This window comes from Xenorhabdus sp. KJ12.1 (genome assembly GCF_963876495.1).
GTDB classification, from domain to species: Bacteria; Pseudomonadota; Gammaproteobacteria; order Enterobacterales; family Enterobacteriaceae; genus Xenorhabdus; species Xenorhabdus stockiae.
In genome coordinates, this window is record NZ_CAWNQH010000072.1 from 173,015 (window position 1) to 228,103 (window position 55,089).

The window sequence follows — 55,089 nt, forward strand, 5'->3', positions numbered from 1 at the left end:
GACCAGTCTCCAGAACTAACCAGATCCGTAAAATTAAAAAGTTTGGTTAATCTGATACTGAATTTTGTAGTGTTTGCACTGTTATCTATATGCGGTTATTTTTTGTTCGAAAACTTGAGCCAATGAGAATAACAAGAAAAATAAAAATCTATGGTATTATGCGTCGAAAAGTAGATATTAACAGCATTCAGGTTGCTAAATATATGTAAATATACTCAATCCACAGTAATAGATTAGAGAAAAATACAATTAAATTTAGTTCTTTTATTTTGGTAATATTACGCAATTGCTTAGAGAAAACGATATTGTTATATGAAGGATAATGTAACTTAATATCGCAATAAAAATGAACAAATTTCGAACAATGTTGGCTATTGCTATTCTAAATACAGGAATACTACTTTGCGGTTAGATTACGTTAATACAGTAATAATACTAAAATATGTTGTCATTGGCCCATCTAACACGTTATTATTGACAAATAAACATAACATATCTTGGTTGACAATAAGTCAAAGTATCACCTGTTGCCCGGTTATCCGGGCTTTTTTATCATTTCGCCAATTCGTTCTGATAACAAACAATCCTTCTGTGAACTCTAAAAAAACTAAACTTATTAGCAATCTCTCTATGATTTTCTACTGTTGCATCTGAATTCGGTCTCTGATTTTTATTCTGGCTTCATAACTGATATGAATATTTATTTCAATATATTTTATTAGAACACCTAATTCATAGAATGTAATATTTGCACAATGTCGATCACATTATTGTGATAAAGTATTAAATATTAACAATATACCCCTATGTCATATCGTACCCATTGATCAACAATCCATTTGTTAACAAAATAACGATAGACAAGGAGTAGCATCATGAAGCAACGCACCCATGCTCACTCATCAGGGAAGTATCTGATGGCGCTTGATGCAGGAACAGGCAGTATTCGTGCAGTTATATTTGATCTGGCAGGTAATCAAATCTCTGTCGGGCAGGCAGAATGGGTTCACCAGTCTGTACCCAATGTCGCAGGTTCAATGGAATTTGATTTGCAAACAAACTGGCAAATGACCTGCCAATGTATCCGGCAGGCACTACAAAAGGCTGAACTACCCGCCAGCGCAATTCAAAGTATTGCTGCTTGTTCCATGCGAGAGGGGATAGTTCTTTACAATAGTAACGGTGATCCTATCTGGGCCTGTGCCAATGTGGATGCCCGCTCCAGTTATGAAGTCAATCAGCTGAAGGAACTGTATAATAATACATTTGAGTATGATGTTTATTGTTATTCCGGTCAGACATTAGCGTTGGGTGCAATGCCCCGCCTGTTATGGCTTGCTCACCACCGCCCCGACATCTATCGTCAGATCAGTACACTCACCATGATAAGTGATTGGCTAGCTTATATGTTGAGCGGTGAACTGTCTGTTGAACCGTCTAATGCAGGAACAACGGGTATGTTGGATTTAGCTAGTCGTGACTGGCACCCAAATCTACTGGAAATGGCCGGATTGCGTTCTGATATCCTCCCTCCTGTTAGAGAAACTGGCTCCTTACTTGGATATATAACGAATAAAGCAGCGGTAGAGTGTGGTTTGAATAGCGGTACACCGGTTATTATGGGCGGAGGTGATGTCCAACTTGGTTGTCTTGGTATTGGTGTTGTCAGACCTGCTCAAACCGCAGTCCTTGGCGGCACATTTTGGCAGCAGGTTGTTAACCTGCCAGAACCGATGACAGATCCCAACATGAATATCCGCATTAACCCTCACGTCATTCCCGGTATGGCACAGGCAGAATCCATCAGCTTCTTCACTGGCCTGACAATGCGTTGGTTCCGTGATGCTTTCTGCGCAGAAGAAAAATTGATGGCAGAGCGGCTAGGAATAGATACCTACAGTCTGCTGGAAGAAATGGCCGCACGAGTTCCTGCCGGGTCACATGGCGTTATGCCGATTTTTTCTGATGTTATGCGCTTTAAATCTTGGTATCACGCAGCACCTTCTTTCCTCAACCTGTCTATTGATCCAGAAAAGTGCAATAAAGCAACATTATTCAGGGCATTGGAAGAAAACGCAGCTATTGTCTCCGCCTGTAACCTTGATATGGTTGCGACATTTTCTGGTATTCAGCTAGACTCGCTGGTTTTTGCTGGCGGAGGTTCAAAGGGTAAACTATGGAGCCAGATTCTCTCTGATGTCACAGGATTACCAGTACGTGTTCCCGTTGTCAAAGAAGCTACAGCATTAGGCTGTGCTATTGCAGCTGGTGTCGGGGTTTCATTGTATGACACTCTGTCAGAAACGGGAGAGAAGCTAGTACGCTGGGAACGAGAATATCAGCCGAACTTAAATCACCAAGAGGTTTACCAGAAAACGAAAAAGAACTGGCAGGCTGTATATAATAGTCAATTGAATCTGGTAGATGATGGCCTGACAACTTCGTTGTGGAAAGCACCGGGGTTGTGAATTTTTTGCGTGACTTCTTATTGACTAAATACCTATGTGGGCACTTACCTGAATTGAGTCGGTGTCCATATGGCATTTAGACATACGTTATTGTCTTTCTATATCGTCCATAAAAAACCCACTCGGCTTTATGCATAATGTGAAACAAGAAAACCACATTAAAAGCATACTGTATATATACTTTATATATAAACGAACTTCACCAACAGGAAATGAGAAATTTTTTAATTGGTTAATGAGCTAGTTTCACTAAATTAAACAAAGATGCTTCATCAGGCACTAAGAGATTTTGCCAAACAACGATTCCGACCTTGATTATAGTCCAGTAATAGATATCCAAACCGAAACTATCCGTAAGCTTTTGACAGTAGTACACCTTGAGGAACATAGGTTCACTTTTATTGGGAGATGTCTGATGGTTTTTCGTTTCAATCTATTGCCAGTGTTGGAGATATTGTATAGTGCTGATATCCATATTAGGTGGACATTCCCGACAAAACACTTTTTCTGAACACATAAGACAGTGATAACGCTATTCTCGTAGTTTAGGCACAACATCGTGTATATCCCGGAGATTGCTGATATTAATGGTTGGGAAATGTCCATTCTTGCGTAGGCAACAAAATTTAATCTTGGTGCAGCAATCAACATACCTTTTGACTTTGACTGGTTCTATGTTGCATCAATTATATTCAAAAATTTCCCTATACCAAAATTTGGTGTTCTTCCTCCCATTCCTACAATGAGTATTTAGAGATATAAATATAAAATGATATAATAAAGAAAAGGCGTTTAAAAATTTGATTGGTGAATAAAAAACGATCATCATGAAAATTAAATAGGTTTTAAAGTCTATATACTTTTAATTTATTAATGGAGGTCAAAATATGTTTTTTGATAAAAATCAAAAAAAACTAACAGAAATAAAAAATATTGTCACCAATAATAATTGTGGGATATATAAACGCATTGATGAAAACAGAGAGCTATTAGAACTGATTTACAGAGAATACCCAAATTTAATAGAAAAAAATCCGTGGGTGATAAACTGGATAAAATCACAAGATGAATTTCTTTTAGCTATTGCAAATAACCTTGAAATTAACAATGAACTCAACATAAATACTGAATTTAAGTACCCTAGAAAATTTCCACAACCAGATCGCTAAAACCATCTTTTTCCTTCGACTGTTAGCTTAAGGTAGCCAAGAGGTTTATTGTCAACGAATAAGTAGAATCCGCCTTCTATGAAGGCGAATTTCACTTAGAATTCATCTACCATGTTAATATCAAGCTATATACAGTAATTGAAATTTAACTACCACTTACTGAAGTAAGTGGGTTAGCGCACTTTGGTGCCGACGACTGAAAGTCGTCGAACCACGCACCTCGTAAACGCGCATAGGTCAAAACATTAAAGTCAAAGTCATCGTCTAAAGACGGTGGTTTTAATCTGTCATATAGAAAAATAAATATATGTACATTACCACAATAATAAAGGTAATTATAACTACGTATTTATATTGAAAAAATTTGATTATTTATTTCAATGAGTTATTAACTAAACCACTCAGGATGATTAATTTCATCTTTAATTTTAATATTAGATGTGTATTCCAAAAAATCAGCAGCAGTAAGCATAAGATCATCAGGCCTACAAATGAATGGGCGAAGTCGTGCTACGTTATCTTTACGCTCATAGTAGATGTTTATTACCATATGCAGTCTTTCATCAAATGATGATTGAGAACGCCACTGAGCGAAACAACCTGAGTTTTTGATGTAGTGAACAAGAATAGGAGCAATTGTTTTGTTTTCCATAGCATTAAGATTTTTCTTCTTGCTTAGCTTTTTCATGATCTGAGTAATAAAGTTTACGCATTCATAAATGGGTATGTGTTTTTCTTGCTTTAGTTCATTAAAATCTTTTTGGGACACAGTGAAAAGCTGCATATGCTTATAGCGAAAATCACGGATGTAGATGAAATTAGAAGTGAAGGGTGTTGAGTGATTGAAATTACCTATTTTCCAGCCAAACGCTGATAAATTATGCTTACTGATTTCTTTGTCTATTTCTTTAGTCATCATAGTTCCTTGTATGTTTTGCCCTAAACCCTGCCATATTGCAGAATGGATTATTGTATTCATTGAAACATGACAACATTATACTCCGTGGGCAAGGGTGGCCGAAGCGTCTAAAATACGGTTTTCCGTTTTGAACGGAAACATCAGAACGTCAGCAGAAACTAGATATTTTTATTAAAAATAATTTCAATTAAATATAATTACAGATATAAAATAAAATCTTTCAATAGATAGCTGAATATCCGGTGTTCGATAAAAATCCCACGATGATTATGAATAACAAAAATGAGTCATGAAATAAATTTATTGAATTGTGTATAGTATTCTTATTTGAAGAATATTCAGATGGTAAATATTGATGTAACTTCCCTATCATATTGTACCATTAAAGATATCTATCGTAATGGACGATCTAAGTCCGGTCATCAACGTTATCTTTGTCAATAAAAGTAGTTCTCGGTTTAAATAATATTTATTTAGCCATATTTATACTTATCGCGCTTTAATGTTTTCAATATTATTGAATATCTATCTACGTCATAAAGAGATATTAAATTATTTGTTTTTCCAACTTAAATTTTAAGTTTATGGAATATATAGTGTTCATTATTCGAGTGAATCCTATAAAAATAGTTTATAGTTATTTTAAAAATTCAAGAGGAAATAATGATAAACCCATCTTTCACTCTCACATATGATGATATTAACAGCTTTAGAAAAACTGGTTTTTTGCATTTAAAGCAATTTTATTCTGATAATTTCATTGAATATATATACAAAACTATTGGTAACTTAATCAGCACACCTACTGATAAATATCAATCAGGATTCAATCGGTTAGCTTTCGATATGTACGATGGTGATCATCAACTTATTGAATTATTGAAAGACCCTCATTTTCACAATATCATGAAAAAACTTACTGGGCGTACAATGTTTTTTGCTCAGGCATTATCCTTTGAACTGCATAAGCTGAAAGATAAAGGTTTTCCATGGCATATAGGAACACAGAGTTTTGGATACCAAAAAGCCACTGACTATGGCTGTACTATTTGGTCTCCTCTAGTACCTATTGATCCTAATAATCAGCGTGGTGGAATGGCCTATGTGCCAAAGGATAAAATTAGCGGTGATTTCATGTATACGCATTATGATCCGTCAGTGTTCCAAGTGCTACAAGACAAGATTAATAATAATGAACTAGTGACGATAGATGATTTTGTTCACTGGCGCGATGGAGGGTTGAACGACTCGGCAATGAAAGCACTACTAGAACACTTTGCTGTTGAGGATGCATTTCAGCCTTGTGATGCACTGATTTTTGATAAATATGTTATTCATCGCAGTGTTATGTTGGAAGAAGGAGAACTGGATGCTCGCGCTGCCTTTGTAATGCGCTTCTTTGATTCTGAAAGTACCTATGATCACCGACGTGCCCAAGATTTGGAAATTCCACGTAAATACTTCGGATATTCTGGCCCTACACTTTTTCATTTAGCTGTTGCAGAAAAAGACGGAGAAAAACTCATCAACAGCTCGTTGTTTAACAATCAAGTTTATCGATTACTCTCTCAATAATCAGAAAATAATCAGAAAATAATCAGAAAATAATCAGAAAATAATCAGAAAATAATCAGAAAATAAAATAGTATTCTTGTTAAGAACAGGTAATGAATGCACAACTTATACCTTTATACGCTTATTTCAGCGCTAACCATAGCAAGTCCGGGACCCGGCGTTATTTTGTCTCTTACGAATAGTCTAAATTATAGTCTTTCGCGGGCTATACCCGGCTTTATAGGGGTTGCTGTTGGAATGGCCACAATATCAGTTATCGCAGCAACATCTCTTGGCCTTTTGTTGACCAGTTCGAATAATTCACTGATCGTAATTCAGCTCGTTGGGGGCATTTATCTGGCTTATTTGGGGCAAAAGCTTTTCCGGTCAATTCCCCGAACTTTCAAGAACCCATCTCTGGAACTTAGATATGCAGGATTCTGGAAAACATTCCGAGAAGGCTATCTGATAACATTGCTTAACCCAAAGCCTATTGTTTTTTTTATGGCGCTATTTCCCCAGTTCACTAATTCAAGAAAACCTTTTTTCTCACAGTTCATTATTCTTTCAGCTGTATTTTGTTGTTTATGCTTTTTGATCCATTTCCTCTATGGGATGTTTGCTCACATTGTTAAGCAAAAAATGAAAACAGGAAAAGCTTTCCTCGTACTAAATCGTACTGGTGGAATAGTATTCTGTTTCTTTGCTACTATTTTGATTTATAATGGTATTAATTTGGTTTTTTGTGGATAGTGAAAAAGTGTCTAACCAAGTTAACAACATCTATTTTATTATTTTTCCGAAAGAGGGTGGACGCTAACACTATACCCATAGTAATTGAAGATGCTTGATTTTTCATTCCTATCAGATCAAAATCGCGCCCATGAAAATTACTCTGACAGATGCCCAAAAAGAAGCGCTCGAATTGATGCATGATAAGACTCGTGATGGGCGTGTACGCGACCGTATCAAGGCCGTGCTTTTGGCCTCAGAAGGCTGGACTGCTCAGATGATTGCTCAGGCTTTGCGTATTCATGAAAGTACGGTGAGTCGCCATCTGAAGGACTACTTAGCTCGGTCCTGAAAATGGCGGTTCTGAAAGCCGTCTGTCTGCTAAGCAAACAACGGAGTGAGTCGCGTATCTGACGGAAAATTTGATGCACACGACCGCACAAATTGTTGCTTGGATTTGGGCACGCTGGCAGGTGCCTTTCTCTGTGGACGGGATGACAAAATGGCTTCACCGTCAGGGGTTCAACTACAAGAAGCCGGTGGGAACGCCTCATAAATTCGATACAGATATGGAAGTACGCGAATGAGCAGGTACGAAACAATGTCTATTTCCCGGATTCCAAAACGTTCCGTAAAACCCTTCATCATTTTTTTCATGCCACCTTACCCGAAAAAGGACAGGAATTAGCTACCCGGCTGACCGATAATTTCCAGACTTTAATTCCTGCATCTTCAAGTTAATTGCGTATACACCTATATTGAAAATAACCGCATTGATGATCCCGAATTACGGTGAAATGTACCGATATGGTGAACCCATTTCCTCTTCATTTGTTGAATCGACGATCAATGAAGTGATTGCCAAACGGATGGTGAAAAAGCAGCAGATGCAGTGGAGCCAACAAGGTGCGCATTACTTACTTCAGACACGCACAGCCGTACTGAATGATGATTTGAAAACCCAATTTGGGCATTGGTACCATCATGAACACTATCGCACTGATTGGCATCGATCTCGGCAAACATTCCTTTCATGTCCATTGTCAGGACCAATCGGGGAAAGCCTTACTGCGTAAAAAATTCACCCGAACTAAATTGATGGAATTCTTAGCTGATTGCTTTCCGGCAACGGTGGTGATGGAAGCCTGTGCTGGCGCCCATTTCATGGCAAGGCGGATCGCTGATTTGGGGCATGAGGCCAAGCTGATTTCACCGCAGTTTGTGCGTCCCTTCGTTAAAAGTAACAAGAATGATTTTATTCATGCTGAAGCTATCTGTGAAGCCGCTTCACGTCCTTCAATGCGGTTTGTTCAGCCCAGAACGGAAGCCCAACAAGCCATGCGAGCGTTGCATCGTGTCCGGGAATCACTGGTCCGGGATAAAGTCAAAACGACCAACCAGATGCAGGCTTTCCTGCTTGAGTTTGGCATCAGTATGCCCAAAGGGATTGCGGGATAAAACGACTCTCCACTGTGTTGGTTGAACATGAACTTCCCCCTTATCTGGTACAGGTATTACTGCGGTTACAGGCGCATTATCACTATTTGGTTGAACAAATCACCGAGATTGAAACCGCCCTGTCACAGGAGATTGCTCAGGATGATACCGGACAACGGCTGATGACGATCCCCGGCATTGGCCCCATCACGGCGAGTGTGCTTTCCTCACAACTGGGCGATGGGAAGTAATACGCACACAGCCGGGATTTTGCAGCCTCGACGGGATTGGTTCCCCGCCAATACAGTACCGGGGAAAAGACAACCTTATTAGGGATCAGTAAACGGGGTAATAAGACACTCCGGCAACTGTTGGTGCTATGTGCCCGAACGTTCATAATGCATATTGAGCATAGAAAGGGCAAACTGGCTGACTGGGTTAAACTGCAACTTGAACGAAAGCATTCTAATATTGTGGCCTGTGCGTTAGCGAATAAACTCGCCCGGATATCAATGCCTATATTCACTGTCCTATAAGAAGTGACAATCAAGGGCTAAATTATAGCGATATGATGAATGCTAATAGATACAGAAACGGCGAAGCCCCAACTACGGCGAGGTAGTTAGGGCTTCTAGTTGTCTAATACCTAATTCGAGGAGTATAGACATGGTAAGTATACCAGCTAATAAAAACTGTAATACAACAGACATATAATTTTATGAAGATACTCAAACTATTGCAAAAAAATAGTCTGAATACTTCCCCTAATGTTTTTAAGTAAATTATTTTTTAGTGGTAACTATAGAAAAGATAATTGTAGGTACAAAGTATCAACTGATGGGCCATTACAATTGATTTTCAAATAAAAGTATCGGAATAAAAACAAATTGATTAAAAAACAACCAATAGAAAAAGAGCAATTAATTCAGGCTATTGATGCAATTATCATAAAATTACCCCCAGAATTTGTGGATAAAACACACAATATTCTTTTTGTGTTCCCACGACTTGCTCGAGTCTGACAAAACTCCGTTCATCACAGAGGTTGAGACTTTGATTGGTGGAGTTGGAAGACTGATTTTTCCTAATGGTACTGAGCAGTTTATTGACGATGAAAAAGAACTGGTACACATTTATTCATCACAGTTAAAACCAAATGAGCTTGAACGATTTTGTGAGATATTAATGCTGAAATCAACCTCGAACGATTACTGCGGTTACCAAGGTCGGGATACGGCATAGGACTATACTGGAAAAAGAAAGTGATGAGTGCACGGTTGAGAAATATTTCGCCGCAGAATAGGAATATGATTTAATATAAAACAATGGGCTGGTGGAGTCCTATTGTGGTAATAATTACTTACTCATACGTTACTATGGTCGTTTATTGATTAAGAGATCTGTTATGACTAATCGCATTCCGTTAGACCCCAAGTTACCCCCCAATTTTTACGAGACGCCAAGCGATGAACGTTCAAAACACGAATTAGATTGCTGGTGGGATCATCCTTACGGGATCACACAGAAAGATGGCTCTATTGCGGTTTTTTGCCTTAATGACGTGGAGGCAATCAGCCCAACTTATTTGGGGACGGGAAGCGACTACTATTCTGCGTGTTTACTAGCGCAAGATAAGCAGGCTGATTGGGTAAAAATAAGAGAAAAACCCGTCAGGACTATACTGAGCACGGCACCAGATCGTCTTTTTTGGGTGCGGAAAAAACAGTGCCCAGACGATGAAATGACCATCGTTTCTGAAGAGGAAATAAAAAGAGAAGCTATCGAGAGCGTAAGGTTAGATCCTCGTTTCTTGATAATGGACTAGGGGAGTACACCTACGACAAGCAGCATTAAATATAAATAATCGATAGAATCGTAGCTATTTCTACTTTTTGAAGTAAATATTCTTTTTGATTTTTTTAGGGTATTCAAAGGAGTTTTTAAATGAACCTTGAATTTGTATCAAGAATATTTCTGCTTCAGAGTTTTACGTTTATGGTGATTGCCGCCGTCAATAGCTTTAGACCAGCATCAACAGGTGCTGAGGCGGTTTCTAGATATTTTACTAGCCGTTATTTTTATTTATTCCTAATATTTTCATCTGTTCCTTGTTTAATAACTCTGTTAGCATATTAGCCACAACTAGACGATAAAATAAAGGAAGGAAACTGTGATTTATTTCAAGCTCATTGGCTTAGAAATTTCTTAGCAAGAAAGGAAATCAATTAATGTACCTGAAAGAATTTACTCTTTATTTATACAAAGAAGAAAAAGCTAAATTTATCGCTATACTCTTCGTGGTAGTAATGCAATCTTTGGGCGGATACCATCAATTTCTAGACTGGAGCTGGTATTTGGGGGCTGTTCTAGGTGGCATATTGGCTTATATGATGGGAAAAATTTCCCCCGTAGTCTATATGGCCTGCACTGGCGTTATCTTCTTTGGTCTTTCATATGGATTTCTAGCTGGGGCTGATTCAGAAGAAAAAACCCCTTATGTTTATGGACTCACTCTGGGTATATTCGTTATTCTGTTAATTAAAGAGTATCAAAAATACAAAAAATAAAATAAAAATAATGGGTTACAAACATCCCCTAATTCAATGATTTTCGTCTTTTATGCTCCCCATAAGCAGCAAGGATGGTATCTAGGGGAGTCAATTTTCCATCCAAATAATAAAATACACGTATAAATTTCGTACCATACGAATTCGTAACCAAATGGGCATTACAGTGAACATTTAGCCCACCAAATATCTCTAACAAACTTATCGCGCGCTCATAAACTTTATTAAGGCGCGCTATTTTTGCAAAGATATGCTCTTTGATAGCCGTAATTTGTTTTTTCTTCCCCTCGGTTTCTTTCATCGGTTTAATCACAGGTGCCGCAGCTATTTCTTTACGTAAATCAAGCAATTCTTCAATGTGAAAAATAATTTCTTCACTTTTTTCATCTGACAAAATAGCACGAATGTTTTGAGAGTGTTTATCCTGCCAACGGATCAAATCCGCAGGCATAGCGTTGTAATAAAGCGCTGTATAGTACTCATCCTGTCCACTATCTTTGCGATAAGTGAGAAAAATACGTTGTAATTCGCGCTTATAACTTCCATAAGCTCGATTAAGATAGGACAAGCATTCCTTTTGCTTAGATTTTGATGTAAGTCCGGCATTAAAGCCCTCTGAAGCGAGTTGCAAAAAAAATTCTGCATTTTCTTTTTCTTTTTTTTTCCATCATAAGAACTCCAAGTTCGCTAATCGTTTTAAGCCATTATCCGGTCAGAATTTTTCGTTTCTCTATTGCTAAAAATTCTGCGTAGTAAAAATCACCAATTATTTCATGCTATTATGATAAAAACCTCATCATCACTTTTATCATTTTTTCTTATTTGAAGGTTAACTTCTTAGCCGCCTCTTTGAGCCGTTTTGTGCCGCGTTTATCATATTGCTGGGTTGTGGTCACACTGGCGTGGCCCAGTGCATCCTTCACCGTGAACATGTCTTCTCCGTTGTCCAGCAACGCTGAAGCATACGTTCTTCTCAGATCGTGTGGCGTAAATTTCTTGATATTCAGGGCGTTCAAAACCCGGTTGACAATAAAACCGATGGCATCCGCAGTCAGCCTGTCCCCAGTAACATCCCCGTGCCGTCTTATACGGTTAAACAGATAACCGGCGTGATCCCCCCGTACCTGATTGACCCATTTCAGCACCTGTTCCTTGGTTTCGTCAGACATATAGTTTTTACGCTCTTTATTCCCTTTACCGCGAATAAGAATTTGCGAAGACCCAAAATCCATGTCCTCATATTTCAGCCCCGCGATCTCAGCCCGCCTTAATCCACATCCCAGCATGACCGCAAACATGGCCGCATCCCGGATTGACATCACACTATCGATACGCTCTAAATATTGAAATATTGCTTGAGTTTCATGTAATTCCAGCATTCTACCTTTACTGACACGGCTCCCTGAAACCCGTTTTACGGACTTGATATCCTGATACGTTTCGCTGTCGATGAGGCGACTTGATCGCGCTTCTTCCGCGATCCCTTTGACTGCACACAACATGAGATTGATGGTTCTCGGTGCTTTATTTTGCTTCAGTAATCCCTGAATAATAATTTGAACCATCGTTTTATCCAACCGTGTCCAATCAAAGGACAGAAAATCCCCCGGGCCGAATATTGCCACGATGCAATTAATGCATGATCGCATGGTCTTTTGGCTTTTCGTTGAGCGTAATCTCAGCAGATAACTCACGGCAGGGTTGATTTGATGTTTTGCGTAAGCTGTGATGTTAAATGAATTTGTTACACTGTCACTTATTATCACGTTGCTCATCATGTGCCTCATTGTTTGTCTGAAGAGAGATCCCCAAAAAATTTAAAAATTGGGTGACTTTACTCTGAGTATAGTACAGATTTTTTCTTACTTTGTTAAACGCCTATTTAACTAAGTATAGACCATGCATGTACATATGCACAGTAATGTGCTGTGCAGGAACAATAAAGTTTGTACAGATACAATAAAGTTTGTACAGATACAATAAAGTTTGTACATAAGAGCCAAAAAGGACAATAAAGTTTGTACATAAGGAATAGCTTATTACACATAACCTTTTGATATTATTAATATAAAACTATCAAAAACTGCTAGATCAATGTTTGAATAAAATGTCTACTATAGCAACTAACTTTAAGATGCTTGGATTTAGAGTATGGAAATTATCGGTCATCCGGGTAATTCTTTTCTGGGTAATATGGCATGAAAAAATAATGGCGTGTTTAGCGTTTAGCCCTAAATTGAAAGAACTCAGCGAGTTTTTCAGGAAGAATTTGAATACGCTAAATACTATTATCAGGGTTATTAGAATATGGATAAATTATCATGGTATATCTGATAACCAGAAACTAGTCGGGCAATTTATCTACAAAATACTCAAATCATCTACAGGTGGTTCAATCGCCAAGATGGGGGACCAACTAACATGGAAAATACTGGGTTATCCATTGCGCTGTAAAACGTATTCAATATTAATTTCTTGCCAAATACGTGGTAGGACACTGATGCGGTAGGTCCACATTTCCGGTTGTGTATATCTGCCCGGATAACTGGGCAGATATACACAACCATTCTAAAGTCGGTTTCAGTGAACCGGACCTAGTCCAGCAGAAAAATATTATGATCTGCTCAAAAGCAGAAATTATCGGAAATAGCGATTACACAAAATAAGATCCTAAATATGATGATTATTCTAACACTGAGCTAAGAAGTGCAAGAAGTGTTCGATGCTTTGGTGACTTGCTAAACTATTTGCCAAGCATTTTTACCTTTGAAATATCTATATTAACAAGTAATTCCACATACTTAGCGTTTACTTTATTTACCTCGTCAAAATATAGTTCTATTGTAACATCAACCACACTATCTAAATATTCAAAACATGACTGCGATGCAGTTGACAGGCTATTTATTGATTCGGAATTTTATTGATAACCAGTTTATTTAAGGGAGTATCTTCGTAGAGGAATAAGATAAGAGGATAGAGAAATAATTTTTATTGTATACCTATCATGTGCCTGTAAGTAATCATCAGTGGTTTTTTTAATTCCCTTTATATCCGGATTAACTTATCAGATTCAATTCTCGCTAAAATTTCAGGGTCATTAAATTTATCATTATTTCTCAAGTGTTATATAGGGTCATTATCCGCATCACTCATTTGTTTTAGGTATTTAGATTGTAGGGCACCACAGATATAAAATCAGAGTGCAAACTTTTAACATCATCGAAAATAAATGTAATAACTTGATTTTTATCGTTATATTTTAGTTCATTTCTCCAACTTGATATAGCTTTATAGGCAACAAGTAAATTTATCAATACCCCACAAGCGGACAGTAATATAGATATCGCATTTAACTCATCTTTTGAGAAATAACTAAGTACATAATTCACAATTTAACTCCAGTGGTGGATTTGTAATTTAGCATATATGTATCACTCATTCACGTTTAGCTTCTTAAATTAGTGCACAGTTTTTATTAAAAATTCTCTAAAATCAACCAGTTCCTGAAATTTGTCCAGTCTTTTTTTTCGATATATCGCGCATATGTATTATTCCGCCACATAGGCGTGCCATCAGGGAAACTAGGCAGTAATCAATTGATTTAACGATAATAATTACCTAATGTAATAGCGAGACGATAACAAAAGCGAGCGGAGGTAGCATGAACTATATATACAGTCACAACTGTGTCCGCTCTTGGCACAGAGCGACCTGTCAGATTAGATTTAGCTCTGTGCCATAGCTGTGTCAGGTAAAATCTGAGCTAATACAATTAACCTTGAGCAACATCCACATTCATGGAAATTATCTTAAGTCTTTCTGTTCTATTTCTAGGCTCTGTGATTCTTGAACTGACAATGATCTCATTAGTAATGACGGGCCTCTTAAAATAGAGTTCATCTTTTACTATTAGAATTCTGTTAATTATTTCATGAAAAGAAATAACTAACATTGCTAAATACACCTAATTAGGACCAACCCATAAAGATTTAATATAATTGTTAGTGTCACATTGAATTAAAACTTTTTGTCCACTAGATGCAGCATAAATTGCCGTTGCAAGCATAGATTTACCCGCTGAAGAATCAACTTGATTAGCACCCCAATACCAAGCTTGAGTACCTTTATCATCTTTGATTGTATAAGTTGTCCAGTTTGTATAACCATTATATCCTATAGATAAAGAAATAAGATAACCTTTATCGACAGTGCAGTCTGTCGCAGCATACACTTTCCTTATAGGATCAACTTTTGTAAAATTCATAGTATCTTTAGGTATAGCAACTGCTATATCGCTAGTTATACCAAAAAACAAAATGAGTATAGAAAATAATTTCATTCTATCTCCCCTCTTTTTTAAATTATTTATTCATATGTGGTATATTCAATTTTCCAGCTAATTGTTTTGTCTGAGTTCCAACAACCCAACCATCTGATTACAATATTATAGTCATTTTTCGTTGTCACGGTAAAAGCACGATCTAAGTTTGGTTTAACTTCAAATGAGCTTGGTCCTGTATCATAATAACAACTAGAAGTAATATATGATATTTTTGCTATTCCGCTGCCTTTATTTTCAAACTTCATATTATCGGTTGATTCTAAATTTATTGAACGAGGAGCCATGTTGGTTTTTTCTGAATTTTGCTCACGTTTACTAGGCTCTTGTTTATAATTTTTTTCATCATCATATATAATTACTTGGAATTTATTTTCTGAGGAATAGTCACCTGTAGAAGGAGAGCACTTATTCTGACTTCCATCACAAAATAATTTAATATTGAGCTGGCATCCACTATTAGTGGTGAAGGTGCTATACCATGAGCTTAAAGCCCAAGTTTTTGTTGTATTTAGTTCAACTTCGCATACTTTAATCTTAGGTTTAGGTGTAGAGTCCATTAGCAATATATTTGTAATGGGAATTAGACTTTGTGCTAGGGGGTAGATAACAGTAAAATCATTAGAAAAATTATTGCATTGTAAATCACTCAAATTGCTATTTGAGTGTAATTCCGAGAGTTGATAATTACGTCTGCAATTAATCATAGCACGAATCCATCGTCTTTCATTATCAGATAAACCGATCATTCTCAAGATAACATTATCAGAACGGGTGTTATTAGCATTAATGTATGTATAAAGATTTTGTAAATATACGCTTGGATCCCGCCTCATAAGAGCTGGTTGAGGCACATTTGTATAAGTTACTCCTATTTCTAGGTTGTCAAAGCTATAGTCTGCATCTTGAACTGGGCCTGTAATATTAGGATCATCTGGATGAGCAAGACCTAGTGCGTGACCAAACTCATGAAGAATAATGGTATATACAAGATTGCCTAATAATACCTCCTCATTATAATCTCCAAAAATATATCTTAGAACAAACAGCTGATCTTCTGGATATTCTGTGCTTGTTCGGAAATAAATTCCAGAAGATGTAATGTAGTTACTGAAAGGTCTATTAGTGCTTAGCCAATTTAAATTTTCACTTCCAGCTGGTAACACCCGTACAAACGTAGTATTACGAAATAAATCATCTGGTATTCGTCTTATAATAAAATTGCTATTTTCTCGGTTTTGAGCTGGTGTAATACTAAAATTTTGGTCGCGCAAAATTGCATTAAAATAATTCACCGCCATTTCGATATGTGGGTTGAGAGCAATATCAATTGACCGTACCCGAACTCCACTTCTTAATATATAAAAGCGGACTGATAGACCTTGAGTACCTTGACTATCTATAACATTTTGATTGTGTATATAATAACGTATCTGACTACCGTAATTATACGAACTAGAATAAGGAAAAGTTTGCTCTGTGCTTGTCTGAAGGAAAAATGAAACACGTTTATTGATTGGATCATTTGCATCAAATGCAGCGTAGCTTTTCACAGCCGAAATAAACAGTATTATGTTTATAATAAATATCATTTTCTGACGTTTAAAAATAAATTCATGCATTTAATTTCCTTTGATTTTTTAAATTTATTAAATGGAATATTTTTTATAATTGGTGATTTATATAGAAATAAAAAATATTTATTTTCAATTTCTATCATCTATCAATACAAGCTTTGGATAGGCATTTCTAAATTACCAAGCGTCTGGTCCGACCCATAAGGACTTTATATTATAATGCCCTCCACCACCTCCTAAAACACATTCAGCCATAATTTTTTGTCCGCTGGAAGCGGCATACATTGCAATAGTTTGGGTCGCTTTACCTGCATCTGTATTTGCCCCATATTGTGCCCAATACCATTCACTATTTTTTCTATTTTTATCTATAACCGTGATAGTTATCCAATTTTGGATATCACCAGTTGTATTATAGCCTCCATTCCCGATAGCAACAGAGCTAACATAGCCCAAATAATTATTCTTATCGGTACAATTTTTACCAATTGAAGAACTGATTAGCTCAGATTTAAGTTGAGTAGGTTCTTCTTTTGTAATAGAATCCAATTTCATTTTATCAGTTTCTGCATGAATAATATTTGCAATACTAAAAGTCAATAAGCTAATAGTTAGTTTTAGAATATTTTTTATCATATTTACCTTATATTTGTTTTCACGCAATAATCAACTTCTATAATATGATATTTTGCATAATGTTACCCATTAATATTTATTACGAAAATGATAAATATTAATCCTAAATTAATTTAATATATAAATTATATTTTTCATATATTATATAACCATATTAATAATACACTATGTCAATTTTCTCTGAAACAGTCGAAAAAACCATAAAGTAATTTGCATTTTTTAACCATAGATTACTCCAAATCAGAAGAGATGCACGATAAATTGATAGGAACATTCATTGAGAGTAACTATTTTATTTCATAAAAAATCTAACTATTGGCATCATGACCATCCCGCTCGTCACTTCTCCATTAATGCGACAGAACCGTATTATGTGAGTTGTCAGGAAACCAATAACGATAAAAAACTGAACTGGCACATTCTGACCTCAGAACCGGTAACATGTAAAGAAGATGCTCATCGTATTCTGGATTACTATGAAAAACGCTGGTTCATTGAAGAGTTTCACAAAGCGTGGGTGGCGGGACACAGGTCGAAGTGCTGCGGATCAGGGTAAACCCATTTTTCTTTTTTTAGACCCGTTTGCGCTGTTCGAATCCTGTCAATCACTTGACTTAATCTTGTTCACTCACTACAGTGTATTACACTACATAAAAACGTATTACAAAAAGGATATCAGTATGAAAGTACCCTCATCATTTCGATTTCCAGAGCGCCTAATGAATAGCTTAAAGGCTCGTGCGGAGTCGAGAAATAAGTCTTTGACTGAACATGTACAGACAGTGTTGGAAGCGAGCCTAGACAATGAGGATTGTGAAAAAAAACATTACTTTGAATTAATGGAACATCCAGATGAAAGTATTTCAGACATTTACGTAAAACTCTTCAGCGCAAGCAACACTCAGGCTACGCGTTTAAGTCTGTCTGAACTAAAGTTCATGATACATTATTGTCATCATGCCTATCTTTATCACCGTCACGCAGTGAGCAATGATTATATTAAAGTGATCATTGATATATCACTGGATCTTGTCGAAGCATCATTAAGTGAAAACATTACCTTTAACAAACATTATGTTTATCGCTGCTTCGATCTGTCTGATGAAAACCTAGATGGAACTATCAGAAGTATAAAAGAAGTCGTTAATAAGTGTATCGACAGCACCTATGCCGAATACTTAACCCGCCCATTAGAAAGTGCTGCGTTTAACTTTTCGCAATACCGAAAAGAAACCATTGATCTGATTTTCACCAAGGAAAGATTGCAAAAATTATTCCCCCTCGTCACCCGCGGAATCCTTAAAAATAATAAAGAAAAACAGAGAATAAAAGAGTTTGCTCAAAGCACCCCTTCACACCGAGTAGAGTTCAATGTCGATGATTTGAATTTCTCCATAGTTTGCTATGGCAGCGAACTAAAATACGATGAACCTGCATCTGTTTTCTTTGTTATCGAAGGAAAACATTTCATCAATCCATACTCATTAAAACGCTTACTCGCGATAATTCGTTTAATAAACCGTGATGAGTTAGATAATTTTTCCACATTATATAATGATTCTGATAAGGTTTCTATCTGGCCACCTAACCTCGCCAATAAATACGGGACTATAGATATAGACTCATTCAGATTGTTGTATGAACCCGAACTTTACAATGAATTTAAAGAGAAGCTCCTGAAGGCTATTGAGGACGAAAAAATGTCTGCTATACTGAGTGCCATGAAGATAATGCACGGGGATATTTAACCAGTATCCAAAATCATTAAAAATTGTGTCGTATTCCCTTAAATCGCATACTGTCATTCTTGCGACGAAGGTGCATCACGTTACCACCACACTACAATAATGTCTCAACACAAAAAATGACGGTCCTCTATATCTTGGTTAACGGTTATGTCCTCCGCGTAACCGCTTTTTTTTACCCATTTTCGGTCATTTCCTGTAGCTGAATTGGAACACTCTTTGATTCGTCAATCACCAGAAAAAAATATTACAATTATAAAACAAAAATGACAATATAAAGGCGTCCAATATCAGGGCAACCGCATGAGTTACAAAAGTGTTAATTTAAACAATTGGTCAACATAAAAATCTTGATCAATTCACTTTAAATGATTAATTATTGAGCGTTAAATTAAGCCCCTATCATGTTACGTCGGCTTAAATATTGAATATTGAATCTATTTTGAAATATTTATTTAACAAATAATCAACCCATGCGGAAGCCCTGCGTCCAATATCAGGCATTAAACACTCTCAATTTTACCAACTTAAAATTAGATTTATGGGTTAAAATTAAATGACAACAAATACACATACATTATTTGATACAGTTACTCATGAGAATATTGGAGAGCCTTCAAAAGAAGTTTGTTTAGTTGAATATGCTGATGAGCGGGCTAAACCCGTATGGCTATGTCGATAACCCGGTCAATTTTGTTGATCCTTTAGGGCTAATAAAATGCTCTACTTTACCTAATGGTCAAACAGTTGCTGAGTTTGAAAAAAGCCTTGTTCGCCTACCTGTACAAGAAAGAGTTCCGGTAGTAAGAGAAATGGCATAAAATGTAGCCAAAGAAAACAACTGGAAAACAGCCAAAACATCGAAAAATTAAATAAAGGAAGAATAATATATCAGGATAATAAATATTATTATTTTGTTGATACACAACATGAACGATTTGAAAAAGTTGCTCCCATTTAGGTGAAGTAGATATGAAATTAAATGATATCCCTAATAGTTTTGATAAAAGTGGCGGACATGATTTAAAGGTAAAATAATTATAATAAAACTTGTTGATTATAAATCCGACAGTATATCTAGAGGATGTGTATTCAGATTCCCTGCTATCTGGCCATATGAATATTTTGTGGATCTTTTAGTGGTGAATATTCCCGATGACTATTCTCGTCATGGACTTGTTGTATCTACAGGACATAAAGCAGGATTATTATTAATTCAATTACCCAACGAGAGCGAACATATAGATAAAGTAGCTTTAAAGAAAGAATGGGTAATGTCTAATTGGAGTAAGTGGATTTATCCAGAATGTGACGTGAATGATGTATATATTATGGATCATTATTCACCACCATTAGCAATTAATTAAATAAATGCCGGAAAGATCCCCGTAATCTTCCGGCTTTCTTCTTTTTAAGAACCGTTCATTCCCTGTCTTTAGTTGCTGTAGTAGTCACCAATCACTTCTCGCATCCTCCGCTTAATTTCGCTGAGTTGGTCTTGCTGGCGCTGGTACTATTGCTTAATTGTGCGTGTGTCGTCACTATTAGGGAACAGCACAATGCAGCCATCCATAATCATGACGGTGAGTGTGCCACCAATATCGAATCTGGCCTTCTTAAGCCACTACATGGCGGTAGCCGGGAAAAAAAGTACTGGAATTAAACAGCCCAAAAGTGCACTTCGGCGTTTTAGGTTCGCGGTGATGGGCAGAATAGGTAAACAAAATAGGTTTGAAATTCTAAGTAAAATTATGAGAAATGGTTATAGATACGCTTTCATAGATTTCAGTGGTAGATCAAGCACGTCTACCATTATAAGCCTGCGGCGAACAAGATAAGGAAGATTAACAGCCAAAATATAGTGGTATTGCAGTCTCTGTGCGATAGTGTGTAGTGCAGCGACCAACCGAAATAACTTTTGTTTTTTATCCCTTGTTCTGTCCTCTTTTAAGTTTTATAGGCGGTTGGCTTTTTGTATATACTCTCGACTACACGCCCATTTCGTTGTCCTAAAAACGTCAAATGTCAACGAACTGAGCAATAACCACACAGTTGTTTAGGTGGATTTCATGGACCAGTTTGATACTACTGATATTTTGTTAATTGCCATCGCACTCGTTGCCTTTGGTGGGCATTTCATCTACTCACAGTACAAAAAGATACGTGAACGTAGCGAAGAGCATCGCCAGCAGAGTGAACAACCACAAGTTTGGGGGAAAATAGAGGACGATTCGGACAAGCGGTAAAATCTCAGCTCTTATTTTTTCGCGCTCATAAAGGCCCCGAATTTCGGGGCACTTTATTATATTTTTACACGGAAGGTAAGGAGAGCAATGAGTCTGATATGAAAGTAGATCAGATTTACTCAAGCTTAAAATTCATCAAAACGAATATTGCGAAAACAACAATTCATAGTCTCTTATGATCTCATTGAAAACAAGATGATGATTTGTAGTAAAGTCAATGCTTACAGCAAGGTGGTGTTTACCAAAATTTATCCACCAGCCATCTATTACAGGAGTAAATATGTTCAGGAAGTCAGCTAAACAAAAACGGCTTGAAACTCTAAGTAAGATCATGGGAAATGGTTATAGATACGCTCTCATAGACTTAAGTGGCGAGATTAAGTCCACCTATCGCTACAAACCTGAAGCGAACAAGGTGAGAAAGATTAACGGCCAAAATATAGTATTGTTGCAGGATCTGTTTGACAATGCGTTGTTAAATAGGTGATGTAAAACATCATCTTATTATCTCACTCACTAATTAATGAAAAAATAAATTATTTATTTCTCCGCAATAAAAGGCTAGCTTGCTCAAAAAAGTTCAGTGATGATGTTTATTCTGTTGTTAAAACATTTATATCCTTTATAAGTATTCGCGAGAGATTAATTACTGTGACAGTAGGGGATTTACTGGATTTGACGAAAAAGGCGCTGCGCTGATTGTTAACCTATTTATTTTTCCATATCACAGATTAAATCTATGGTTATCCGCATTTTTGCAACACTCATTTTGATGAAATTTTGGCTTGCTTAAATCTATCCGGCGTCACTATAGGCAAGGATACCTGCGCCTCGATGAGTTCCGAGCCTGATGTGACTAAAAAACCACTCGCTTTAATAAGCCATCTTAACCTTTAGGTTTTTCATCAGGCCGATAGGCCGTTTATGTCATCAATTATCAGTCTTCGCAAAACCAGTGGGGTACTGTTCAAATGTATTAATTATGGTGCAACATCAGGCGTCAAATATCGTATATTGCGTTGTGATTGCCCAAGCTAATCCGGGCAAATTTATTTGCCAGTGCACAAGTCACCACATTGGAATGTTTTCGTTTAAGTTGCTGCCTGACCCAATGAGCCAGTTTGCCTGAATAATTATCCAATTGCAGCATAAATACTCGAGCACACTGCACCAGTAATCTGAGAAGATTCTTATTTTCTCGTTTACTGATACCCAAAGGGTATTTTTTCCTCCCGTGTTGTATTGCTTGGGAACTAATCCTGTTGATGCGGCAAAATCACGACTTTTAGTATATTGTCGGCCATCTCCTAACTGTGAAGAAAGTAAGCTGGCAGTGATTGGACCAACACCCGGGATGGCCATAAGACGCTGAGCTGTATCATCCGTTATAATTATGTGTTTTAGTTCAGCTTCCAACTCGGTTATTTATTAACAATATAGTGATAATGGGTGTGTAATTGCATCAATAATCGAACCAAATAATCTGGGAGTTCGTGTTCTGCCAGCACTAACGATAAGCGTTTAATAACAGCATCTCCCCTCGGTAAGCTAATTCCAAACTTGAGTAAAAAGCAGGACTTTTCCCGATTGGGCCTGACAATGGGCATGAAAGGAATGCTTGCCGAGATTGATACCAATGAGTCCGATGGTGTTCATGATGGTAGTTTCTAATCAAAGATAATCACGCTGTTAATATACCGTTGCTAAGGTGAGGGCGACCATCTCGCCACCTACTTCAGTAGGTGGTAGTGGGGTCTGAAGTCCAATGGAACGAAAACGTACGTTATTGATATAACTGTCTGATATATAAAATATAATTGACATATAAAAACACCGTCCAAAACGGTGTCTTTTAAATCGAAAGATGGCATTTAATGGACAACGTTGTCTACTAATCGATTTTTCAGACATGTATTTTTATCTTATCGTACGTTTTCGTATGGTTGGCCCTCAAACCCCGTTAACAATTGGATTTTTAACATAACATTATCTTATGTACACTACTTGTGTAACACCAATATAGTAATGTCACTTTTAAGAAATTTAGAATCTTCACTTTTTGGGATTCTTCGGCGGAACCCACAATTGGCGTATGAACAGAATTTTATTGTTTTTCCACATCGCCTATAAACATCGTTCAGCCCTGAACATGTTGCTGAATGAGAAGACCCAAAGCAAAAAAAACAACCCGCCTAAAAATGAAACAATCATCATCGCATTTATCAGAAAAATTTGGATTTTAACCTGTAAATCGATGTCCTTCGTCACTATCTCTGTGTATATATTAGTAGATTTAAAGCTAGGAAAAGACTTCGCTTTATCAAAAATAGCGTAACCTGTGCGACTATTAATCATGGAGTTTTCGGCTTTATCTATAGCCAATAAAACATATCCGGATAAGGCCGCAGAGGCAGAAATGTGTTCAACCCACTCCTTGTCGCCTTTATTCTCGGCATTCGCCATAGTTTGTGCCAGACCAACACTTAGCAGCTGAGCCTCTTTAATAGAGAGTACATCAAGCAGATTTCTGACATCACCCTGACTAACAGAGTTATTTTTATAGGCATTAGTCATGATGTGGTTAACCCGCTCAGAGTATCTTGCTATGCCATCCAGATACCTCTTCACATCACCAGATTTTATGTAATCACCAAGCTCAATCGTCACTGAACGTTCTTCACTGCTCATTGATTTTGTATCAGAGAAACCAATGTTGTCTAAAAACATCATTCCCAAAACTCCACCAGTAACAAGAAACATTATCATGATGTTTCGACTTATTATGAAAACACCCACCACACAGAGTAATATGAATACCGTCATTACATTTCTGATAGGAATTATATTATTTGTTATGCTGCTAAACCCTGTTGAGACTAACGATAATGAAGCATCGGAAGTACTGTTTATGACTAGATCTATTGATACTGGCGCATGTTGTGAGACTGATGCCAAGGTTGGGTAATCGGAAACCAACTGTGTCGATATGAAATACATGACCCCAGCCAGAACGAAGAAAGTCATTGAAGACAGTAGGTAAAAGCGTACCTTTCTTTTAATCTTTTTTATTACTTTGGATGACTCAATTATTTCATTTTGAAACCGTTTCTTTAGCATATGTTATTCGGCTGTTGTAGTTAAGCCGCTTTGACCGGCGTCGTGCTGAAGATTATTTTTCCATACCTGAGATGAGTCGTTGGCGACGTTCTTCCTGCCATTTCTCTGCTCGTCGCTCCAGCATCAGATGATTGCCTGAACTGTTTTTGTGAATGTCTTTTACTTCTGTGATAGTTTCAATCATTAACTTAGATATTCTATCTAGCGTATCAACGTCATAAACAGCTCGGTGGGACTGCATTGGCAATGCGAGTAGAGTTTTCTTTCACCAGCTCAGCCTGACGTACTGCCAGTGCGTTAGTAGTGTTATCAATAGCCTCTGTTAGTTTTACTCCACTGTTTTGTTTTTCCAATGCATCAACGATCAGATGACCACGCTTGGCCGCAGGCAATGTCATTTCTTCGATTGAACGAAATTTATCAATCATGGTTAGGTTGTTCTGCTGGATCATACGCAGCATAGTCAAATCATCATACGATTTCTGCTGACTGGTGATCATATCTGAATGGCGCTTTTTCAGTGCGGAAAGCTGGTATTCTATGCCGTTTATCTCTACAGCTAGCAATGTGTTCGACTTATCTTTTTTGAATTCATCCTGTCGCCTTTTTAGTTCGACTTCAATCGTGTCAATTGCCAACATAGAAGCGACAATGTTAATACCCTGCTGACGTACATCAACGATGACTTCATTGTACATCACGTCAAGTTTGACGTTCTCCGTCAGATAACCTGTCGAAATTGACTCGATACCATTAGTTAATATGTCGATCTGTCCCTTAACGGGATCAAACCGACTAAGCGCCCGGCGCTGTATAATAGTAAGCTGGGAAATAAGGGGACCAACAATAGGTACTTTGCTCACAGCTAATTGGAAACCGGACGGTTGCACTGATTCACTAATCTGACGGATTGGCTCAACTACTTCATTAAGCTTTCTGCCTGCCTCACCCTGATTAATAACCTTCACATTCTCAAGCAACGTATCAAGATAATGTGTATTGCCAGATTGTTGTCGTCCAAAATCATGCACTGACATGGCATCATCCAGACGGATGCAAGAAGCTGATTGTTTCTCATTACTGTTTTCATATTGATGTAAGAACTCAGTACCGGCCTCAATGTATTGGTTAATTACTGCAATATCTTTGCAGTACAGACCCCTTAAACCCTTAATCAAAAGAATGGAGTATTGAATTTGCTCCAGCATCTGAGGAGTCATCTTCACTAACTTTTCTACACGGTGACAATAAAGATTGAATTCGATCAACTTCGAGTCAATGTTTCCGGTTAGACTATTCCATAATCGACCAAAGAAGCCTGCATTTCTGAATCTATACAGAATTTTGGAATTTGCCCTACTAATACCGTCCACCAGCTCAGCTGTTAATATTTTTACCTCTACATCATCAGCACAGCGTTGCATTAGCTCTTAGATAGAAAAAATTTTCCCACCGATTTCCACCATGTCATTGCTCTGAGTTTTAAGTATCGGTCCAAAATTTTAATCTCTCAGAGTTTAATTCCCCGTCGCTTGCGACGAACAAATAAGAATTGAACGATGCGAAGCGGGTGATTTCATATCTAAATACCCCGCTGCTTGCGGCGGGGATGTTTATTTACCGAGCGTATCGTTGACATAGGTTGGTAACTGGTGTTTCAGTAAGCTCACTTTCAGGACTTCATTCATCGATTGTCTCTGCCACGATCTTAGCATGGGGTATTTAAGGGCCGAATAGTGTATATAGGAATTTCCACCCATCAATGGCATTCGCCAGAGGAAATAAATTATGTTATATCCCCATCGTCATTGAAGATGCTTGATTTTTCATTCCTATCAGGCCAAGATCGCTCCCATGAAAATGGCTGTTCTGAAAGCCGTCTGTCTGCTAAGAAAACAACAGAGTGAGTCCCGTATCTGACGGAAAATTTGATGCACACGACCGCACAAATTGTTGTTTGGGTTTGGGCACGCTGGCAGGTGACTTTCTCTGTGGACGGGATGACAAAATGGCTCCACCGTCAGGGGTTCAACTACAAGAAGCCGGTGGGAACGCCTCATAAATTCGATACGGATATGGAAGTACACGAATGAGCAGATACGAAACAATGTCTATTTCCCGGATGCAAAAACATTCCGTGAAACCCTTCATCATTTTTTCATGTCACCTTACCCGAAAAAGGACAGGAATTAGTTACCCGGATGACCGATAACTTACAAACTTTAATTCCTGCATCTTCAAGTTAATTGCATATATATATTTTTTACAATGTGTCAGACTAATTGAAATTATCGACTAGCTTATCAAACATATCCTTAGATTCCACCGCTTGATAAAATCCATTTCCAGTTATTATCGGGGTAATTATGCGAGTGTTTTTAAATACCAAATTCCCATTAAAGAAAACAGTTACTGCTTTACCTATATTTTCTCTCAAAAGATGATCAAACGGATAACTACAATCAGAATTATCTTTAACCTTAATAAAGATAGTTTGATTTTCTTCTTTCGGCACAAAACGCTCTATACAGGATTGGGACAAGTGAAAGACTGTATCATTTATTTTATAATCGAGGGAGGTAGATTTCTGTTTTGAAACACAACCAGAAATGCCAATGATGAACAGTAAAATGATTATTCGCATCATATTAATAATCCATATAGAAAAACACCTATGTAAGATAATATCATAAATACTACAATTGTGATATTTTTAGCCAAATTTTTATCCTTTTTAAAAAAAACATAACGGGGTTATAAGCCGGAATCGTCCAAAATTTTGTAAAGGCGTTTATGAGACTTGATGAAGTGACAAAAAAGACCTTTATAATAAGGTCTTTTTTACTTTTAAGAATAAATCGACTTATGCCCAACTCTAAATATTTTTTAATTTCATTTTACATTGTCCATTTATCTATTATTTACTGACTCATGTCAGAGTCTGTGTTTTCTTTATTATTCGTCTTTATGGCTGATGCAATGCCTATAAATACAGCCAATGATCTTACAGTTTCCTTTATCATTGAAAATTCGTGATATAGAGTCTCACCCATTAGTTCATATACATATCCATCAGTGGATATACCAATATAAAAAAAAGATATCGTCAATAGTGTTGCGTAACCATATGCTAAATTTTTACTTTTGTTTGGTGAAAGGTGATATATTATTGTTCCACCTATAAAGTATACTATGAAATTAATTACATTCCTTAAAAATATTTCACCTATATCTATATTTAGAATAAATCTAGTTAAAATTCCTAGCGCTTCAATTACCAGCATTGGGATTAATAAAAATAACATCCATTTTTTCATTTAAAACGGTTTCCTTTCAATTTGACTTCATTATAATCTAAAAACAATTATTACATTATATATCTCTGAGGTTGGATAAATCTAATTTTAATTTTCGTTACAACAAACAAGGATTGTGCTATACAAAAAGTGACCGCCCTCAACCTCTGCGGATAACGCAGATTTTACATAGCGTCATCAGCCGAAACTGAAATGTATAATGTGTTTGGCCGTTATGTTGAATGGGTGAGCGGCGATAATGACAACAGGCCGCCACCAATTTACACATATGGTGAATATCTACGTACGATATGGGGCAAAGAGTCCCAAATCTAGATGTGATTGCTCTGAGACTCCTAACCAACTAATTACACTTGATGCATGGATTTCAGTTACAGTTGCTGCATGGACTTGTCGCGGACGATCATTATCCCAAGTTATAACGTTCTCTTTCCTTAGATCATAGAGATCAAGCCCTGGAAAATCCTCTTCAGAGTATGTGCTCCACAAGGATATTAATGCTTTGAATGAAATTGTGCCTTCCCTACTAATAATCTCACAGAGCGTCATCATTGGTATCGATTCTACACTATTTTTGTTCATGATAGTTCCTTTTAAAAAATACTGAGAAAATTGTCTTTTCCCAAAAATAGAATCTCATGATTTTTAATCATAGAAGATTTGTGGCAAGTTGCGTAAAATCATCAACCTTTATTTTAAATATTCTTCCATTTTCCGTCGGGTTCGTCCCTTTGGCATACAGTTCATTGCAAATGGTGTGTACTTTCTCTTGGATCGAGTTGGTATCAGATGTAGTCATTATTTTTTTCCTCCGCTCGGTGTGATCAAAGTATAACCACCCCAAAGAACGAACAATGTTCGTTCGCCTAATAGAACATCCCCATTCTGTATTCATCGAGCCAGAGAACCCGATTTTTTGTCGCTATCATCGTGTCAAAAAATATCAATCACATTTGAAAAATTAATCAATAGCGCCGTAAAATAGTGTATAAAATCTCAACACATTGTAATTAGTCATAAATTTTTCCTACTCAATGCCGATTAATTATTCATCGGAACATCAGAGAAAGATGAAGAAATGAAAAACAACAAGGAATCGCTGTATCTGCGAGAACGCGCCTATTTGCGGGATCTGGCACAGCGGGTGGCGAAATACTCGCCGCATCTGGCCGATTTTCTGGTGACATCCCGTGATCCCGATATTGAACGTGTTTTTGAAGCCTTTGCGCTGTTGATTGCCGGTGTGAGGGATAAGCTGGAAGATGAACTGCCCGAAATCACGCACGGTATTTTGTCCCGTATCTGGTCGCTGGCATTGTGTCCCATCCCACCGACCACAATACTCGAGTTTTTTCCGGTCGATGATGAACATCAGGGCAGCGTGGATATCCTCGCGGGCACAGCCGTTTCAGCCCCCAGTAACGGGCAGTTACTCACCTTTAAAACGTGCCGTCCGCTGCATCTTGAGCCGTTACTCGTTCAGCAACGTACGGTGAGAAAAACCGGCACTCACAGTGAAATCATCCTGACCCTGTGTCAAACGGGCACCCCCTCCCCGGTCTGGCAAAGTGGCGCATTAACGTTTTTTCTGGGAACTGATACAGAAAAAGCGGCACAACTCAGCCTATGGCTGGATCAACATTTGTGTGATATCAGCCTGACCACACAGGGAACGCGGCGAAAACTGGGTTGTTCCCCTTATGGCTGGCATAACCTGTTTGATAGCCCGGTGCTACCCGTGCCCAAAAATACGTATTCCGGCCTACAACCGCTGGTGGAGTATTACGCCCTGCCTCAGTTGTATAACTTTGTGACGCTCGATATCCGTAGCCACTGCGTGGAGGTGCCACTGAATGCAGACGGCACCTTTGAGCTGATTTTTCGTTTCGAGGGTGAATTGCCGCTGGATAATGTCGATGAGGCATTTTTGCTGGGGTGTGTCCCGGCCATTCATCTGGAAAACCGCGCCAGCCCCCCCATTGCATTAAACACGGACAATCACCGTTATTCTCTGCCGCTGGGGGGATCAGTGCGATTGTACCGGCTGCATGATATTGCGGTCATACAGCAACCCGGTGACAGTACGCAACGCGGTACGCCTTATCACTGGCTGCCGATTGAACAGTTTACCCCGGCCGGGCACTGGCGGGATGAGGGAAGCCAGCCTGATACATTTTACTACCAGCCTCAGACCGAGCGCGATTTTCTGGGCAGAACCCAGCACCAGTTACATTTTTTTGATGTGACGGGCAAACCGGCAAATGCCTTGCCTGCCCTGTCGGTATCAGGCCATTTCACGGGCTACCATGTGCAGGCGTGTGCGTTGGTGAAAGGCGCGATTAACGTGGCACAGGAAGACGTCCCGTCTCATCTCTGCGTACACAATATCACATCGGTAACAACCGATTACCCACCGCTGTTACAGGATAATAGCGGCTGGCCGTTGCTGTCCTGCCTTTCCAGTCCGCCGATGATGTTGTTTGCCACTGACAGCCTGAAACAGTTTCTTCGGCTGTTTGATCCGTATGCTGACACGCCCCGCCCGCTAAGCCGTCAGTACCACCAGCATATTGACGGCATTGTGCTGGTAGTAGAGCGTCTGACTGATCGCGTACGGCTGGGGCGTCCCATTCGCGGGTATTTACTCTCGCTCACCCTGAACCCGGATTATTACCGTAATCCGGGGGAGATGTACCGTTTTTGCCGGTTAATCAATCAGGCGATGGCGTGTTTTATCAGTCAGTCTTCATTTGTCATGCTGGAAATCTTCACCCCGGACAGCCGAAAAGTGAGGTGGAAGTTCTGGCATGTCGATGGATTACGCCCGGATATGTAATGGATTCAGGAAGTATGACATCAACCCGAAGGAGTAAAAAAACAACATGAAAAGTGGATTACGCTTTGTCTGTCACATTGCCGATCTACCGGCAGACACGTTTGCGGTGGGGGAATTTTCCCTACAGGAGGGGTTATCTGAACTCTTCACTCTGAGCCTGACACTGGTCAGAAACGGCAACCCGAACCCGTTTAAACCCCAGACAGAGATTGATTTGGCCGCCCTGCTCATGCAGGAGGCTGTGTTACAAATCTTTCACGGTGAGACAGAACAGCGCAAAATCACGGGGATTATCTCCCATGCGGATTGGGTAGGCACCGATGGCAATAAGACGCTGTATGCTGTGACCGTGCGCCCGGCCCTCTGGCGGCTGGTGCTCAATCAGGACAGTCGGATCTACCACCAGCAGAATGTCCCCGCTATTTTGGACAGCCTGCTTAAAAAACACCGGGTAAAAGCCGATTCAAAGCTCTACGATGCGCATCAGGACAGGGAATATGTAACCCAGAAACGGGAATCCGATTATGCGTTTTTCGGCCGGTTAGCCGCCGAAGAGGGGATCAGTTTCTGGTTTGAGGATGACACCCTGTTTTTCAGCGACAGTCACCTCGGCATGACGGCCGGACTACCGCTGCAATACCAGCCGCAGCCGGAGACAGCCTATGGAACCGATACGATTTATCAGGTACGGCTGGGTGTCGGTATGAGTCCACAGCGTAGCCTGCATAAAGACTTCAACCCGGAAAACCCACGCTATCACCTCTCGCATATGCACAGCAGTGAAGGCTTCCGCGATTTCGGCAGCCAGACACCTTACACCGTGTTTGAAAGTTACGGCCGTTTTCAGAAAGATGCCGCTGCCATTCCGTTTTTAAAATACCGACAGGACGCACTGGATAACCAGAAACAGACCGGTAGTGGCAGCAGTAACTGCATCAAACTCATGCCGGGCAAAATTTTTGAGATAAAAAATCACCCTCATCAGCCACTCAATGTGCGTTGGCAGGTCGTGGGTATCAGCCATCACGGACGTTGCCCACAGGCATTGGGAGACAGTGGAGGAGAAGGCACCACCCTCAGTAATCATTTCAGCTTTATCGACGGCCTTGCCGACTGGCGTCCGCCTTTCCACTATAAACCGCAAGCAGACGGGGATGAAACCGCCATCGTGGTTGGCCCGAAAGGGGAAGAAATCTTCGTGAATAAAGACGGGGCGATTAAAGTCTATTTCCACTGGAATCGCTACGATCCGCCGGATGATGGGGCGTCGTGTTGGGTACGCGTGGCTCAGGGCTGGAACGGTAATGGCTACGGCTTTATGGCGATCCCGCGCATCGGGCAGGAGGTCATTATCTCTTACCTGAACGGCGATATTGATCGTCCTATTGTCACCGGCTGTGTTTATAACGGCCTGAACCGCCCGCCGCTGGATTTACCGGCCCAAAAAACCCGCACCACGTTTAAAACGAAAACCCACAAGGGCAAGGGCTTCAACGAACTGCGTTTTGACGATGATAAAGGGAGTGAAGAGGTGTTTATTCATGCACAGAAGGACATGAACACGCACATTCTCAATGACGAAACCAGCAATATTGGTCATAACCGGACACATCATATTAAAAATGACGCGCATTTACGTATCGATAATGAATACCGGGTACAGGCCGGTAATGATATTTCGTTGTCTGCCGGCCAAAAACTCCATATTAAGGCCGACGATGCGCTGTTAACGCAAAGTGGCAATGAAATTCATCTGAGTTCGGGGGCGAAAGTGGTGATTGATGCGGGGGCTGAATTGACGATTCAGGCGGCCGGGCATTTCCTGAAAATTGATGCAGGCGGGATCACCAGCAGTGCGGTCGTGAACATGGGGAGTGGCGCACCGGGTAACGGCTCCGGCTGGGGTGGAAAGTTACCGGATATGCTGGACAAGCTCAAACAAATCAACGTCGCCGAGGCTGTGACCGAAGCTGTTCTGACTGCCCCCCTTGAGAAGATTTGTATCAGTTGCTTAATGAAAGCGGCATCAGACGGTTCAGCAATGGTTATCAGAGGGCAATCATGATCTCAGTCTCATCAGAAAAATGGCAGGAATATCAGAAAACACACCCCGATATCAGACGGTATGCGCTGGTGGATGGCCTCCAGTATGAGCGTCTTTTCGACGAGGAATTCACTTACCATGCGGGGCGGAATAATCCGCTGTTCAGGCGATTCCCGGATTCAGCCATCGCGTTTGCCGGGCCGTGGTTGTTTGATCTCACACACCACACTGACTTTCTGGCGCAATTTTTAACACTGGAAAAAGCATATCCGGCGGTGTCATGGCTGTATACCCCGTTGTCACTGGATGCCCTCACCCGTCATTTTGAACCTTATCTGAATGTTCAGCTGGAAAGTGGGGAAACCGCGCTGTTGCGTTTTTACGATCCGCGTGTTCTGCATCAAATCCCGGCTATTTTCGACCAGACGCAGTTAACCGCCTTCACCCAACCGATAGATGAATGGCATTACTGGCTGGCGGGCCAGTTTTATACTGTGAAAGGAGCGCAATGATGATCACACTCAGTCAGGAACAGGTCGGCAAATTCATTGATGCGGAAGATGAAACCTATATCACTCAAATCCGGCAGCAGATCCAGACAGAACAGCCTGAACTGGTCAGGAACGAAAGCGAGCACAGTTTGCATCAGCGGCTCAAAGGCGCGTATCTGGATTTGATCGCGATGGGGTTCAAAGAGGAAAAGCTCATACGTTCCTATCTCTATCTTGTTGCCTTTAACCGTGATTATCACGATTCACCGGAAATTAAAAATATGCTGAACGCGGGGGATAACCCTGAACAACAATACCGGGATTACCTGCGGGTAGTGGATAATTTAATGAAAAGGAGACATTAAGATGCCAGCTCCCTTAGTTTTTGCTGGCCCTGCTATTCTGGCAGCGGCTGAATATACCTTCACGGCCCTTGCCGGGATAGTTCTCGGCGTTGGTGTGGGTGTCGGAATCAATGAAGTGACAAAAGAGAAAGAAGAAGCGGACGAAAAAGACAAAGCTGAATCCCGAACCGATGCAATCAGTACAACGAGAGAGAAATGTGATGAGTGCCCGGCCATTGATCAGGTTGTGATGATTTGGGAAAAGTGCCCATCGTATTCAGATATCACTATCGAGTATCAAACACGGATTGCAGGAACAAAATACGATCCTACATTGGTTTCCATTCAAACATGGCAATGCCAAGACGCTAATTTTGATGGTTGGAAACCAGAGAAATGTTTATTTCTTGAAGCTAAAGCTAAATATGATCAGTTTTTTGAAAATGGAAAACCTAAATGGTTTTATGAACATTTCAAGAAAAAAGAAACAGATAAGACCGGGCTTGAAAGTATGCTTTATCAGGCTGAAAGGCAAAACGGGGTTTGTACCAAATTGAGCAATATTCCAAAATCTCACTGGCATTTTCTACAACCAGTATCTTATGCCTATTTTTCAAGAGCATTTACTTCTTTAGGGTTCATTAATATTAGTACATTTAATACACCATAATTTAGTAACGAATCATGCGTGAAATTTTAAAAAAAACAAATGGAAATTCAGCTATGACTATTTTAAATCTAGATATAACACTATTCTATGACTTGAAAGAAGAAGTAAATCCTGAGTTGGTGCTTGTTGATACTTATCAAATAATGCAGGGGATTAACAAATTAAATGCTAGTTCAAGTGGTTGGTATTTGCCCGGATATTCACTGAAGGAAATTAAAGAAAATAATGTTTTTCATGAGAACGGATTTACCGATTACGCGAAGAATTGGTATGAAAAAGATTTTGACAAAGAAAATAAATCCACGATTAAAACACTATTTGATAAACCCGGTAATGCGAAACTAAAAAATACCATTCGATATATGACAAGGGATGTCACTAATACCGATGTTAATCAATTAGGGCATACTAATGTAACGCTTGATCTCAATTTTGAAAGAGAAAGTTTCGATAAATTAAAGTTCATTGACTTTATTAAGGAGTTAATATCGTTTAGGCATTATCCATTTGTTACGATAGAAGTTTATGGTTATACATTAAACCAAAAACAAGTTTTCCCCGACCGATTAAGTGCAGGTTGGATGCTCTACTTACCAATTGAAATAGATCCTGCCTTAGTTCCAATAGCAGAGGAAATCATACCGGTTGCCGATAAAGGTGATGAAAAAGGGTCATTAATTATCACAACAAAAGAAATTTTTGATATCGAAAACCAAAGCCATATCAACAAGGCCAATGATATTGAAATCTGTTTGCGGGATTTAGGATTATTACCATTGTACGCTGAGGTATAACTATGCCCGGTAAAGCCGTTATTCGGTTAAACGATACAACTGATCATGGCGGTAAAGTCATTACCGCTATTGACGGGTATGTTTATCTGGGGGTTCCGATCGCCGCTAAAGGTGATTTAGTGACTTGTCCGCAGTGCAAAGGGATTTTTCCTATTATAGAAGGCAGTAGTGACTTAAAACATCAGGGAAAGCCCATCGCATTAAATGGAATGCGCACGGCCTGTGGTGCAAAATTGATTGCCAGTCAGGGCGGATTTTGCGCTTGATGTCGTATTTTAATGAAATAATCAGCTTTGAGAATATCATCTTTTAGCTGATTATTCTTATATTGATCATTACAAAGAGAAGTGATATGAGTGATTCCTCCTTGCTATTTGTACCTAAAGATCCTTGTTTTATTCCGGAGCAGTCAGCCATCAATAAAGCTGAGGGTTTTCTTCGGACAATAAAGAAGTCAGATAAAAAACAAAAAATAAAATATAAAAAAATGTATGCCCGACTATGGGCTATAATCCCACCTGTTCTTGCTGTTGAACATTATATCTCTGAAGATGTAGAACTATTTGACGGGATGCAAAACTTTACTATTCCTTCCTGTTCACACTGTAAAAGTGATATTACAAAGTGGTGGGATGAAAAAATGGATTATATTTGGGAAAATTCACCGAGAACAGAGACAATTTATACCAAATGGTCAACGCCATGCTGTGGACAAAAAGTGTCAATGCTTGAATTAGATTATCAGAACTGGGGGGCATTTGGTCGCTTTGCATTGATGATTGATACCCGAAAAACAGATGTTATTCATACAGATGATGGATTATCTTTGGTGATCGAAAAGATTGAAACCCTACTAAAAACTCCCGTGAATATCGTTTGGAAACATATATAGTGATTTCAGGCCGCTATTCCTTTTAGATAGTATCTGCGATTAGACACCTGACTGGGAGAGGTATTGGCACTGGCTACACCAGACAACTTATTTAGTTAGCTGCGAGGAAAGAGTGATAAGCCCGGATTAATCAAAAACACCTTTTTAGACACCGTTAAGAGAGCCAAACAATGAAAACAGAATGGACATACGAAGAATTAACGCAAGCAGTTAAAAAGTTTATTACGCCTGACTCATCATGCAACAGCGTAGAGATAGCCGAATTCCGCCAAATTAGCTCTTTTGGCGTGTTTAACTTCTGGGACATGTTAACTGAGGATATACAGAAAGAGGACGACAATATCCAAATACGGGCCATGTTGAACACACTGATTGACAACACTCTAATCCTGCGCAGTTCTCGTTCTGATGATGATGAGCGTGATTAACCGTGTAACGAAAAGCACTGAACCTGCAATAAACAGATGCGTTTTTCATTAATAATGAAATTTACACTAACCAATTGAATAATAGTGTTTAATTTTAAATGAAATCGCGTTTTTTTGTTGCTGATTATCATAGCGTTCAGCTACGATCCTCTCCGCTTTAGGGCGGTTCTGGAAGGTGAGGTTAGCTTTTTCGACGATTGCTTAACTTTGATATCAGCGCGAAACCAGATACCTGAAAGCCAAGAGGCCGCCTAGTGCGGTCTTTTTACTTTCGGGAGGACTATGATCCAGCGAATCGCAGTTATCAGCACCATGAAAAAACCAGTCATGCTCCGCACGGTTTTTAACGACGGGGATTTGATTTTAGAAGACAGGAAACTGCTTCCGCCAAAACGCAGGGCAATGCTGGCCGAATTATCAAAAGATATCCCTAAAATGGTCAGGGCAGGCTTTAAGGTGCTGGTGGATGAGGTCAGCGGCGACATCGCGCAGCAGATTGGCGCGCTCAGCGTCCGGCTGAGTGACCGGCATCATGACGGCCGTCCCGTGATTGTAGTGGCCGTGAGCCGCTATGAGGAGCTGAAACGGCAAGGGAGCATCATCTATCCCCCGAAAGGAAAAAACCTCTATGAGATCTCGTCCTCCCTTATAGATGTTGAATTTAATCCCGCCGGTGAACCTAACCACCACGCAAAATCAGCTTGTCACCCGCCTCAAAACTGAGGATATCAAGACGCATTGGATGAGATTAATGCCGTTTTAGCAAAAAACAGGGGGGCGGGTGGTGTAGCGTCACGGCTGACGGACAAGCAAATTTTACAGCTCAATAACGCCGCTGAAGCATTAACAGGCTCACTCAGCGATCTGGATAGAGCCACGGAAGCCGTGAATCGTTTAGCAACGCAGGCGAATGATTCCGCCCATCGCGCGCAAAAATCATTCAGTGATGCGGTCAGCATTTCGATCATCTCAGGCTTGCTTGAAAGCCCGATTATGGCCGACGTACTCAAAGCCATTACCCCGACGTCAGTCATGTCATCGTTGTCCTAGGAGAATCCATATTACTTGGTGGGATGATCCCCCTGCCTATCGGTAATGCCTTCAAATTCGCCGCTATTGGCGCTGTGATGGGCGTTATCTTTTTGGGGGGCTTTGTTGCATCACCAATACAAAAGCCTCACAGAGCGCATTACCGCGCTCAATACGGCGAATTCGGCATTATCCGGTAACTGAAAACAGCGATCAGTGTTCAGGGCGAGAATATCCGCCTTTTGCATCATGACGTCGCTGAACGTGATAACCGGCTAATTGTATTAGCCGAATCGCAGAACAAATTAGAAAAAGAAATAAAGCAACAACGTGAGGAAAGTGACAGTGCTATCGGACAATTTAAAGACATGCTGGCTCATGCCCAGTGTGCTAACCAGCGTATGCCTGATGACATTATCCGGTTGCAACACCAGCGCACCGCTGAATTCAACCGGAGTTATGGTGGTTGAAAAGCGGATAGAAACGAAACGCCCACCCACCATTAAAGCGATGATGTGTCTTCTTCCCGACGACAATACAACGCGCTGGGGAGATAACGTGCTCTATAAAGAAAAAGTGAGGCAATCGCTGGCGGAGTGCAATAATAAGAATCAGCGGGTAAATGAGATGAATGCGAAGATATAACTATCTTTCATGAATACAGTTTATTAATTCATCACAAAATAATTCAAATAAATCACTACGTGGCCTAGTAGCCTAGAGGGATCTCACCCCCATCGGGAGTACCCATACCCATGAAAGGCTCCAACTTCTGTCATGTCAACGATGCGTGCAAATAATGGTGATAATCCTTTTTAATATTCTCTCGGCAATAGGATACTACCGGAAACAGTTTATTAAGGTGATCATAAGCATCCTGATAAGTAAAAAATTTTTTTTCTTCAACACACCATATGATTTGCTCAATAATATCGCAAACAAGGATATCAGAAAGATCACTGATTAACTGTTCAGGGAAAGTGTCAGAAAGGATATAATTATAATTTTCAAGTGCATGTAATAATGAATAATAATATACTAACTCTTCAACCTCCTTGTTTGCGATATCAATAATATTTTTCCTATCCGTTTTTGGTACACCTTTATTTTTATAAACACTGTTACTATCGTAAATAGAGTGAATAAGCCCTGCCGAAATAACATTTTTACGGCAGCCATATTTTCTTAATAACCCTGCTGTTTGAATAAGATGGGCTGAATGATGCCTGCCATAAAGTTTATTCTTATCAATTTCATAATAAAGCGCAATCTGTGATAATAGATTCATAAATCACCATATTTTATTTCATACAAATTAACGACGTCTTCTGGATTGTTTGCTAATAGCTCATGAAAAAGGGGAATAAATCTAATAAAAATCGCAACAAGTACACTGATGATTGAATAAGCTACTAATGCAATAGTGTACCCGTAGTTTGTTATCAAAAATGGTGTAATTAATAAACCAAGTGGATTGCCAATCACAATACAGGTGTTGTGCATAGTTTGAACTTTGACCCGGTGTTTCTCTGGGATAGCGATAGCACGAGAAGATTCGATACAAACATTGTTCATGATGATAAATACACCCATTAAAAATGCCAAAACACACCAACAAAAAACATGATTAACAACAGACAGTAATAAGAACACCCCACCTAAAGTACCAAAAGAAAGTATGACGCTTCGAGCTTTACCAATTAGCAATTCGGTTTTTTTTTGAAAAAAGTAAGATGAAAAAATCGCACCTGCCGCAGCACATCCTTCAATGACACCAATCATAACTGGTTTCTCTCCAGACACATTGATGACAAAATAGGGAATGATAAGAGAAGAAAATGGAGCGAGTGACATATTGATAAGGAGGGAAGCCAGTGCCCAGTAAGGTTCAAAACGATAACCTATAAATAATTTTATTGTTTTCTTGATGTTATTATGGTGGTTATCTTCCCCAAAATAAACATAACTCCCTTTATTTTTCAATAAAGAAAGAATAAATATTACAATGAAAGAAACACCAGTGATAATCCACATCATATTGGTAATGCCAATGAATTCATACCCTACCATTCCAATGGCAATGCCAAATAAATTATTTGATGCTTGAATCAAAAAAGTTTGTCTAAAAGACGTTTCTATCATTTTGATATCAATAATAGACGGAATAAAGGCATTAACCACAGGAATAAATAATGAATCAACAAAACCTATAATAATAGCAATTAAAATAAAGGTGGCAGAGTTAATATTCGTCAGATTAATTAAAACAGCCAATAGTGATGCACTAATAAACAATACCATTAGACCCATAAGAGTTTTCTTTTTTTCCTTTTTTTCAAATCGATGTGCGAGAAAAACTCCAAATACACTCTTTGACATAAAATAAGAAAAAAGAAAATAAGATGATAACCATACACCACTATAACTCAAAAAATATAATGTAACGATAGAAATAAGAATTCGTGATGATAAAATATAGAGAGATTCAGAATAACGCACTTTCAAAAAATCACTAACCATTGTTTTTTATTCCTGACATCGAATTTTTGATATCTTCTAAAAGCTCATTTCCTATTGGAGTTAATTTGGCATAATCTTCAACTATACTCAATGCATCATGATACTTATTGATTGATGTGGTTAGCCGATTGGAAAATTCTACATTGTATTCCCCATCATAATGTCGGACAAATTTGTATAATGATTGGGAAATACGAGATAAGACAAAAAGCGCATGGAATATACCTATCATTGGTCGAGCATCTTCCCTGAAAGGGGCTTTAAATCTTTCATCCGGGTCATTTTCCACAATAAAATCATCAGCATTAATAACATTTAACGCATGATGAGCGCACTCATGAACAATATGTTCAATATAATAAGGAACGGTATTTTTAGATTCAGCATAAAGAAATACCAATCCCCATAAGTTAAAACTACACCCAGAGCGAATGTAATACCCTTTTGTACTACCAGTAAGGTAGATTGTATCAATGAATGTTAAGCACTCATGATAAGAAATATTATCAAAAATCTCTAATAAACTCAGTGCATTGTTAACTTTTTCCTTTTCTTCAATGACATTATCCATATTTTGGAACCCTACTCCGACACCCTTATCATCTGCACTTAGCGTAAGTAGGATCATGTTGATATCAAATTCAGATTGAAGTTGATAATCTAGTGCTGTTACTTCAATGCCGTCATGATACTTTCCACCGTGGTACTTAGACTGTCTTTCAGCATACTTTAAATAATTAATGCATAACTCTCGATTTTCTTTTTCTGCTGCACACACAGCTAAGTAGTGTGCTCCACAAATATTCCAACGAAGTTGAAAGTCTTCCGGAATAAGTAAATCTGAGCCGCTGCACTTAATAAGATATAATAATGAATCTCTTATTTTATCCTGAAAATATTTCCTAAATCCAGAATGATCATAATCAACATTAGCTATTTTCATGTTATTAATCCTATAATTATCCCTCCTCAATATTTTGAGAAGGGATAATGAGTTAACTAATCGTCTTTCTTATCATTAACTGACCAAGACCCCAAAGGAGATTTAACTTTTACGACTTTATTGATATCAAAATTTTCCATGATATTTCCTTTTTCTGAAAAAAATAATATAGCAAAAACTATGATGATCGCTATGGTATTTTTAAGTTCAAAATAATTGAACACTTTTTAAATAACACCGTAAAATTTCAAACTCAATAACTTCGAGCCATTCGTTTATCTTTGGTTTATTAATTTATTTAATAATAAATAAACACTAAATTAATAAAATCAACGGAAGAAAAAATAAAAAAATTTCATTTAAATGAAAACAAAACATATCACCATAATAAACAATGGATTTATTTTAATTATAGATTAATTTGATCCAAATAAAAAACTCATTAATCAATGAACATATAAAAGTAATTTATTAAATAAAAATTACATGTGAGAAATTTTTTTTCACCTATATAAGTAATAACCCAATGCAATGTTATAGATTTTTCCAAACCGCATTAGAATAATTGGTAATAATTTACGTAAAATAGCGCGACAGTCCATGTAGTCAGTTGTTAAACCAATCAAAAAATAGATTAATCTGAAATTAAATCTGTCGCGAAATTCTATAAAACTTTCAGGTCAATAAAATCATAACTGTGGCCTAACCTACAATGAATTACTGCGCTAATCGTAAAACATGGCCTCCATCGGGGCGATATTGCCCATTTTTTCGAGACACATCGCCTGAATACCCTTGCTGGCACTCCCGCCCCCCACGGACTGTAAGAACTCATACATCTGGACAGGCATCGACAGTGACGCGATTTTCGGCGTTTTCAAGGTGCGTTTCTTGCCCACTTTCGGCCACGGGATCAGGGTTATCGTTTTTTCGTTCACCTCCCCCATACGACAAAGAAATAACTGGGCGTTATTGTATTCCAGCACCATCTCTTTGGTCGTTTCACGCAGATCCGCATCCACCAACAAGGACAAGGATTCGATATGCTGGTGGATCGCTTTTCTGTCACGGGTAAAGCACACATGACTCTGGCGACCGTTTTCATAGGTCAGGTAAGCGCGATAACTCATAATTCCCTTATTTATTAATTAATAAACTGGCGTAATTACGCAAATTCTAAATGATTTTTTTTAGAAAAAACATCAAAAACACCGCGTCAGGGTTAGGGAGGGATATTGTAGTTAACCCCGAACAACAATACCGGGATTACCTACAGGTAGTAGACAATTTAATGAAAAGGAGACATTAAGATGCCAGCCCCCTTAGTTCTTGGCGCACCCGCCGCAGGCGCGGCTCTCGTAGCCGCTGCGGAATGGACGCTTGCTGCCTGCGTTGCGGGATTAGTTGCTGTGGGTATTATGGAAGGAACAAAAGATAAAGAAGAAACGGCTGAAAAAGACAAAGCCGAATCCCGGACAGATGCAATTAGTACGACGCGAGAGAAATGTGATAAGTGCCCGGCCATTGGTCAGGTTGTCATGTTTTGGGAAAAGTGCCCATCGTATTCGGATATCACTATCGAGTATCAAACACGGATTGCAGGAACAACATACGATCCTACATTGATTTCCATTCAGACATGGAAATGCCAAACAGTAAATTTTGATGGCTGGAAACCCCAAAATTGTTTATTTCTTGAGGCTAAGGCTCTGTACGATCAATTTTTCAAAAATGGAGTACCGATGGATTGGTGGAAAGCTAGTAAAAGTGGGCATTTATCCATGATTAGTCAAGCAGAAAGGCAACAAGAAGTATGTGATAAATTTGATGGAATTCCAAGATCTCACTGGCATTTTTTGCAACCCATCAGTTTTTCCTACTATAAAAAGTGGTTTGCTATTCATCCTAATATTACAGTATTTCATACAATTTAACTTTCATTTTAGTGGGATAATAAATGACTGTCTTATCATTAAATATAGAGTTATATACCGACTGGAAAGAACCGCTAACCCCAAAAATGGCTCTGACTGACTTGCATAATATCATCCAACAAATTAATACATTTTTTGGAAGACATAAAACATGGTATTTATCGGGTAATACACGCCAAGAGGCTTTGCAACGAGTTGCTTTTAATCAGCAAGGAGCAACGGAAGCTGCAATAAAAGAGTTTAGCGAAGATTACACAGAAGAAAATCCAATAGTTATGGCTGGAGTATGGGATGGAGAAGATGATAGCCACTCATGTTCCATTATTTATATGAATTATCGTAGAAAACAATTAGGAAAGACAAAAATAGAGTTACATATATCTATTGAAGAGAATGATTTTGATTTCAATCGGTTGGTAAATTTCATTAACTATCTTGTTATTGCTCATTATTCACCACATATCATGGTGGAAAATAACTCGTATAGTGTAAAAGGGAAATGTGTTTTTCCAGATAGAGCATATGCAGGCTGGATGCTCTACCTGCCAATTGAAATAGATCCTACTTTAGTCCCAGCGGCAGAATCAATAATATCTCTTGATGATAAAAATGGTGAAAAAGGCTCATTAATTATCACGACAAAAGAGATTTTTGATATCGAAAACCAAAGCCATATCAACAAGGCTAATGATATTGAGATTGGTTTGCGGGATTTACAGGTATTACCACTTATAGCAGAGGTATAACGATGGCAGGTCAAGCCGTTATCCGGTTAAACGATACAACTGATCATGGCGGTAAAGTCATTACCGCTATTGACGGGTATGTTTATCTGGGGGTTCCGATTGCCGCTAAAGGTGATTTAGTGGCTTGTCCGCAGTGCAAAGGGGTTTTTCCGATTATAGAAGGCAGTAGTGACTTAAAACATCAGGGAAAATCCATCGCATTAAACGGAATGCGCACGGCCTGTGGTGCAAAATTGATTGCCAGTCAGGGCGGGTTTTGCGCTTGATATTGTGTTATGCATGAAATAATCAGCTTTGAGTCTATCATCTCTTAGCTGATTATTCTTATATTGGTCATTACAAAGAGAAGTGATATGAGTGATTCCTACTTGCTATTTGTACCTAAAGATCCTTGTTTTATTCCGGAGCAATCAGCCATCAATAAAGCTGAGGGTTTTCTTCGGACAATAAAGAAGTCAGACAAAAAACAAAAAATTAAATATAAAAAAAAATATGCTCGTTTATGGGCTAGAATCCCACCTGCTCCTGATATCGAACATGATATTGTCGAAGAACTCACTCTGTTTCATGGGATGGAAAACTTTACTATTCCTTCCTGTTCACACTGTAAAAGTGATATTACAAAGTGGTGGGATGAAAAAATGGCTTATCTTGGTGAGAATTTACCGAGAACAGAGACAATTTATACCAAATGGTCAACGCCATGCTGTGGACAAGAAGTCTCGTTGCTTGAGTTGGATTATCAAAACTGGGGAGCATTTGGTTGTTTTGCACTGATGATTGATACCACAAAAACCGACATTATTCACACAGAGGGTGGATTATCTCTGGTGATCGAAAAGATTGAAACCCTACTAAAAACCCCCGTGAATATCGTTTGGCAACATATATAGTGATTTCAATCATAGATGATCACAGATATTAAGGATGAATAAAAAATTAAATCGCCTACTTTATCTGGCATATTATGTGTTATGCCTGTCAGTCACTTATTTATCCTCTTCTTTTGAAGAGGAATACTATATTGATGGGATAGACATCAAAAACGCCTGTGAAGCTCACAGAGCGCTGGTGGTGGATGATATCAGAGATGTGACTGCGCCTATCGCGGTATTGTTCATCATTCCTGTGCTTTTTATTGCCGTGAAATTGAAGTGTAAATTATGGCTGGTCAATATCATGGCATTATCATTAATTGCCTATTGGGTATGGCGATTCTTTACCCATGGTGTGAATAAACGTGTTGGAGGCTGGTTTGACTCTAGCCTCACTGAAAAAGGGCTTGAACAGGCACGACTGGTAAAGAAAAAACTGGTGGATTCAGGTGCTATCGATGATGTCACAAAAGTCTATTCTTCGGACTTAAAACGTTGCCAGCAGACATCAAATGAGATTTTTTCAGGAACACAGCTACCTATAGTGTTTGATTCGCGATTGCGTGAAATGTCATTTGGGAAACATGAAGGAATGGACCAGAATGAACACAATAAACTCATTGTTCCAGCATCTCCGACAGGAGACCGAGAAAACCATAGGATATGTGAAGGGGCTGAGTCAAGGGGCGAGCTTTTTACCCGTGTAGAAAGCTTTATCCAAGATGTTTACGAAAAAAGCGATTCGTCGATTGCTGTAGTAACTCATGGCTTCTCTGCTTCCTTTGCTATTGCCGCATTCCAGAAACTCAAGCTTGACAGTAGTGAGTATGTTTCATACCGATTTGAGCAAGGAAAATACACAGTTCTCGTTGAGGATTATTTATTTAAGAATAGAACATTGGCTTATCTCAATGTGTAATCCGGCGATTCAGGCCGGTGCGGTGATACAAGTCATTATTCATTGTTATGATCCGGAGAACCGGATTGATGAATCTATACCAAAAAATATGATTGCCGAGCGTGTCACGCAGTTTGAAGAACAAGCTGCCTAGCGTACACAGGAAAAGCCTAAAGAGAAAAATGCACTTTTGACCACAAAACGAGGTAGAAAAAAAAGCAGTTTTTTTTGCCTCCTATGTATTCTGTAAACCATCTCTTTTCCGAGGATGGTTTTATGCTCCGTTTTTTACCAAAAATGTTTTCTTCCGGTCGTGTCTATCATAACCGGCTGCTTGTCACGTTCATCGATCTACTGGTGATTTATGCGTTTTTCCTTTCCTTTCGCGGCTACATACACTGGGCCATTGCTATTTTCATGGCAGTTATCGTGGCCGCATATTATGTGCGGGTTAGCTACATTCGTTTTTTTAAGATTGTCATGGAGAATAAACTCCTCAAAACGAATGTAGCTTTTGATAATGGTTTTATTTACGCCAGTCTGATTGTTGAAGCTAAAAACATAGATGATGAACCTGTCGAAATCCGACTTCCTGTCAAAGTGGCTTATGGTTCTATCTATCAGCGCTATGTGCTTTATGTGTACATGAATTTATGCAATTCCCTCACCTTATATGCTCGTAAATTAAAAAAGCAGGAAGATAACAAATGACCAGTGTGGCCGTAGTATTGGTTCTCCTTGTCCTTTTACTGGCAAAAAATGTTTTTCAGAAAAAAAAACCGGCTAAATGGGTGTTAGTTTCAATGGCTGTTTGCACCGTGTACCTGTTTTCTATGCGGTATATAGCAGGGATTTACACGATCCCTTCTGCTTCAATGGAACCGACTCTTGACGTAGGTGATTATATTGTCGGCATTCGTGTGGGTGGATTGCTGGACTCTGGTGACATTAAGCGCGGTGATATTACAGCCTTCAAGGCACCATCAGTGCCTCGCACCTTATACATTAAGCGGGTACTTGGTATTCCCGGTGATGTTGTTGAATACCATCAAAACAAAGAATTCACAGTTAATGGTAAGACTGTCGGTAAATTTGTTTCTGAACTGGGCGACCTTATGATTTTCAGTGACGTCGAAGAACGAACCGGCAAAACCTATAACTTTGTTATCGATAAAAGTACACCATTCCTTAAATCTAAAAATCGCTGGGAAGTACCTGATAACTACTATTTTATGGTAGGAGATAATCGGGATCACTCATGGGATGCCCGTTACTGGGAAAACCCGCCCGGCACACCTAAACCCCTCCGGGGGCTGATTAAAAAAGACCAGATTGTTTCACGGTATGTAACCACGTTATTCAACTTCAAGCTATTTGACAGCTACGACCCTCTCGAAGCTGAATTGAGGATTATTCGAAACAATGGTAATTGAAGTTTTTTTCACGACTCTAGACAAGAGCGCACTACATACTTTTTCGTTTGTAGTTAAAGCACATCAGGAATGGCGCAAAAGTTTACTGAATATTTGTGCTCAATATGGTTTTGAGTCTTTCCGTGGGCCTGATTTCTGTGCTCCTGATTTTTTCCTGCAAGAACGCTTTTCACAAAAGCCTCATGGACGTAGTTTTCACCCTGTTACGGATAAATCCGTTTATGCTGATCCTGATTACGAGCTTTATACCTTACGCCGAGATTATCCAGCAGGTGCAGAGATTTACCGACAGATGGATGACATATCCCGTAATAGACTCGAATCCATTAATTTGAATCAGGAAGTATATGGCCGACCTTTGCATGTCGGCTATCAGCACGCGGCCTGCCTTCTTCTCAATATTAGTCATATTTTCAATAAAGACGATATCACCGCCTTTTCACAGATATGGCGTGTAATTAATGATGAGGGTCAACCTCTGCTTGTTTGTTCTATTCCGGTCAGAGTTAGCGAAGAGGATCATCAGTATCACATTCCGCTTATGCCTGATATATGGCAGGATATTTCGGCAAAGAAAGTTATTTCTCTCTTCAATACACATAATCTTCGGTTAATCGAAAGAAACATGCTATGAAGCACATTTATCCGCTTTTGATTCTGGTGATTCTCTTAGTGAACGGATGCTCTAACTATACTGTTCCTACCCTGTCTGCGCCCACCGCAAAGTATTCTGCCACTGATCTAAAGCCAACAGCCTTACAGGTTTTAAAGGATGCGGGGGTAATGATTAAAGATGACTATCAGTCTGCTGAATTCATTCCAAACAGTGATGAAAAAATGATTGTTGCTAAAGTACGTGATATCCCGTGCAAGATGATTTTTCGTTACATAACGACTAGCAATGGTAATTACTGGATGCCAAATCAGATTGCTTGTTCACCATAAATGTTTTTTGGCGACATTTTGCGGTCAAAAAACTTAGCTTTTTTGGCATAAAAAAGGTCATGCTATAGTCAATCCACGATAACGACTCATTTTTTAAGATGATTATCTTGGGGGAAAAATGTTTATTTACTATTTAGTTTACTTGGTCTTCATGATTGTGATTTACGCATTAGTTCCGTTGCTTGGGGGAGACATACCTCTCTACTCCGGAATTGTTAAGTTCTACGCTGCACTGAACGTTGTTTTTTTGTTCACTGTTATCTGGTGGAACGCCCGGAAACATTTTTATTACGTGTGGGGACTATATCTCATTGTGATGGCTGGGTACTACGGTTTCGTTTATCCGACCGTTCAAGATTTTCCGCTGGTGGTTGTGTTTGGCGTTTCGGCATTGAACATCCTGATTACGTTCTATGATGTCGTGATTTGTCGCTGTAAGGGAATTTACCAGCGAACCCAGAAACGATATGCAATCCATTGAAAATAATATGAAAGGTAAATATGGGCAGGAAAAAACAGAACTATGCAGCAAAACCTGTATCTGGAGAAAAGGTTATGCGGCAGCGTTTCTTTGGTTTGTCAGTGCTGATTATCGTACTCAATGTTGTTTTTTCAGACAACATTCGTATACAGATATTGACTCTGGCTATCATGCTTATAGCTACCTTTCTTTTTACTCCATCCGGATGTGTGCTTGTTGGCACTTGGACTAACAAAGAAAAATGGCGGACGCTTACTGTCTCGCAGAACACAGTTTTCTTCAAATACTATGTAGCGATACCCGTTATCACTCTTTCACTTGTCATTCACTCAGCGACCTACTCCCGTGTGATCGCCAACGAAGCCATGAGCTACATATTTCCACCTAATGAGGATATCACTGGCAGTGTTATGCTTACGAAGCTACGTGGCATTCTTGATCACTACCTCCCCGACATGTTTTCTTCACTGGCACTCTACGTTGCGTATTTGTTCGGTATCGGCTCTGTTGTGAAAAATATGCAAATTGGTATGTCTGGCAAAATGATTAAGCGAATCAAGAATAGCGCTGATGCCCGGCGCGTTTTAGATCAGATGACGTGGGATCAGTTTGAGGAAATACTCAGGAAATTTTTCGAGTCCAAGGGGTACACCGCTAGCCGAACCAAGAACGGTGCTGATGGTGGTATTGACGTAGTTCTGATGAAAAATGGTCGCAGGGAAATGATTCAGGCTAAGCACTGGAAAGTTAACCGCGTTGGTGTTTCCGTTGTTCGTGAAATTTACGGTGTTGTACAGGCTGAAAAAATGCATCGTGGCTTTATTGTAACCTCCGGTCTTTTCACTGCTGAAGCTCGTGATTTTGCGGATAAAGTATCCGGCAAGGTCCTCCTTATCGATGGTAACCTCCTCATCGAAATAATAAAGGGCGACTCCGACTTTGAAAAGCAGACCGGATCATCCATCAGTACTGCCGTCATTCTTGAGGAAAATGATTGTACTGTTTGTGGCGGTAAAATGGTTCTACGAACAGCAAATAAAAAAACGTTTTGGGGATGCTCTAATTTTCCTGAATGCAGAAACACACACGAAGTATGAGTGTTTTAAACGCAGCAATAACAATAAAAAGCAATCGCACTCCAAATGGAGCGTCCCCCTTTATGCAGCAATCAGACTGAGGTTCGTTTTCATGATTGAATATGAGTACCACGAAATTGCTAATGCTTTTCCCTACATCAGTGGTGAGACATATGAAACGTTAAAAGAAGACATCCGAGTTAACGGAATTCTTGAGTCTATTTACCTCTTTGAAGGAAAGATTATCGACGGTAGGAACCGCTACAGGATCGCGAAAGAGTTGAATCTTGAGGACATACCCATCCAGCAATATCAAGGTGATAATCCAATAAGTTTTGTTCAAAACATGAACTTACATCGCCGCCAACTAACACCCGGCCAGAAGGCTGTTGCTGCTGCTTTCCTTGCTGATTTCAAACAAGGTCCTCACGATAAAGAAGAAGAATATGAAACTCAGGAGGCCATAGCGAAGAAACTCGGTATTTCTCGCAGAATGGTGGTTGAAGCCGTCAGTCTCAGGAAAAAGGCTGGTCATAATCTTATAGAGCGAGTTAAGGCCGGTGATATTAGTCTTCATAACGCCAATGCTCTCTCTCACCTTAGCTTCGATGACCAAAAATCTATTGTTAATGAGGGTGCTACTCGCGTGAAGGAAGTCGCTAAGAAGATTAAAGCGATGACCAAAGGTAAAGGTAGAAAGAAAAAAGATGATCCTAATCAGATTATCGAACTGGACGTTATTGAAACCTACACGCTTCCAGATACTAAAAAGCCAAAGATCTATTTTGAGCAGGAAAGTATCGAAATGAAAAATGATGTCAATTCTTCGCAAGAAGTTTCCTCCATTAAGATAAGAAAAACACGCGGAAAAAAGATTGCTATTGATGAGGCCAACGATTTCGGCCACTCATTGATAGACGCCATAATCGTGCTCGAGGCAACCGCTGAGGATAACGACGTGAAGAATAATGTAATTGAAGCTGCATTATCAGAAAAGCAGTTATCTCGTTTCGCTGCTGATTATGATGAGTCTGAATTATATACATTGCTGAATGCGGGTATCCGTGAGTTAGCAAAGCTAGTCAACTGACTTAAATTTGATACAGATCCAAAGGAGTTTAATTATGACTGAAAAGCGTGGAACAGGGACTGAGTACGGTCAGAATAAATTAAAGGACAGAACGGAAAATTATGATAATGCTACTAATGAAAAAAATCCTAAATCTAAGTTGAAATTACTCAGTGCACTCATTATTGCCATTATTGGTGTAGGAGCATTATATCCGGTTGTTTTTAGCGACCATAAAACTCCAGCCGAAAAGAACGAAGAAATTATTGCACTCAATGCAAACGGTATTTCTATCGAAGACAATAAAGAAAATAAAGTCAATGTACAACCAGCCGTCTCAGATGCCGATTTTGACGATACTGCTCCACCAACCAATCCATCTGCTGATGTAATTTCGGCAGAAAAACCCGTTGCTCCTGAAAACCTACCTGATGAAGATGTTCAGGGTAGTTCTTCCCCAAACAATGATTCAGAGGAGTTATTGCTCGATATTGCTGCACCTGCGAATGCGTCTGCTGATACGATTCCAACAGAAAAATCCGTTGATCATGCAAACGAAGCTGAAAAACTGCTTGACGAAGATGTTCAGGGTATTGCTAACGCGGTTATCAACGATTCGATGGTGAAAGCTACTGAGGAAGCGCAGAAAGTTTCTCATACTGATATACCGCACCAAGAGTACGAAGCGTCTAAATTTGGCATTTCTGGTGAAAGTACTCCTGTACCTGCTGCCGTTCAGCGCGAGAAGTCACAGCCAAAACAATCCTCTGTTGAACAATTAGCGACTATTGTACCAGATACAGCATCAACCGATTTGAACAGCGATGATTCACTGAAAAACTACACAGGTCAGTCAAGCGAAGCTGTCTTCCATGTGCAGTCACAAAATACCGTCTATGTTTACGGTACTTTTGCTGCGAAGGTCTATCTTCTGCCAATGGCTAAAGGCGAAAAGATAAATGCATATCTTTCAGATAGCAAAGGTTGGGAAGTTAGCCAATTGCCGGGAAACATCCTTCGAATCAAACGTGCCCAGAACAAAGCCGACTGGAGTGATGCAACGGATCTCTTCCTTGTTGCAGGAAAACGTACTTACACTCTTATTCTTCAAGCTGTGGACCAGCCTAAACTGCGTACAGATAGCCTTCGGTACGTCGAACCAACAACATAGCCGGTTGCTAATAAAAGAAAAAATAAATGTTTTAGTCCTAACAGGCGCATTTATAGTGCGCTTTTTTTCAGGAGAACGGATGAACTTGTCTATCACAGATGGAATCTGCATTGATTTCACATCTATGTATATTGATATTCCTGTGACGAACTGGACACCTAAATTTTCATACCTTGTCTGCCGGGGGCTGGTGGATAATGGTATTCTGCCGGGAAAAGCTGTCATAGGTATGTTTCGTAAGCGAGTGTTTGACTCATTCGACGAAGAACGCCCTGATGGATATACTGTGGTTTATTCAAACTATGCATGGATAGATGCAGGAGAAGATGGATTGATTGATCCTTGCAATTGGAACCATGCAGGCACAGAAAAAACACTATTGCAGGTTGAGCGATCTGATGTCTATTTTTGTGCAATAGACCCTCTAAATATAAGCAATAATGACCTTCCCGTTCATTACATATCAGATGAGCTGTATCCGATACCGCGAGGATTACATAAAGAAACTTTTAATCGTTTGCTCAACTTCAAAATAGAGGTTGCAGGTTTAACAATGGTTGAAGCAGCTTACCTTGCAGCTTTGCCTTTGAATGAACTCAAGAATAATGCTAAAATGCTTTATGAATTTCTAATTAAAAACAAACTGAGTAAATTTATTCCACTAAGTAATGTGAAAAAGGTTTTCCCGCAGGTGGCAACGTTATCACCCAACTCTTTTTATATTCCGTTTGATGGTGGATATTAAATTGATGTAGTAATTGGGGGGATACGATAAACACCGTATATTCCTTTGATACTTATAAAGTAAATAGACACTTAAAATATGATGTTTTTAATACAACAAATCAACTAATAATAAATGAAAATCTGCATTATTGGCCCTTCAGGGGCAGGGAAAACTACGATAGCAGCTCAATTAGCAAAGGAGCTTTCTCTGTCTATATATGAGTTTGATACTATTTATTGGGATATTACCGGCAATGAATATCGTAAAAACTCAAAAGAATGCATTAAATCTAAAATTGATATGATTGTGAATACCGATGAATGGATTGTTGAGGGTGCTTATGATAAGCACCTTTATACTTTTCTCCTTGAATGCTCTATTATTTTTAGAGTGAATGTGCCCTATTATTTACGTTTTGCTCGTTTAATTAAACGATTTTTAATCGCTAAAATTACGCGAAAAAAACCCAAAGAAACCATCTTAAATACATTTGAGTTATTGCATTTCTCAAGAAAATATGATCAACAACTAAATGATTTTTTAAATTTACACAAAAAATTATCCTCAAAAGTTATCCTTATCAAGGATATTTCTTCATGTAGAGAAGTATTAAAATTAAATCAGTAAAAATATTTACTTATGTCATATCCTGATGGTATCAGGTAGCTCCAACTTAACGATATTTCACTATTACGCTGGGCAATATTTTGACAAAGAAACGGGCTGCATTTTAATACTTACAGGTTTTATGCTCCGGAAATTGGACAGTTTACTTCACCAAACCCGATAGGACTGGTAGGAGGATTGAACTTATATCAGTATGCGCCCAATCCATTAAGTTATATTGTTCCAAGGGAATTTAGATAATAACGATGCTTTCTCCTCTTTCCTGACGTGAATAGTACTCATCAATTAATTCCATGATGGATGAATTAATACTGAGTCTGTCTTTTGCTCGCGTTATTGCCACATAAATGAGGTTCATTTCATCGATAACGATTGATTTAGGCTTTTTGCTGTCAATAGCTTCGAGTATTGAAACAAAGTCATCATTGAGTATGACATTGTTCCATTCCAGACCTTTGCTGGTGTGGGCTGTGGTGACAATTAAATCAGCCTCAGACTCAAATTTAGCCTCATTATTTCTCATTGTCGCTATCACGCCGGGGATATCAATATACTCATCTATTATCCTAATGGCACGATTCATATTCGTGTCTTTAGTACTTTCAGCTATATCCTGATAATTAGCCCAGTTGCCATAATCTTTGAGGATTTTTTTATTTTTTATCTGTTCAAAATGCATCATCTTCATTGAATAAATGTCGAGTAATTCATCAAGGTTATATTTCTCAATGCCTCCGTTCCACATCACTCGTTTACCCATCATGATTGCTATATGGGCCGACTGGATAACCCCCATGAACGTCCGACTAATTACCGCATGAAAGCCGTTTTCGATGATCTCGTGCGGCTCACACACATAGTCAAGTTCCCCCAATCCTACCAATGGATGTATTTCTCCTTTCATACTCAAAACTAAATTGGCAAGAGCAGCTATCATAGGACCAAATCGGAAAGATTTTGTCAGACGTAATATTTCAGCTCCTTGCTCTTCAACCACAGTCAATGCATTTTCTGCCCCGCGCCATCGGTTTATCATCTGATGATCATCACCTACAATAATTTTTTGGCAGACGTTATTCAAAACAATGTCGAGAGTTACCGGATTAGCGTCCTGCCCTTCATCAAAAAGAATAATGTCGTACAAGGTATTTAGCGCTGGATTCGATAATTGAAACAGTTTTAGCAGCGTATTCCCCGTACATGGTACGTCAGAGTTTATATCTATCATCCCGTTCCACAGACGCTTAGCCGCCCGTAACGCGGTATCAAAACGAGTAGCAGGTATCTTGTTTTCATTTTCTACATTCTTTTTTATGTGCTCCATCGTTATAACGCGATCCGCTGAGTTCATGAAGTTATCGACACCGGTTACCGCCAATTTGACAACTTGCCAGTTATCTTCTTCCAGAATATCGCGATATTCTTTAACGCTGATATTCATCCGGGTTTTGTCTGAATATTCTTTGAACCGGGAAAATGCCATTGCATGAGACGTTATACAATGAACATTTTTCGGGAACTTTCTTTCAGCTTCTTCACGTATAGCTTTGTTGAATACAATGTACAGGATTTTTTTGTCCGCATTCTTTATCGCAAATTGTATGAGGGTGAATGTTTTTCCTGAGCCAGCATATGCTTTTCCACAAAGTAGTTTACCTTCGTAGTCAACAATTCGTTGTTGTTCATCGGTTAGTGCCATGAACAGCGCTCCTTATTCAGAACAAAGAAATCAAAGAAAAGCCTGAAACCATAATCAGTAGCCTATGATTCTAGGTAAGATTTATACACTGAAATTTTCCGGTATGTTTACTAAAAACCGGGACGATATGCGGTCTAAAATGATTTAAATACTATAACCTTCAGCATGTTGTCAGATGAGGGTATTCAATGGATTTTTCCTTGGGACTTTGCTGTTGGCAAGAAGTCCCCATCAATCTAAACATACCTATTTATGTAATAACCAACTGAAAATAAAATCAAAAATAGACATGAGACAGCTTCAAAAAAACAATCGCAAAAAACACCGCAAAACGACCTGTTTTTTATGGCAGAAAACAAGTTTTCATATTGTATATTTGGGATCACTCACAGCTAAATAGCTTTTCAAAATGATAGGCGAATCAAAGAAACTCAGTCCTATTTTTGCGAACTTTTTAATCGCAAAACCAAAAAAACACAAAAAGGAAGGACTGAGTTATGGCCATCGTACCACCAATTCCGCGCAATGAGCGGCGTCAAATGAGAAAAATTGTCCAAAAAACGGCAGATAAAAACTATGCTCGCCGGATTA

Annotated in this window: 59 protein-coding genes and 6 pseudogenes; 48 read left to right on the top strand and 17 right to left on the bottom strand. The window is 39.0% G+C overall.

The genetic code is table 11. The annotated features are described in order from the left end of the window. Positions 1 to 875 precede the first annotated feature (875 nt). Together lsrK and AACS92_RS12340 are read left to right on the top strand one after the other, a co-directional pair. Positions 876 to 2,468, top strand: a complete 1,593-nt coding sequence (lsrK, locus tag AACS92_RS12335; protein ID WP_193756855.1) for an autoinducer-2 kinase — start codon at positions 876 to 878, stop codon at positions 2,466 to 2,468. Between the two features lie 887 nt (positions 2,469 to 3,355). Next, the gene (locus tag AACS92_RS12340; protein WP_099108651.1) at positions 3,356 to 3,637 is read left to right on the top strand and encodes a hypothetical protein; all 282 of its coding nucleotides are present in this window, start codon (positions 3,356 to 3,358) and stop codon (positions 3,635 to 3,637) included. A gap of 388 nt (positions 3,638 to 4,025) precedes the next feature. Here AACS92_RS12340 and AACS92_RS12345 read toward each other — a convergent pair whose 3' ends face one another. Next, positions 4,026 to 4,556 carry a hypothetical protein gene (locus AACS92_RS12345; protein WP_153044740.1) on the bottom strand — a complete coding sequence of 177 codons (531 nt, stop codon included), beginning with the start codon at positions 4,554 to 4,556 and terminating at the stop codon, positions 4,026 to 4,028. Positions 4,557 to 4,898: 342 nt separating this feature from the next. Between AACS92_RS12345 and AACS92_RS21925 the strand changes: the two genes are divergently transcribed. The 8 genes and pseudogenes from AACS92_RS21925 (at position 4,899) to AACS92_RS12380 (ending at position 10,846) form a co-directional block, all read left to right on the top strand. After that, the gene (locus AACS92_RS21925) at positions 4,899 to 5,000 is read left to right on the top strand and encodes an IS1 family transposase (protein WP_099108653.1); all 102 of its coding nucleotides are present in this window, start codon (positions 4,899 to 4,901) and stop codon (positions 4,998 to 5,000) included. A gap of 219 nt (positions 5,001 to 5,219) precedes the next feature. After that, positions 5,220 to 6,131: a hypothetical protein gene (locus AACS92_RS12350; RefSeq protein WP_099108654.1), complete on the top strand. Its 912-nt coding sequence runs from the start codon at positions 5,220 to 5,222 to the stop codon at positions 6,129 to 6,131. A gap of 96 nt (positions 6,132 to 6,227) precedes the next feature. Continuing rightward, a complete protein-coding gene (locus AACS92_RS12355; protein WP_099108655.1) occupies positions 6,228 to 6,863 on the top strand; it encodes a LysE family translocator in 636 nt (211 codons plus the stop codon). 130 nt (positions 6,864 to 6,993) lie between these two features. Then, positions 6,994 to 7,405: pseudogene (locus tag AACS92_RS12360) on the top strand (helix-turn-helix domain-containing protein); the annotation flags it as partial. Positions 7,406 to 7,587: 182 nt separating this feature from the next. Continuing rightward, a pseudogene (locus AACS92_RS21930) lies at positions 7,588 to 7,918 on the top strand (hypothetical protein); the annotation flags it as partial. Further along, positions 7,827 to 8,815: pseudogene (locus tag AACS92_RS12370) on the top strand (IS110 family transposase). The pseudogenes AACS92_RS21930 and AACS92_RS12370, both read left to right, overlap by 92 nt. An 869-nt stretch (positions 8,816 to 9,684) precedes the next feature. Continuing rightward, positions 9,685 to 10,104: a DNA-binding protein gene (locus tag AACS92_RS12375; protein ID WP_099108656.1), complete on the top strand. Its 420-nt coding sequence runs from the start codon at positions 9,685 to 9,687 to the stop codon at positions 10,102 to 10,104. A 403-nt stretch (positions 10,105 to 10,507) separates the two neighbouring features. After that, the gene (locus AACS92_RS12380) at positions 10,508 to 10,846 is read left to right on the top strand and encodes a hypothetical protein (RefSeq protein WP_099108657.1); all 339 of its coding nucleotides are present in this window, start codon (positions 10,508 to 10,510) and stop codon (positions 10,844 to 10,846) included. A gap of 28 nt (positions 10,847 to 10,874) precedes the next feature. Here the strand turns inward: AACS92_RS12380 and AACS92_RS12385 are convergent, their stop codons facing one another. Further along, on the bottom strand, positions 10,875 to 11,477 hold the full coding sequence (locus AACS92_RS12385; protein WP_153044741.1) for a hypothetical protein: 603 nt from the start codon (positions 11,475 to 11,477) through the stop codon (positions 10,875 to 10,877). A 187-nt stretch (positions 11,478 to 11,664) separates the two neighbouring features. Further along, the gene (locus tag AACS92_RS12390; protein WP_339373551.1) at positions 11,665 to 12,624 is read right to left on the bottom strand and encodes a tyrosine-type recombinase/integrase; all 960 of its coding nucleotides are present in this window, start codon (positions 12,622 to 12,624) and stop codon (positions 11,665 to 11,667) included. A 446-nt stretch (positions 12,625 to 13,070) separates the two neighbouring features. On the opposite strand from AACS92_RS12390, the pseudogene AACS92_RS12395 reads away from it, so the two are divergent. Continuing rightward, positions 13,071 to 13,355 (top strand): annotated as a pseudogene (locus tag AACS92_RS12395) (group II intron reverse transcriptase/maturase); the annotation flags it as partial. Positions 13,356 to 14,813: 1,458 nt separating this feature from the next. Here the strand turns inward: AACS92_RS12395 and AACS92_RS12400 are convergent. The 3 genes from AACS92_RS12400 to AACS92_RS12410 all read right to left on the bottom strand — a co-directional run bounded on the left by AACS92_RS12400 (position 14,814) and on the right by AACS92_RS12410 (position 17,428). Continuing rightward, positions 14,814 to 15,188 carry a hypothetical protein gene (locus tag AACS92_RS12400; protein ID WP_099108662.1) on the bottom strand — a complete coding sequence of 125 codons (375 nt, stop codon included), beginning with the start codon at positions 15,186 to 15,188 and terminating at the stop codon, positions 14,814 to 14,816. Positions 15,189 to 15,214: 26 nt separating this feature from the next. After that, on the bottom strand, positions 15,215 to 16,810 hold the full coding sequence (locus tag AACS92_RS12405; protein ID WP_099108663.1) for a hypothetical protein: 1,596 nt from the start codon (positions 16,808 to 16,810) through the stop codon (positions 15,215 to 15,217). Between the two features lie 132 nt (positions 16,811 to 16,942). Beyond that, the gene (locus tag AACS92_RS12410; protein ID WP_153044742.1) at positions 16,943 to 17,428 is read right to left on the bottom strand and encodes a hypothetical protein; all 486 of its coding nucleotides are present in this window, start codon (positions 17,426 to 17,428) and stop codon (positions 16,943 to 16,945) included. 343 nt (positions 17,429 to 17,771) lie between these two features. On the opposite strand from AACS92_RS12410, the pseudogene AACS92_RS21935 reads away from it, so the two are divergent. From AACS92_RS21935 to AACS92_RS12440, 6 genes and pseudogenes are all read left to right on the top strand, one after another. After that, positions 17,772 to 17,918: pseudogene (locus tag AACS92_RS21935) on the top strand (IS4 family transposase); the annotation flags it as partial. Positions 17,919 to 18,081: 163 nt separating this feature from the next. Beyond that, positions 18,082 to 19,149, top strand: coding sequence for a hypothetical protein (locus tag AACS92_RS12420; RefSeq protein WP_099108666.1), 1,068 nt, complete (start codon positions 18,082 to 18,084; stop codon positions 19,147 to 19,149). 644 nt (positions 19,150 to 19,793) lie between these two features. Then, positions 19,794 to 19,967: a hypothetical protein gene (locus AACS92_RS12425; RefSeq protein ID WP_193756857.1), complete on the top strand. Its 174-nt coding sequence runs from the start codon at positions 19,794 to 19,796 to the stop codon at positions 19,965 to 19,967. Positions 19,968 to 20,189: 222 nt separating this feature from the next. Beyond that, entirely contained in the window at positions 20,190 to 20,513 is a 324-nt protein-coding gene (gene imm45 / locus AACS92_RS12430) for an Imm45 family immunity protein (protein WP_099108668.1), read from the top strand. A gap of 131 nt (positions 20,514 to 20,644) precedes the next feature. Next, the gene (locus AACS92_RS12435; RefSeq protein ID WP_193756858.1) at positions 20,645 to 20,809 is read left to right on the top strand and encodes a hypothetical protein; all 165 of its coding nucleotides are present in this window, start codon (positions 20,645 to 20,647) and stop codon (positions 20,807 to 20,809) included. 406 nt (positions 20,810 to 21,215) lie between these two features. Further along, positions 21,216 to 21,392, top strand: coding sequence for a hypothetical protein (locus tag AACS92_RS12440; RefSeq protein WP_193756859.1), 177 nt, complete (start codon positions 21,216 to 21,218; stop codon positions 21,390 to 21,392). A 993-nt stretch (positions 21,393 to 22,385) separates the two neighbouring features. Here AACS92_RS12440 and AACS92_RS12445 read toward each other — a convergent pair. From AACS92_RS12445 to AACS92_RS12460, 4 genes and pseudogenes are all read right to left on the bottom strand, one after another. Continuing rightward, positions 22,386 to 22,963: pseudogene (locus AACS92_RS12445) on the bottom strand (IS110 family transposase); the annotation flags it as partial. 553 nt (positions 22,964 to 23,516) lie between these two features. Further along, positions 23,517 to 24,122, bottom strand: coding sequence for a hypothetical protein (locus AACS92_RS12450; RefSeq protein ID WP_153044744.1), 606 nt, complete (start codon positions 24,120 to 24,122; stop codon positions 23,517 to 23,519). Positions 24,123 to 24,561: 439 nt separating this feature from the next. Further along, complete coding sequence (locus AACS92_RS12455; RefSeq protein WP_255398384.1) at positions 24,562 to 24,693, bottom strand: hypothetical protein; 132 nt, start codon at positions 24,691 to 24,693, stop codon at positions 24,562 to 24,564. Between the two features lie 31 nt (positions 24,694 to 24,724). Further along, positions 24,725 to 25,933, bottom strand: coding sequence for a toxic anion resistance protein (locus AACS92_RS12460; RefSeq protein WP_099108672.1), 1,209 nt, complete (start codon positions 25,931 to 25,933; stop codon positions 24,725 to 24,727). A gap of 507 nt (positions 25,934 to 26,440) precedes the next feature. Here AACS92_RS12460 and AACS92_RS12465 point away from each other — a divergent pair. Then, a complete protein-coding gene (locus AACS92_RS12465) occupies positions 26,441 to 26,602 on the top strand; it encodes a helix-turn-helix domain-containing protein (protein ID WP_241537877.1) in 162 nt (53 codons plus the stop codon). 185 nt (positions 26,603 to 26,787) lie between these two features. Here AACS92_RS12465 and AACS92_RS12470 read toward each other — a convergent pair whose 3' ends face one another. Both AACS92_RS12470 and AACS92_RS12475 read right to left on the bottom strand, forming a co-directional pair. Next, positions 26,788 to 27,156 carry a hypothetical protein gene (locus AACS92_RS12470; RefSeq protein ID WP_099108673.1) on the bottom strand — a complete coding sequence of 123 codons (369 nt, stop codon included), beginning with the start codon at positions 27,154 to 27,156 and terminating at the stop codon, positions 26,788 to 26,790. A gap of 274 nt (positions 27,157 to 27,430) precedes the next feature. Then, complete coding sequence (locus AACS92_RS12475; RefSeq protein ID WP_099108674.1) at positions 27,431 to 27,826, bottom strand: hypothetical protein; 396 nt, start codon at positions 27,824 to 27,826, stop codon at positions 27,431 to 27,433. A gap of 1,078 nt (positions 27,827 to 28,904) precedes the next feature. Between AACS92_RS12475 and AACS92_RS12480 the strand changes: the two genes are divergently transcribed. The 13 genes from AACS92_RS12480 to lysC all read left to right on the top strand — a co-directional run bounded on the left by AACS92_RS12480 (position 28,905) and on the right by lysC (position 37,999). After that, positions 28,905 to 30,662 carry a type VI secretion system baseplate subunit TssF gene (locus AACS92_RS12480; protein ID WP_099108676.1) on the top strand — a complete coding sequence of 586 codons (1,758 nt, stop codon included), beginning with the start codon at positions 28,905 to 28,907 and terminating at the stop codon, positions 30,660 to 30,662. Between the two features lie 46 nt (positions 30,663 to 30,708). After that, complete coding sequence (locus AACS92_RS12485) at positions 30,709 to 32,727, top strand: type VI secretion system Vgr family protein (protein ID WP_099108677.1); 2,019 nt, start codon at positions 30,709 to 30,711, stop codon at positions 32,725 to 32,727. After that, positions 32,724 to 33,218: a DUF4123 domain-containing protein gene (locus AACS92_RS12490; protein WP_099108678.1), complete on the top strand. Its 495-nt coding sequence runs from the start codon at positions 32,724 to 32,726 to the stop codon at positions 33,216 to 33,218. Before AACS92_RS12485 ends, AACS92_RS12490 begins: the two co-directional genes overlap by 4 nt. Then, positions 33,215 to 33,562 (top strand): hypothetical protein, encoded by a 348-nt coding sequence (locus tag AACS92_RS12495; RefSeq protein ID WP_241537878.1) that lies wholly within the window; start codon positions 33,215 to 33,217, stop codon positions 33,560 to 33,562. The genes AACS92_RS12490 and AACS92_RS12495 overlap by 4 nt, the downstream gene beginning before the upstream one ends. Before the next feature lies 1 nt (position 33,563). Then, positions 33,564 to 34,211, top strand: a complete 648-nt coding sequence (locus AACS92_RS12500) for a restriction endonuclease fold toxin 5 domain-containing protein (protein ID WP_099108680.1) — start codon at positions 33,564 to 33,566, stop codon at positions 34,209 to 34,211. A 14-nt stretch (positions 34,212 to 34,225) separates the two neighbouring features. Further along, positions 34,226 to 35,005: an immunity 52 family protein gene (locus AACS92_RS12505; protein WP_241537879.1), complete on the top strand. Its 780-nt coding sequence runs from the start codon at positions 34,226 to 34,228 to the stop codon at positions 35,003 to 35,005. Between the two features lie 2 nt (positions 35,006 to 35,007). Continuing rightward, entirely contained in the window at positions 35,008 to 35,271 is a 264-nt protein-coding gene (locus tag AACS92_RS12510; protein WP_099108682.1) for a PAAR domain-containing protein, read from the top strand. Between the two features lie 86 nt (positions 35,272 to 35,357). Next, the gene (locus AACS92_RS12515) at positions 35,358 to 35,897 is read left to right on the top strand and encodes a hypothetical protein (protein ID WP_099108683.1); all 540 of its coding nucleotides are present in this window, start codon (positions 35,358 to 35,360) and stop codon (positions 35,895 to 35,897) included. A gap of 170 nt (positions 35,898 to 36,067) precedes the next feature. Continuing rightward, on the top strand, positions 36,068 to 36,325 hold the full coding sequence (locus AACS92_RS12520; protein WP_099108684.1) for a hypothetical protein: 258 nt from the start codon (positions 36,068 to 36,070) through the stop codon (positions 36,323 to 36,325). A gap of 282 nt (positions 36,326 to 36,607) precedes the next feature. Further along, entirely contained in the window at positions 36,608 to 37,048 is a 441-nt protein-coding gene (locus AACS92_RS12525) for a hypothetical protein (protein ID WP_099108685.1), read from the top strand. A gap of 15 nt (positions 37,049 to 37,063) precedes the next feature. Next, entirely contained in the window at positions 37,064 to 37,375 is a 312-nt protein-coding gene (locus AACS92_RS12530; protein ID WP_099108686.1) for a hypothetical protein, read from the top strand. 221 nt (positions 37,376 to 37,596) lie between these two features. After that, positions 37,597 to 37,824, top strand: coding sequence for a hypothetical protein (locus AACS92_RS12535; RefSeq protein ID WP_099108687.1), 228 nt, complete (start codon positions 37,597 to 37,599; stop codon positions 37,822 to 37,824). Further along, positions 37,763 to 37,999: an Rz1-like lysis system protein LysC gene (gene lysC / locus AACS92_RS12540; RefSeq protein WP_153044746.1), complete on the top strand. Its 237-nt coding sequence runs from the start codon at positions 37,763 to 37,765 to the stop codon at positions 37,997 to 37,999. The genes AACS92_RS12535 and lysC overlap by 62 nt, the downstream gene beginning before the upstream one ends. Before the next feature lie 130 nt (positions 38,000 to 38,129). Here lysC and AACS92_RS12545 read toward each other — a convergent pair whose 3' ends face one another. The 4 genes from AACS92_RS12545 to AACS92_RS12560 all read right to left on the bottom strand — a co-directional run bounded on the left by AACS92_RS12545 (position 38,130) and on the right by AACS92_RS12560 (position 41,947). Continuing rightward, positions 38,130 to 38,642, bottom strand: a complete 513-nt coding sequence (locus AACS92_RS12545; RefSeq protein ID WP_099108689.1) for a DUF6817 domain-containing protein — start codon at positions 38,640 to 38,642, stop codon at positions 38,130 to 38,132. After that, entirely contained in the window at positions 38,639 to 39,874 is a 1,236-nt protein-coding gene (locus AACS92_RS12550) for an MFS transporter (RefSeq protein ID WP_099108690.1), read from the bottom strand. The genes AACS92_RS12545 and AACS92_RS12550 overlap by 4 nt, the downstream gene beginning before the upstream one ends. Then, positions 39,867 to 40,817, bottom strand: coding sequence for an aKG-HExxH-type peptide beta-hydroxylase (locus AACS92_RS12555; RefSeq protein WP_099108691.1), 951 nt, complete (start codon positions 40,815 to 40,817; stop codon positions 39,867 to 39,869). Before AACS92_RS12555 ends, AACS92_RS12550 begins: the two co-directional genes overlap by 8 nt. Before the next feature lie 725 nt (positions 40,818 to 41,542). Continuing rightward, positions 41,543 to 41,947, bottom strand: coding sequence for a hypothetical protein (locus tag AACS92_RS12560; protein WP_099108692.1), 405 nt, complete (start codon positions 41,945 to 41,947; stop codon positions 41,543 to 41,545). A 180-nt stretch (positions 41,948 to 42,127) separates the two neighbouring features. Here AACS92_RS12560 and AACS92_RS12565 point away from each other — a divergent pair, with 180 nt between their 5' ends. From AACS92_RS12565 to AACS92_RS12645, 17 genes are all read left to right on the top strand, one after another. Beyond that, a complete protein-coding gene (locus AACS92_RS12565; protein WP_099108693.1) occupies positions 42,128 to 42,751 on the top strand; it encodes a restriction endonuclease fold toxin 5 domain-containing protein in 624 nt (207 codons plus the stop codon). Between the two features lie 23 nt (positions 42,752 to 42,774). Continuing rightward, positions 42,775 to 43,497, top strand: coding sequence for an Imm52 family immunity protein (locus AACS92_RS12570; protein ID WP_099108694.1), 723 nt, complete (start codon positions 42,775 to 42,777; stop codon positions 43,495 to 43,497). Positions 43,498 to 43,499: 2 nt separating this feature from the next. After that, positions 43,500 to 43,763 carry a PAAR domain-containing protein gene (locus tag AACS92_RS12575; RefSeq protein WP_099108695.1) on the top strand — a complete coding sequence of 88 codons (264 nt, stop codon included), beginning with the start codon at positions 43,500 to 43,502 and terminating at the stop codon, positions 43,761 to 43,763. Between the two features lie 87 nt (positions 43,764 to 43,850). Beyond that, positions 43,851 to 44,390 (top strand): hypothetical protein, encoded by a 540-nt coding sequence (locus AACS92_RS12580; RefSeq protein ID WP_099108696.1) that lies wholly within the window; start codon positions 43,851 to 43,853, stop codon positions 44,388 to 44,390. 34 nt (positions 44,391 to 44,424) lie between these two features. Further along, positions 44,425 to 45,291: a DUF2645 family protein gene (locus AACS92_RS12585; protein ID WP_193756860.1), complete on the top strand. Its 867-nt coding sequence runs from the start codon at positions 44,425 to 44,427 to the stop codon at positions 45,289 to 45,291. Further along, the gene (locus tag AACS92_RS12590; RefSeq protein ID WP_193756861.1) at positions 45,284 to 45,424 is read left to right on the top strand and encodes a hypothetical protein; all 141 of its coding nucleotides are present in this window, start codon (positions 45,284 to 45,286) and stop codon (positions 45,422 to 45,424) included. Before AACS92_RS12585 ends, AACS92_RS12590 begins: the two co-directional genes overlap by 8 nt. Positions 45,425 to 45,546: 122 nt before the next feature. After that, positions 45,547 to 45,981: a hypothetical protein gene (locus AACS92_RS12595; RefSeq protein ID WP_099108697.1), complete on the top strand. Its 435-nt coding sequence runs from the start codon at positions 45,547 to 45,549 to the stop codon at positions 45,979 to 45,981. Continuing rightward, positions 45,978 to 46,703 (top strand): signal peptidase I, encoded by a 726-nt coding sequence (gene lepB / locus AACS92_RS12600; protein WP_099108698.1) that lies wholly within the window; start codon positions 45,978 to 45,980, stop codon positions 46,701 to 46,703. The genes AACS92_RS12595 and lepB overlap by 4 nt, the downstream gene beginning before the upstream one ends. Then, complete coding sequence (locus tag AACS92_RS12605; RefSeq protein WP_099108699.1) at positions 46,693 to 47,337, top strand: hypothetical protein; 645 nt, start codon at positions 46,693 to 46,695, stop codon at positions 47,335 to 47,337. Before lepB ends, AACS92_RS12605 begins: the two co-directional genes overlap by 11 nt. Beyond that, positions 47,334 to 47,648, top strand: a complete 315-nt coding sequence (locus AACS92_RS12610; protein ID WP_099108700.1) for a hypothetical protein — start codon at positions 47,334 to 47,336, stop codon at positions 47,646 to 47,648. The genes AACS92_RS12605 and AACS92_RS12610 overlap by 4 nt, the downstream gene beginning before the upstream one ends. Before the next feature lie 118 nt (positions 47,649 to 47,766). Beyond that, complete coding sequence (locus AACS92_RS12615; RefSeq protein WP_099108701.1) at positions 47,767 to 48,129, top strand: hypothetical protein; 363 nt, start codon at positions 47,767 to 47,769, stop codon at positions 48,127 to 48,129. Between the two features lie 20 nt (positions 48,130 to 48,149). After that, a complete protein-coding gene (locus tag AACS92_RS12620; RefSeq protein ID WP_099108702.1) occupies positions 48,150 to 49,226 on the top strand; it encodes a restriction endonuclease in 1,077 nt (358 codons plus the stop codon). Between the two features lie 91 nt (positions 49,227 to 49,317). Further along, the gene (locus AACS92_RS12625; RefSeq protein ID WP_099108703.1) at positions 49,318 to 50,295 is read left to right on the top strand and encodes a ParB/RepB/Spo0J family partition protein; all 978 of its coding nucleotides are present in this window, start codon (positions 49,318 to 49,320) and stop codon (positions 50,293 to 50,295) included. A gap of 34 nt (positions 50,296 to 50,329) precedes the next feature. Beyond that, positions 50,330 to 51,445, top strand: a complete 1,116-nt coding sequence (locus AACS92_RS12630) for a hypothetical protein (RefSeq protein WP_099108704.1) — start codon at positions 50,330 to 50,332, stop codon at positions 51,443 to 51,445. Between the two features lie 79 nt (positions 51,446 to 51,524). Further along, positions 51,525 to 52,190, top strand: a complete 666-nt coding sequence (locus tag AACS92_RS12635) for a hypothetical protein (RefSeq protein WP_099108705.1) — start codon at positions 51,525 to 51,527, stop codon at positions 52,188 to 52,190. A 114-nt stretch (positions 52,191 to 52,304) separates the two neighbouring features. Beyond that, positions 52,305 to 52,799 (top strand): AAA family ATPase, encoded by a 495-nt coding sequence (locus tag AACS92_RS12640; RefSeq protein ID WP_099108706.1) that lies wholly within the window; start codon positions 52,305 to 52,307, stop codon positions 52,797 to 52,799. Positions 52,800 to 52,931: 132 nt separating this feature from the next. After that, positions 52,932 to 53,039, top strand: a complete 108-nt coding sequence (locus tag AACS92_RS12645; RefSeq protein ID WP_241537882.1) for a hypothetical protein — start codon at positions 52,932 to 52,934, stop codon at positions 53,037 to 53,039. Here AACS92_RS12645 and AACS92_RS12650 read toward each other — a convergent pair. After that, a complete protein-coding gene (locus AACS92_RS12650; RefSeq protein WP_099108707.1) occupies positions 53,032 to 54,498 on the bottom strand; it encodes a 3'-5' exonuclease in 1,467 nt (488 codons plus the stop codon). The two genes, AACS92_RS12645 and AACS92_RS12650, sit on opposite strands and share 8 nt — an antisense overlap. Between the last annotated feature and the right edge of the window lie 591 nt (positions 54,499 to 55,089).

What these genes read in the sequence shown, in the direction of transcription:
- AACS92_RS12400 (WP_099108662.1), bottom strand. Translation starts at nt 15,188, where the DNA reads ATGAAATTATTTTCTATACTCATTTTGTTTTTTGGTATAACTAGCGAT.
- AACS92_RS12425 (WP_193756857.1), top strand. Translation starts at nt 19,794, where the DNA reads ATGAGCGGGCTAAACCCGTATGGCTATGTCGATAACCCGGTCAATTTT.
- AACS92_RS12355 (WP_099108655.1), top strand. Translation starts at nt 6,228, where the DNA reads ATGCACAACTTATACCTTTATACGCTTATTTCAGCGCTAACCATAGCA.
- AACS92_RS12620 (WP_099108702.1), top strand. Translation starts at nt 48,150, where the DNA reads ATGGGCAGGAAAAAACAGAACTATGCAGCAAAACCTGTATCTGGAGAA.
- AACS92_RS12575 (WP_099108695.1), top strand. Translation starts at nt 43,500, where the DNA reads ATGGCAGGTCAAGCCGTTATCCGGTTAAACGATACAACTGATCATGGC.
- AACS92_RS12605 (WP_099108699.1), top strand. Translation starts at nt 46,693, where the DNA reads ATGGTAATTGAAGTTTTTTTCACGACTCTAGACAAGAGCGCACTACAT.
- AACS92_RS12505 (WP_241537879.1), top strand. Translation starts at nt 34,226, where the DNA reads ATGCGTGAAATTTTAAAAAAAACAAATGGAAATTCAGCTATGACTATT.
- AACS92_RS12625 (WP_099108703.1), top strand. Translation starts at nt 49,318, where the DNA reads ATGATTGAATATGAGTACCACGAAATTGCTAATGCTTTTCCCTACATC.
- AACS92_RS12635 (WP_099108705.1), top strand. Translation starts at nt 51,525, where the DNA reads ATGAACTTGTCTATCACAGATGGAATCTGCATTGATTTCACATCTATG.
- AACS92_RS12560 (WP_099108692.1), bottom strand. Translation starts at nt 41,947, where the DNA reads ATGAGTTATCGCGCTTACCTGACCTATGAAAACGGTCGCCAGAGTCAT.
- lepB (WP_099108698.1), top strand. Translation starts at nt 45,978, where the DNA reads ATGACCAGTGTGGCCGTAGTATTGGTTCTCCTTGTCCTTTTACTGGCA.
- AACS92_RS12475 (WP_099108674.1), bottom strand. Translation starts at nt 27,826, where the DNA reads ATGAAAAAATGGATGTTATTTTTATTAATCCCAATGCTGGTAATTGAA.
- AACS92_RS12500 (WP_099108680.1), top strand. Translation starts at nt 33,564, where the DNA reads ATGCCAGCTCCCTTAGTTTTTGCTGGCCCTGCTATTCTGGCAGCGGCT.
- AACS92_RS12615 (WP_099108701.1), top strand. Translation starts at nt 47,767, where the DNA reads ATGTTTATTTACTATTTAGTTTACTTGGTCTTCATGATTGTGATTTAC.
- AACS92_RS12455 (WP_255398384.1), bottom strand. Translation starts at nt 24,693, where the DNA reads ATGATTGAAACTATCACAGAAGTAAAAGACATTCACAAAAACAGTTCA.
- AACS92_RS12510 (WP_099108682.1), top strand. Translation starts at nt 35,008, where the DNA reads ATGCCCGGTAAAGCCGTTATTCGGTTAAACGATACAACTGATCATGGC.
- AACS92_RS12465 (WP_241537877.1), top strand. Translation starts at nt 26,441, where the DNA reads ATGCACACGACCGCACAAATTGTTGTTTGGGTTTGGGCACGCTGGCAG.
- AACS92_RS12585 (WP_193756860.1), top strand. Translation starts at nt 44,425, where the DNA reads ATGAATAAAAAATTAAATCGCCTACTTTATCTGGCATATTATGTGTTA.
- AACS92_RS12490 (WP_099108678.1), top strand. Translation starts at nt 32,724, where the DNA reads ATGATCTCAGTCTCATCAGAAAAATGGCAGGAATATCAGAAAACACAC.
- AACS92_RS12485 (WP_099108677.1), top strand. Translation starts at nt 30,709, where the DNA reads ATGAAAAGTGGATTACGCTTTGTCTGTCACATTGCCGATCTACCGGCA.
- AACS92_RS12650 (WP_099108707.1), bottom strand. Translation starts at nt 54,498, where the DNA reads ATGGCACTAACCGATGAACAACAACGAATTGTTGACTACGAAGGTAAA.
- AACS92_RS12630 (WP_099108704.1), top strand. Translation starts at nt 50,330, where the DNA reads ATGACTGAAAAGCGTGGAACAGGGACTGAGTACGGTCAGAATAAATTA.
- AACS92_RS12375 (WP_099108656.1), top strand. Translation starts at nt 9,685, where the DNA reads ATGACTAATCGCATTCCGTTAGACCCCAAGTTACCCCCCAATTTTTAC.
- AACS92_RS12390 (WP_339373551.1), bottom strand. Translation starts at nt 12,624, where the DNA reads ATGATGAGCAACGTGATAATAAGTGACAGTGTAACAAATTCATTTAAC.
- AACS92_RS12545 (WP_099108689.1), bottom strand. Translation starts at nt 38,642, where the DNA reads ATGAATCTATTATCACAGATTGCGCTTTATTATGAAATTGATAAGAAT.
- AACS92_RS12525 (WP_099108685.1), top strand. Translation starts at nt 36,608, where the DNA reads ATGATCCAGCGAATCGCAGTTATCAGCACCATGAAAAAACCAGTCATG.
- AACS92_RS12345 (WP_153044740.1), bottom strand. Translation starts at nt 4,556, where the DNA reads ATGATGACTAAAGAAATAGACAAAGAAATCAGTAAGCATAATTTATCA.
- AACS92_RS12640 (WP_099108706.1), top strand. Translation starts at nt 52,305, where the DNA reads ATGAAAATCTGCATTATTGGCCCTTCAGGGGCAGGGAAAACTACGATA.
- AACS92_RS12450 (WP_153044744.1), bottom strand. Translation starts at nt 24,122, where the DNA reads ATGATGTTTTTAGACAACATTGGTTTCTCTGATACAAAATCAATGAGC.
- AACS92_RS12570 (WP_099108694.1), top strand. Translation starts at nt 42,775, where the DNA reads ATGACTGTCTTATCATTAAATATAGAGTTATATACCGACTGGAAAGAA.
- AACS92_RS12480 (WP_099108676.1), top strand. Translation starts at nt 28,905, where the DNA reads ATGAAAAACAACAAGGAATCGCTGTATCTGCGAGAACGCGCCTATTTG.
- AACS92_RS12405 (WP_099108663.1), bottom strand. Translation starts at nt 16,810, where the DNA reads ATGCATGAATTTATTTTTAAACGTCAGAAAATGATATTTATTATAAAC.
- AACS92_RS12460 (WP_099108672.1), bottom strand. Translation starts at nt 25,933, where the DNA reads ATGCAACGCTGTGCTGATGATGTAGAGGTAAAAATATTAACAGCTGAG.
- AACS92_RS12470 (WP_099108673.1), bottom strand. Translation starts at nt 27,156, where the DNA reads ATGATGCGAATAATCATTTTACTGTTCATCATTGGCATTTCTGGTTGT.
- AACS92_RS12350 (WP_099108654.1), top strand. Translation starts at nt 5,220, where the DNA reads ATGATAAACCCATCTTTCACTCTCACATATGATGATATTAACAGCTTT.
- AACS92_RS12580 (WP_099108696.1), top strand. Translation starts at nt 43,851, where the DNA reads ATGAGTGATTCCTACTTGCTATTTGTACCTAAAGATCCTTGTTTTATT.
- AACS92_RS12380 (WP_099108657.1), top strand. Translation starts at nt 10,508, where the DNA reads ATGTACCTGAAAGAATTTACTCTTTATTTATACAAAGAAGAAAAAGCT.
- AACS92_RS21925 (WP_099108653.1), top strand. Translation starts at nt 4,899, where the DNA reads ATGGTAAATATTGATGTAACTTCCCTATCATATTGTACCATTAAAGAT.
- AACS92_RS12495 (WP_241537878.1), top strand. Translation starts at nt 33,215, where the DNA reads ATGATGATCACACTCAGTCAGGAACAGGTCGGCAAATTCATTGATGCG.
- AACS92_RS12340 (WP_099108651.1), top strand. Translation starts at nt 3,356, where the DNA reads ATGTTTTTTGATAAAAATCAAAAAAAACTAACAGAAATAAAAAATATT.
- lsrK (WP_193756855.1), top strand. Translation starts at nt 876, where the DNA reads ATGAAGCAACGCACCCATGCTCACTCATCAGGGAAGTATCTGATGGCG.
- AACS92_RS12555 (WP_099108691.1), bottom strand. Translation starts at nt 40,817, where the DNA reads ATGAAAATAGCTAATGTTGATTATGATCATTCTGGATTTAGGAAATAT.
- AACS92_RS12550 (WP_099108690.1), bottom strand. Translation starts at nt 39,874, where the DNA reads ATGGTTAGTGATTTTTTGAAAGTGCGTTATTCTGAATCTCTCTATATT.
- AACS92_RS12420 (WP_099108666.1), top strand. Translation starts at nt 18,082, where the DNA reads ATGAAAGTACCCTCATCATTTCGATTTCCAGAGCGCCTAATGAATAGC.
- AACS92_RS12520 (WP_099108684.1), top strand. Translation starts at nt 36,068, where the DNA reads ATGAAAACAGAATGGACATACGAAGAATTAACGCAAGCAGTTAAAAAG.
- lysC (WP_153044746.1), top strand. Translation starts at nt 37,763, where the DNA reads ATGACATTATCCGGTTGCAACACCAGCGCACCGCTGAATTCAACCGGA.
- AACS92_RS12565 (WP_099108693.1), top strand. Translation starts at nt 42,128, where the DNA reads ATGCCAGCCCCCTTAGTTCTTGGCGCACCCGCCGCAGGCGCGGCTCTC.
- AACS92_RS12590 (WP_193756861.1), top strand. Translation starts at nt 45,284, where the DNA reads ATGTGTAATCCGGCGATTCAGGCCGGTGCGGTGATACAAGTCATTATT.
- AACS92_RS12440 (WP_193756859.1), top strand. Translation starts at nt 21,216, where the DNA reads ATGGACCAGTTTGATACTACTGATATTTTGTTAATTGCCATCGCACTC.
- AACS92_RS12595 (WP_099108697.1), top strand. Translation starts at nt 45,547, where the DNA reads ATGCTCCGTTTTTTACCAAAAATGTTTTCTTCCGGTCGTGTCTATCAT.
- AACS92_RS12610 (WP_099108700.1), top strand. Translation starts at nt 47,334, where the DNA reads ATGAAGCACATTTATCCGCTTTTGATTCTGGTGATTCTCTTAGTGAAC.
- AACS92_RS12515 (WP_099108683.1), top strand. Translation starts at nt 35,358, where the DNA reads ATGAGTGATTCCTCCTTGCTATTTGTACCTAAAGATCCTTGTTTTATT.